Origin of the sequence: Streptomonospora alba, from assembly GCF_000826685.1 — a bacterium.
Lineage (GTDB): Bacteria > Actinomycetota > Actinomycetes > Streptosporangiales > Streptosporangiaceae > Streptomonospora > Streptomonospora alba.
Window position 1 is genome coordinate 115343 of record NZ_JROO01000027.1, and the last position, 57671, is coordinate 173013.

Annotated in this window: 45 protein-coding genes (2 of these 45 running past the window's edge); 18 read left to right on the forward strand and 27 right to left on the reverse strand. The window is 72.9% G+C overall.

Annotated features, from left to right (window positions below):
- The 6 genes from rbfA to rimP all read right to left on the reverse strand — a co-directional run.
- Positions 1-160 carry the 5' portion of a 30S ribosome-binding factor RbfA gene (gene rbfA / locus LP52_RS14085; RefSeq protein WP_040273934.1) on the reverse strand. It extends 281 nt beyond the left edge of the window, so 160 of the gene's 441 nt are visible here — the first part of the coding sequence; the start codon lies at positions 158-160; its stop codon lies off the left edge, out of view.
- Positions 161-165: 5 nt separating this feature from the next.
- On the reverse strand, positions 166-462 hold the full coding sequence (locus LP52_RS14090) for a DUF503 domain-containing protein (RefSeq protein WP_040273936.1): 297 nt from the start codon (positions 460-462) through the stop codon (positions 166-168).
- Positions 463-631: 169 nt separating this feature from the next.
- On the reverse strand, positions 632-3694 hold the full coding sequence (gene infB / locus LP52_RS14095; protein ID WP_040273937.1) for a translation initiation factor IF-2: 3063 nt from the start codon (positions 3692-3694) through the stop codon (positions 632-634).
- 215 nt (positions 3695-3909) lie between these two features.
- Positions 3910-4224, reverse strand: coding sequence for a DUF448 domain-containing protein (locus LP52_RS26595; protein ID WP_084723183.1), 315 nt, complete (start codon positions 4222-4224; stop codon positions 3910-3912).
- Complete coding sequence (gene nusA / locus LP52_RS14100) at positions 4208-5248, reverse strand: transcription termination factor NusA (protein ID WP_040273939.1); 1041 nt, start codon at positions 5246-5248, stop codon at positions 4208-4210. The genes LP52_RS26595 and nusA overlap by 17 nt, the downstream gene beginning before the upstream one ends.
- Before the next feature lie 24 nt (positions 5249-5272).
- Entirely contained in the window at positions 5273-5755 is a 483-nt protein-coding gene (rimP, locus tag LP52_RS14105; RefSeq protein WP_040273941.1) for a ribosome maturation factor RimP, read from the reverse strand.
- Positions 5756-6209: 454 nt separating this feature from the next.
- Between rimP and LP52_RS14110 the strand changes: the two genes are divergently transcribed.
- Positions 6210-6722 carry a hypothetical protein gene (locus LP52_RS14110; protein WP_040273942.1) on the forward strand — a complete coding sequence of 171 codons (513 nt, stop codon included), beginning with the start codon at positions 6210-6212 and terminating at the stop codon, positions 6720-6722.
- The gene (locus LP52_RS14115) at positions 6722-7207 is read left to right on the forward strand and encodes a ferritin-like domain-containing protein (RefSeq protein WP_040273943.1); all 486 of its coding nucleotides are present in this window, start codon (positions 6722-6724) and stop codon (positions 7205-7207) included. Before LP52_RS14110 ends, LP52_RS14115 begins: the two co-directional genes overlap by 1 nt.
- Positions 7208-7268: 61 nt before the next feature.
- Here LP52_RS14115 and LP52_RS14120 read toward each other — a convergent pair whose 3' ends face one another.
- Entirely contained in the window at positions 7269-9008 is a 1740-nt protein-coding gene (locus LP52_RS14120; protein WP_040274066.1) for a proline--tRNA ligase, read from the reverse strand.
- A 321-nt stretch (positions 9009-9329) separates the two neighbouring features.
- Here LP52_RS14120 and LP52_RS14125 point away from each other — a divergent pair, with 321 nt between their 5' ends.
- Positions 9330-10169, forward strand: a complete 840-nt coding sequence (locus LP52_RS14125; protein WP_052809830.1) for a spermidine synthase — start codon at positions 9330-9332, stop codon at positions 10167-10169.
- Positions 10170-10208: 39 nt separating this feature from the next.
- Here the strand turns inward: LP52_RS14125 and LP52_RS14130 are convergent, their stop codons facing one another.
- The gene (locus LP52_RS14130; protein WP_040273945.1) at positions 10209-10901 is read right to left on the reverse strand and encodes a hypothetical protein; all 693 of its coding nucleotides are present in this window, start codon (positions 10899-10901) and stop codon (positions 10209-10211) included.
- A 407-nt stretch (positions 10902-11308) separates the two neighbouring features.
- On the opposite strand from LP52_RS14130, the gene LP52_RS14135 reads away from it, so the two are divergent.
- From LP52_RS14135 to LP52_RS14160, 6 genes are all read left to right on the forward strand, one after another.
- Positions 11309-12328 (forward strand): DMT family transporter, encoded by a 1020-nt coding sequence (locus tag LP52_RS14135; RefSeq protein ID WP_052809831.1) that lies wholly within the window; start codon positions 11309-11311, stop codon positions 12326-12328.
- 115 nt (positions 12329-12443) lie between these two features.
- Positions 12444-13742, forward strand: coding sequence for a sensor histidine kinase (locus LP52_RS14140; RefSeq protein WP_084723184.1), 1299 nt, complete (start codon positions 12444-12446; stop codon positions 13740-13742).
- Positions 13739-14404: a response regulator gene (locus tag LP52_RS14145; RefSeq protein ID WP_040273946.1), complete on the forward strand. Its 666-nt coding sequence runs from the start codon at positions 13739-13741 to the stop codon at positions 14402-14404. Before LP52_RS14140 ends, LP52_RS14145 begins: the two co-directional genes overlap by 4 nt.
- Positions 14405-14645: 241 nt before the next feature.
- Positions 14646-15902: a cytochrome ubiquinol oxidase subunit I gene (locus tag LP52_RS14150; RefSeq protein WP_040274070.1), complete on the forward strand. Its 1257-nt coding sequence runs from the start codon at positions 14646-14648 to the stop codon at positions 15900-15902.
- A gap of 46 nt (positions 15903-15948) precedes the next feature.
- On the forward strand, positions 15949-17067 hold the full coding sequence (locus LP52_RS14155; RefSeq protein ID WP_040273948.1) for a cytochrome d ubiquinol oxidase subunit II: 1119 nt from the start codon (positions 15949-15951) through the stop codon (positions 17065-17067).
- Positions 17068-17605: 538 nt separating this feature from the next.
- The gene (locus LP52_RS14160; protein ID WP_040273950.1) at positions 17606-17974 is read left to right on the forward strand and encodes a hypothetical protein; all 369 of its coding nucleotides are present in this window, start codon (positions 17606-17608) and stop codon (positions 17972-17974) included.
- Positions 17975-18260: 286 nt separating this feature from the next.
- On the opposite strand, the gene LP52_RS14165 is transcribed toward LP52_RS14160, so the two are convergent.
- From LP52_RS14165 to LP52_RS14225, 13 genes are all read right to left on the reverse strand, one after another.
- Positions 18261-18557, reverse strand: coding sequence for a Dabb family protein (locus LP52_RS14165; protein WP_040273952.1), 297 nt, complete (start codon positions 18555-18557; stop codon positions 18261-18263).
- Positions 18558-19014: 457 nt separating this feature from the next.
- Complete coding sequence (locus LP52_RS14170) at positions 19015-19284, reverse strand: DUF6406 domain-containing protein (protein ID WP_040273954.1); 270 nt, start codon at positions 19282-19284, stop codon at positions 19015-19017.
- Positions 19285-19495: 211 nt separating this feature from the next.
- Complete coding sequence (locus tag LP52_RS14175) at positions 19496-20605, reverse strand: barbiturase (RefSeq protein ID WP_040273955.1); 1110 nt, start codon at positions 20603-20605, stop codon at positions 19496-19498.
- A gap of 53 nt (positions 20606-20658) precedes the next feature.
- On the reverse strand, positions 20659-21597 hold the full coding sequence (locus tag LP52_RS14180; protein ID WP_238580922.1) for a carbamate kinase: 939 nt from the start codon (positions 21595-21597) through the stop codon (positions 20659-20661).
- Complete coding sequence (locus LP52_RS14185; protein WP_052809832.1) at positions 21594-23480, reverse strand: hydantoinase B/oxoprolinase family protein; 1887 nt, start codon at positions 23478-23480, stop codon at positions 21594-21596. Before LP52_RS14185 ends, LP52_RS14180 begins: the two co-directional genes overlap by 4 nt.
- Entirely contained in the window at positions 23477-25615 is a 2139-nt protein-coding gene (locus LP52_RS14190) for a hydantoinase/oxoprolinase family protein (protein ID WP_040273957.1), read from the reverse strand. The genes LP52_RS14185 and LP52_RS14190 overlap by 4 nt, the downstream gene beginning before the upstream one ends.
- Before the next feature lie 273 nt (positions 25616-25888).
- Positions 25889-28201, reverse strand: coding sequence for an accessory Sec system translocase SecA2 (secA2, locus tag LP52_RS14195; RefSeq protein WP_040274073.1), 2313 nt, complete (start codon positions 28199-28201; stop codon positions 25889-25891).
- Positions 28202-28322: 121 nt separating this feature from the next.
- Positions 28323-28925 (reverse strand): GTP-binding protein, encoded by a 603-nt coding sequence (locus LP52_RS14200; protein ID WP_040273958.1) that lies wholly within the window; start codon positions 28923-28925, stop codon positions 28323-28325.
- Positions 28926-29285: 360 nt separating this feature from the next.
- Positions 29286-29963 carry an SRPBCC family protein gene (locus LP52_RS14205; protein ID WP_040273960.1) on the reverse strand — a complete coding sequence of 226 codons (678 nt, stop codon included), beginning with the start codon at positions 29961-29963 and terminating at the stop codon, positions 29286-29288.
- The gene (gene cutA, locus LP52_RS14210) at positions 29960-32518 is read right to left on the reverse strand and encodes an aerobic carbon-monoxide dehydrogenase large subunit (RefSeq protein WP_084723187.1); all 2559 of its coding nucleotides are present in this window, start codon (positions 32516-32518) and stop codon (positions 29960-29962) included. Before cutA ends, LP52_RS14205 begins: the two co-directional genes overlap by 4 nt.
- Complete coding sequence (locus LP52_RS14215) at positions 32515-33105, reverse strand: (2Fe-2S)-binding protein (protein ID WP_084723188.1); 591 nt, start codon at positions 33103-33105, stop codon at positions 32515-32517. Before LP52_RS14215 ends, cutA begins: the two co-directional genes overlap by 4 nt.
- Complete coding sequence (locus LP52_RS14220) at positions 33102-33995, reverse strand: FAD binding domain-containing protein (protein WP_040273962.1); 894 nt, start codon at positions 33993-33995, stop codon at positions 33102-33104. The genes LP52_RS14215 and LP52_RS14220 overlap by 4 nt, the downstream gene beginning before the upstream one ends.
- 60 nt (positions 33996-34055) lie before the next feature.
- Positions 34056-35549, reverse strand: coding sequence for a uracil-xanthine permease family protein (locus tag LP52_RS14225; RefSeq protein WP_040273964.1), 1494 nt, complete (start codon positions 35547-35549; stop codon positions 34056-34058).
- 449 nt (positions 35550-35998) lie between these two features.
- Between LP52_RS14225 and LP52_RS14230 the strand changes: the two genes are divergently transcribed.
- Positions 35999-36727 carry a lytic polysaccharide monooxygenase auxiliary activity family 9 protein gene (locus tag LP52_RS14230; protein WP_052809833.1) on the forward strand — a complete coding sequence of 243 codons (729 nt, stop codon included), beginning with the start codon at positions 35999-36001 and terminating at the stop codon, positions 36725-36727.
- A 121-nt stretch (positions 36728-36848) separates the two neighbouring features.
- On the opposite strand, the gene LP52_RS14235 is transcribed toward LP52_RS14230, so the two are convergent.
- Positions 36849-38468: a PucR family transcriptional regulator gene (locus LP52_RS14235; protein ID WP_052809834.1), complete on the reverse strand. Its 1620-nt coding sequence runs from the start codon at positions 38466-38468 to the stop codon at positions 36849-36851.
- Between the two features lie 296 nt (positions 38469-38764).
- Between LP52_RS14235 and LP52_RS14240 the strand changes: the two genes are divergently transcribed.
- From LP52_RS14240 to LP52_RS14270, 7 genes are all read left to right on the forward strand, one after another.
- Positions 38765-39559 carry an oxamate carbamoyltransferase subunit AllH family protein gene (locus LP52_RS14240; protein WP_157036330.1) on the forward strand — a complete coding sequence of 265 codons (795 nt, stop codon included), beginning with the start codon at positions 38765-38767 and terminating at the stop codon, positions 39557-39559.
- Positions 39556-41043 (forward strand): FdrA family protein, encoded by a 1488-nt coding sequence (locus LP52_RS14245; protein ID WP_040273967.1) that lies wholly within the window; start codon positions 39556-39558, stop codon positions 41041-41043. The genes LP52_RS14240 and LP52_RS14245 overlap by 4 nt, the downstream gene beginning before the upstream one ends.
- A gap of 54 nt (positions 41044-41097) precedes the next feature.
- Positions 41098-42528: a YlbE family protein gene (locus LP52_RS14250; RefSeq protein WP_040273968.1), complete on the forward strand. Its 1431-nt coding sequence runs from the start codon at positions 41098-41100 to the stop codon at positions 42526-42528.
- A 115-nt stretch (positions 42529-42643) separates the two neighbouring features.
- A complete protein-coding gene (gene hisS, locus LP52_RS14255; protein WP_040273970.1) occupies positions 42644-43963 on the forward strand; it encodes a histidine--tRNA ligase in 1320 nt (439 codons plus the stop codon).
- 225 nt (positions 43964-44188) lie between these two features.
- Entirely contained in the window at positions 44189-46621 is a 2433-nt protein-coding gene (locus LP52_RS14260) for a LuxR C-terminal-related transcriptional regulator (protein ID WP_040273972.1), read from the forward strand.
- Positions 46622-46853: 232 nt separating this feature from the next.
- Positions 46854-49373: an ATP-binding protein gene (locus LP52_RS14265; RefSeq protein WP_040274081.1), complete on the forward strand. Its 2520-nt coding sequence runs from the start codon at positions 46854-46856 to the stop codon at positions 49371-49373.
- Positions 49374-49798: 425 nt separating this feature from the next.
- Positions 49799-50650 (forward strand): AMP-binding protein, encoded by an 852-nt coding sequence (locus LP52_RS14270; protein ID WP_052809836.1) that lies wholly within the window; start codon positions 49799-49801, stop codon positions 50648-50650.
- A 15-nt stretch (positions 50651-50665) separates the two neighbouring features.
- On the opposite strand, the gene LP52_RS14275 is transcribed toward LP52_RS14270, so the two are convergent.
- On the reverse strand, positions 50666-51235 hold the full coding sequence (locus LP52_RS14275) for an ATP-binding protein (protein ID WP_040273974.1): 570 nt from the start codon (positions 51233-51235) through the stop codon (positions 50666-50668).
- Positions 51236-51632: 397 nt separating this feature from the next.
- On the opposite strand from LP52_RS14275, the gene LP52_RS14280 reads away from it, so the two are divergent.
- A complete protein-coding gene (locus tag LP52_RS14280; protein ID WP_040273975.1) occupies positions 51633-52601 on the forward strand; it encodes an ATP-binding protein in 969 nt (322 codons plus the stop codon).
- Between the two features lie 230 nt (positions 52602-52831).
- On the opposite strand, the gene LP52_RS14285 is transcribed toward LP52_RS14280, so the two are convergent.
- The 4 genes from LP52_RS14285 to LP52_RS14300 all read right to left on the reverse strand — a co-directional run.
- On the reverse strand, positions 52832-53674 hold the full coding sequence (locus LP52_RS14285; protein WP_040274082.1) for a GNAT family N-acetyltransferase: 843 nt from the start codon (positions 53672-53674) through the stop codon (positions 52832-52834).
- 214 nt (positions 53675-53888) lie between these two features.
- Positions 53889-55469 carry an alpha/beta hydrolase gene (locus LP52_RS14290; protein ID WP_052809837.1) on the reverse strand — a complete coding sequence of 527 codons (1581 nt, stop codon included), beginning with the start codon at positions 55467-55469 and terminating at the stop codon, positions 53889-53891.
- A gap of 207 nt (positions 55470-55676) precedes the next feature.
- Complete coding sequence (gene ispG / locus LP52_RS14295; RefSeq protein WP_040273977.1) at positions 55677-56834, reverse strand: flavodoxin-dependent (E)-4-hydroxy-3-methylbut-2-enyl-diphosphate synthase; 1158 nt, start codon at positions 56832-56834, stop codon at positions 55677-55679.
- Between the two features lie 407 nt (positions 56835-57241).
- A protein-coding gene (locus LP52_RS14300) for a M50 family metallopeptidase (RefSeq protein WP_040273978.1) crosses the window boundary here: on the reverse strand, positions 57242-57671 show its 3' end. It continues 929 nt past the right edge of the window; only the last 430 of its 1359 coding nucleotides appear in the window; the start codon falls outside the window, past its right edge — the gene reads right to left on this strand; the stop codon is at positions 57242-57244.

Below are 57671 nucleotides of genomic sequence, written 5' to 3' on the forward strand. Positions count from 1 at the left end.
CCGTGTAGTACACCGTGGCATCGCGCAGGTCGTTGGTGAGCCGCGCATCGGTCACGGTGATGAAGCCGAGGCGCGGGTCCTTGACCCGGCGCTCCAGCATCTCCGCCACGATCCGCTGGATACGGTCGGCGAGTTTGCGCGCTCGTGCGGCGTCAACCATGGTCTCTAGTCTTCCTCTGGGCTGAAGAGCCGCTGCCTCGCGGAGAGCAGCTCGACCTCGGGGCGCTCCGCGACGAGCTGCTCGCAGGTCTGGAGCAGGTGCGAACAGTGGGCGGCGGTTGCGGCCACGACGGCCACACCGATCTCGGACCTGCGGTACAGGTCCTGGTCGCCGGTCTCGGCGACCGAAGCGGAGCACGCGCGCTGCAGGTCGGCCACGATGGGCCGCACTACCGAGCGCTTCTGCTTCAGGGAGCGCACGTCTCCGAGCAGGATGTCCAGCGTCAAGGCTCCGACGAACATGCGCTCACCCCGTGTGCCGCGCGCCGCGGATCGCGATTCAGATGTCATGTGGCGGCCGCATGACGGAGCGGCCGGACCGTTCGCAAGGAGGAACGGGCGGCTCCCCGGTCCGCGGACCCCCGGCCTGGACGACCGGGGGTCCGCGGCGAGGCGGGCCCGTGGGCGCGGATTACTCGCGGGGCTTCTCGCGCATCTCGTAGGTCTCGATCGTGTCGCCCACGCGGACGTCGTTGTAGCCGACGCCGATACCGCACTCGAAGCCCTCGCGGACCTCGGTGGCATCGTCCTTGAACCGCTTGAGCGACTCGACGTTGAGGTTCTCGGAGATGACGATCCCCTCGCGGATGATCCGCGCCTTCGTGTTGCGCCGGATCGTGCCGCTGCGGACGATCGAGCCGGCGATGTTGCCGATCCGCGGGACCTTGAAGACCTCGCGGATCTCGGCGGAGCCGAGCTGGACCTCCTCGTAGATGGGCTTGAGGAGCCCCTTGACCGCCGCCTCCACTTCGTCGATCGCCTGGTAGATGACCGAGTAGTAGCGGATGTCTACGCCCATACGGTCGGCGAGCTGGCTGTTCTTGCCCTCGGGCCGAACGTTGAACCCGACGATGATCGCCCCGGCCGAGGCGGCCAGGTTGATGTCGTTCTGGGTGATCGCACCGACACCGCGGCCGATGACGCGGATGTCGACTTCCTCGCCGCCCGCGTCGATCTTGGACAGCGACTCCTCGAGCGCCTCGACCGACCCGGACATGTCGCCCTTGACGATCAGCAGCAGCTCGTTGCGCTCGCCCTCGGCCAGCGCGTCCTTCCAGGTGTCGATGGTGACCCTGCGGGTGGCGCGGCTCTGCTGGGCGAAGCGCTCGCGCGCCTCGCGCTGCTGGGCGATCTGGCGGGCGACCCGGTCGTCCTTGACGACCAGGAAGCTGTCGCCGGCGCTGGGCACGTTGGTCAGCCCCAGCACCTGCACCGGACGCGAAGGCTCGGCGCTCTTCACGTTGGTGCCGTGCTCGTCCAGCATCGCCCGCACACGCCCGTAGGCGTCGCCGCAGACGATCGAGTCGCCGACGTTCAGCGTGCCGCGCTGCACCAGGACCGTCGCCATGGAGCCGCGGCCGCGGTCGAGGTAGGCCTCGATCGCGAGCCCCTGGGCCTCCATGTCGGGGTTGGCCCGCAGGTCCAGCGCCGCATCGGAGGTCAGCACGACCGCTTCGAGCAGCGCATCCAGGTTCTCACCCTTCAGCGCCGAGATCTCGACGCACTGGACGTCGCCGCCGAGCTCCTCGGCGACCACGCCGTACTCGGTCAGCTGGGCGCGCACCCGCTGCGGGTCGGCCCCCTCGACGTCGAGCTTGTTGATCGCGACCACGATCGGGACGTCGGCCGCCTTGGCGTGGTCGATGGCCTCGGCCGTCTGCGGCTTGACGCCGTCGTCGGCCGCGACCACCAGCACGGCGATGTCGGTTGCCTGAGCACCGCGCGCACGCATGGCGGTGAAGGCCTCGTGGCCCGGGGTGTCGATGAAGGTGATCTTGCGATCCTCTTCGTCGACCACGGTGGAGACCTGGTAGGCGCCGATGTGCTGGGTGATGCCGCCGGCCTCGCCGCCGACCACGTTGGTGCTGCGGACGGTGTCCAGCAGCTTGGTCTTGCCGTGGTCGACGTGGCCCATGACGGTGACCACCGGCGGGCGCGGGCGCCGGTCGGCCTCGCCGCCGACGTCGCCGAACCCGATGGAGAAGGACTCCAGCAGCTCGCGGTCCTCGTCCTCGGGGCTGACGACCTCGACGGTGTAGCGCAGCTCGTCACCGAGCAGCTGCAGCACCTCGTCGCTCAGCGACTGCGTGGCCGTGACCATCTCGCCCAGGTGCATCAGCACCTGAACCAGCGACGCCGGGTTGACGCCGATCTTGTCGCCGAAGTCGGCCAGGGACGCCCCGCGCGACAGGCGGATGGTCTGCCCGTTGCCGCTGGGGATCTTCACGCCGCCGAAGGACGGCGCCTGCATGTCGTTGAACTCTTGACGACGCTGCTTCTTCGACTTGCGCTGGCGCCCCGGACGACCGCCGGGACGGCCGAAGGCGCCTGCCGTGCCGCCGCCGCGGCCGCGACCGGCACCGGGACGACCGGCGAAACCGCCCGGACGACCGCCGCCACCGCCGCTGCCGGGACGTGAACCCGTGCCGGTGCCCGCAGGGGCGCCGCGACCGCGGCCGCCGCCACCACCGGCACCGCCGCCGGGGCGGCCGCCACCGCCGCCGCCGCCACGGCCGCCGGAAGGCGCCGGACGCGACGAGGGCATGTTCATCGGGCTGGGGCGCGGACCGGACGGACGGACGTTGGCCGGAGTCGGCCGGGGACCGCCGCCGCCGGGCGGACCCGGACGCGGCGCACCGCCGCGGTCACCGCCGCCGGAACGGGTGCCGGCGCCGCCCTGGCCACCCTGGCCCTGGCCGCCTTGACCGCCCTGGCCTTGGCCACCCTGGCCGCCCTGGCCGCCGCCCTGCTGACCCGAGCGCGGACCCGGACGCGGCGCGGGCTTGGAGCCCATGCCGGTGGCCGTGGAGGCGAACGGGTTGTTGCCGGGGCGCGGCCCGGTCTGGCGCGGCCCCGGACGCGGGGCCTTGCCGCCCTCGGACGAGGATGCGGGGCGCTCGCTCTTGTCGGAGCGGCTGCCGGGCTTCTCGGGCTTGGACGGCTGGCGCGGACCGGGCTTGGGGCCCGGCTTGGGCGCGTTGCCCTTGGGCGGACCGGAGCCGGCGCCTGCACCGGAGCGCGGGGCGGACTGCGGCGCCTGCTCGCCGGCGCTCTCGGCCGCACCCGTGCTCTGGGCCTGGCCGGCGCTCGCGGTCGGGGCCGCACTGGCGGCCTGACCGGCGTCTGCGGCCTGACCGGCGTTCGCCGGCTCCTGGCGCGGACCGGGCTTGGGACCCGGCTTGGGCGCCGAGGGCCGCGCGGTGGACGTGGAGCCCGCCTCGGCCCCGTTCGCGGGGGCCTGCTGCGGGCGCGGCTTGCGCTCCCCGCCGCCGGACTGTCCCTGCCCGGACTCCTGCTGGGGACGCGACTCGCCGGAACCGTTGTTGAAAGCTTCCTTGAGACGACGAACGACGGGCGCCTCGATGGTCGATGACGCCGACCTGACGAATTCACCCATCTCGTTGAGCTTGGCCAGAACAGCCTTGCTCTCTACTCCGAACTCTTTGGCGAGTTCGTATACCCGGACCTTGGCCACTGCTCTCCTCTACTCGGTCCGGGACATGGGCTTGTTCCGGACCGTCGCTAGCTTGACGTACTCATCGCTGCGTACTCATCGAGCGCTCATCGCAATCTCGACCCGCTTCCTCGTCGTTACACAACAATGGGTCGGCCACGTCTTCCTGCCGACATGGCGAGACCCGCCGCCGTTACGGTCTTTGCAACCAACGGGGCGGCGTGATCATTCCAACCCTATCCGGATCCCGATGCGTCGCCAACGCGCGAAGCGGCGCCGAACAGGGCGTCGACGCGTGACGTGTCGAGGCTCTGCACGGTCCGAAACGCCCGCTGCCAGACCCTCCGCCGCTTCGCCGACTCCCGGCAATCGGGGTCCGTGTGCAGATACGCACCACGACCAGGCATGCGCCCGGCGGGGTCCGGCACCACTGCGCCGGAGTCGGCCACCAGCCGCATGAGGTCGGACTGAGCTGCCCGCGACCTGCACCCGACGCACGTGCGTACGGGCCGGGAGCGGCCGCGGCCCCCCATCCTAGCGTGTCGGCGCATCTGCGTGCCCGGTGGGCCCTCCGGGCTCGTCCTCGGGCGAGGCGTCGATGACCGTCTCCTCGGGGTCGCCCGGATCGGAGTCGGAGCGGATGTCGATCCGCCATCCGGTCAGCCGGGCCGCCAGTCGGGCGTTCTGCCCCTCTTTGCCGATCGCCAGCGACTGCTGGTAGTCGGGAACGGTGACGCGAGCCACCTTTCCGGCCTCGTCGAGCACCTCGACGTCGCTGACGCGTGCGGGGGACAGCGCGTTGCCCACGAAGACGGCGGGGTCCTCGGAATGGTCGATGATGTCGATCTTCTCGCCGTTGAGCTCGGACATGACGTTGCGGACCCGGCTGCCCAGCGGGCCGATGCAGGCGCCCTTGGCGTTGACGCCGGACTTGTGGGAGTGCACCGCCATCTTGGTGCGGTGCCCGGCTTCACGGGCGATCGCCGAGATCTCCACCGTGCCGTCGGCGATCTCGGGCACTTCCAGCTCGAAGAGTTTGCGCACGAGGTGCGGATGGGTGCGCGAAAGCGTGACGGAGGGGCCGCGGTGGCCCTTGCGCACCTGGACCACATAGGCGCGCAACCGCTCCCCGTGGCCGTAGGTCTCGCCGGGCACCTGCTCCTGGGGCGGCAGGATCGCCTCGACCTTGCCCAGGTCGACCAGCACGTTGCGCGGGTCCTTGCCCTGCTGGATCAGACCGGAGACGATCTCGTACTCGCGCCCGGCGAACTCTCCCAGGGTCAGTTCGTCCTCGGCGTCGCGCAGACGCTGCAGGATGACCTGCTTGGCGGTCGAGGTGGCGATGCGTCCGAAGCCGGTCGGCGTGGCGTCGTACTCGCCGACCTTCGTGCCGTTCTCATCGGTCTCGGCCGCCCACACGGTCACGTGCCCGCTGGTGCGGTCCAATTCGACGCGCGCGCGGACCTGGCTGCCCTCCTGGCGGTGGTAGGCGATCAGCAGAGCGTCCTCGATCGCCTTGACGACGAGGTCAACCGAGATGTCCTTCTCGCGCTCAAGACTGCGCAGGACACTCATATCGATATCCACGGGGCTCCCCCTCTAGTCCGCCGCATCTACGTCGGCTCCGCGGCGGAATTCCACCTGGATCTTGCCGCGCCCCAGGTCAGAATAGCCATAGGAGCGGTTCTGCCCGTCGATCTCCAAGGTGACACCGGAGTCGTCGGCGTCGGCCACGCGCCCTTCGACCTCGCCGCCGTCGGCGGTGGCGGCCCGCACGAGCCGACCGCGCGCACGCCGCCAGTGGCGGGGCTGGGTGAGCGGACGGTCGACTCCGGGGGAGGTCACCTCGAGGGTGTAGGCCGCTTTGCCCATGGCGTCGGAGCCGTCGAGCACCGCGGAGATCTCCTGGGTCACCTCGCCCACGGAGTCGAGGTCGACCCCCTCGTCGGAGTCGACGATGATCCGCAGCAGCCGGCGCTTGCCCGCCGGGGTGACCTCGACCGCCTCCAGCTCCAGACCGGCTTCGGCAAGCACGGGCTCCACCAGTTCGGCGAGACGGTCGTGGCGAGCCTGCGCGCTCATCGGTGATCCTCCTCGGCGAATTCCACCCGCGGAACCGGTGTCCGGGGCGGTCCAGCTATAGCTGTCGTCCACCGCTGGTCGCGGCGACGTCGTGTGATGTCAAGGGTATCCACTGTGGGCCCTTGCCCATGCCCGAACATCGGCCCTTGTCGGCGGACGCCCCGCACAGGCGGTGCCGACGTGGTCCTCCGACGGCGCCGAGCCGCCCGCGGGAGCGGCCCTCAGGGCCGGGACGCAGGCGAGCACGCGGCGCGCGGGACCGGCGGGGGCGAGGGGCGGCGGTGCACCTCGCGCACGCACGGCACCGATCATGGAAAGATGGGGACCGATCCGCACCCCGGTGTCCGGGATGTCGGCGGCGTCCGCCGCGATCCCCGCAGGTGTGCGGCACCCCGCTGGCACGGCGAACGCATCTCATCCCGGCAGGACCGGGGCTTCCTGGTAAGGAGGGAAGGTGGGCAACGACGACGGGGCCGTCAACCGCCGTACTGTCGTCGTCGGCGCGCTCGCGGGGATCGCGGCCGCGGCGCTGAGCGGCTGCCAGGGGCCCCGGTGGTACCCCAGCGAGATCAGCCCCGACGAGTACGTGCTGCGCTCGGCGATCACCGAGAAGCGGCGCCTGATCAAGCGTTACGAGGCGAGCATCGCAGCCGGGGACGGCCCGGCCGACCTGCTGAAGCGGCTGGTGGGCCACCATCGCGAGCACGTCGCCGCGTTGCGCAAGCGGCTGCCCGAGCAGCCGGGGCGACCGCGCGGCGAGGAGAACGGGGAGGAGAGTCCCCGCCCCAGCCCGGCGCCCGTGGGCGACGGCCCGGTGCCGGTCGAGGATCTGCGTGTGGCCGAGCAGAGCGCCGCCGCTTCGCGCGCCCGCCAGCTCACCCGCCTGTCCGACACCGGTCTGGCGCAGCTCATCGCCGCCATAGGCGCCTGCGAGACCGGCCATGCCCGACTGCTCTCGGAGTCCTGATGACCGCCACACCCGAGGACGCGCAGACGGCGACGCCCGACACGGGCGAGCCCGCAACCGTCCCCTCCCTGCAGGCTGCGCTGCGCGCAGAGCACGCCGCAGTCTACGCCTACACCTACATCGGCGCCCGGTCCGACGACGAGCGGCGCGATCGCTGCTACGAGCACCTGGACGCCCACCGCGCCCAGCGCGACACGCTGCGGGTCGAGATCGGCGATCGCGGCACCAGCCCCCAGCCGGGCGCCGCCGCCTACGAGCTGCCTGAGAGCGACGGCGACGCGGACCTGGACGGCTACGCCCGGCGCGTGGAACGCCAGGCGGCGCAGGCCTATCTGGAACTGGCGGCCTCGCCCGACACGGCGGTACGGGACCTGGCCCTGCGCTCCCTGCAGGACGCGACGCTGCGCGGCATGGAGTGGGGCGGCGAGCTTGGTGTGTTCCCGGGATTTCCCGAGGGCGGGCCCCCGGCCCAGGCCGGCGGTTGACGACGCGTGCGGGGTCGGCGCGGCCGGGCCCGCCCGCGTCGCCCTGAACGCGTACTGCGGCTCAGCCCGCCGCGACGGCGGACGCCACGCGGTCGACGGCCTCCTCCAGGCCGATCTCCTCCTGCTCGCCCGAGGCTCGGTCGCGCAGCTCCAGCCGGCCCTCGGACAGCCCCTTGCCCACGATGAGGCAGGTGGGCACGCCCAGCAGCTCGGCGTCGGTGAACTTCACGCCGGGCGAGACGCCCTTGCGGTCGTCGACCAGCACCCGCACGCCACGCTGCTCCAGCTCCTCGGCGATGCGCAGCGCCACGTCGATCTGCTCGCCCTTGCCGGTGCCCACCACGTGCACGTCGGCGGGGGCCACCTCGCGCGGCCACACGACGCCCTTCTCGTCGTGGCACTGCTCGACGACCGCGGCGACCACCCGCGAGACGCCGATGCCGTAGGAGCCCATCGTGACGCGCTTGGGCTTGCCGTCGGCGCCCAGCGCGTCCAGCTCGAAGGCGTCGGTGTACTTGCGGCCGAGTTGGAAGATGTGGCCGATCTCGATGCCGCGGGCGGTGTAGAGGGTGCCCTGCCCGTCGGGCGAGGGGTCGCCCTCGCGGACGTCGGCGGCCTCGACGGTGCCGTCGGGGGTGAAGTCGCGCCCGCAGACGAGGTTCATCACGTGGTGGTCGGGCTTGTCGGCACCGGTGATCCAGGCCGTTCCCTCGACCACGCGGGGGTCCACGACGTAGCGCAGCTTGTTGGCGAGCAGCGCGTTGGGGCCGACGTAGCCCTTGACCAGGAACGGGTGGGCCTCGAAGTCGGCTTCGTCGAGGAGCTGGACCTCGGCCGGGTGCAGCGCGGCCTCCAGGCGCTTCATGTCGACCTCGCGGTCGCCGGGCACGCCTACGCCCATGACCTCCCAGTCCGCGGAGCCGGGCTCGCGCGTCTTGACCAGGACGTTCTTCAGGGTGTCGGCGGCGGTGAAGGTGCGCCCGAGGCCGGCGGCGTTGAAGAAGTCGACCAGCGTCTCGATGGTGGGGGTCTCGGGGGTGCGGTGCACCTGGGCCTCCGGCAGGCCCTCGACGGACCCGGCCGGCGGTGCTGGGGTGTGCACGGCCTCGACGTTGGCGGCGTAGTCGGACCCGGTGCTGCGGACGAAGGTGTCCTCGCCGGTGGGGGTCTCGGCCAGGAACTCCTCGGAGGCCGACCCGCCCATGGCGCCCGACTGCGCCGAGACCACCACGAAGCTCAGGCCCAGCCGCTCGAAGATCCGCACATAGGCCTCGCGGTGCAGGTCGTAGGAGCGCTGCAGGCCCTCGTCGTCGATGTCGAAGGAGTAGGAGTCCTTCATGTGGAACTCGCGGCCGCGCAGCACGCCGGCCCGGGGGCGGGCCTCGTCGCGGAACTTCTCCTGGATCTGGTACAGGACCACCGGGAAGTCCTTGTAGGAGCTGTACTCGCCCTTGACCAGCCAGGTGAACAGCTCCTCGTGGGTGGGGGTGAGCGCGTAGTCGGCGCCCTTGCGGTCCTTGAGCCGGAAGAGCGCGTCGCCGTACTCGGTCCAGCGGCCGGTGGCCTCGTAGTACTCGCTCGGCAGCAGTGTGGGCAGCAGCATCTCCTGCGCGCCGATGCGGCCCATCTCCTCGCGGATCACCGCGGCGACGTTGTCGAGCACGAGCTTGCCCAGCGGCAGCCAGGAGTAGATGCCGGGCGCGGCACGGCGGACGTAGCCCCCGCGCGCCATCAGCCTGTGACTGGGCACCTCGGCGTCCGCCGGGTCCTCGCGCAGGGTGCGCAGGAACAGGGTCGACATCCGCAGCACGGGCACTCCTCAAGTCGGTCGACAAGTCCAGTCGGATCCGCGAGCCGGTCCGGTCCACGGGATCCGGTCTCGGGTGATCCCTTCGAGATCCGCGGTCCGCGGAAGACGGGGCCGCCCGCCGCGGGCGATACTCAGAGGAGTTCCAGGCTAGCGCGCACGGCGCGCGCCCAGGCACCCCGAACGGCAGCAGGCCCATGCGATACGGGCGGGGCGGGCATGCCGCCCGCCGAGCGCCGGCGGCCCGCCCGGAGCCCGTACCGTTGGACACGGATCGGCACACGGCGAAACGGCAGGCGATCGGGCGGTATCGGCATGGCAGCGCACGGAATCGGAAGCGGAACGCGGCAGCCCGAGGTGGAGTTGATCCGCGACGCCGACCGCGCCGAATCCTGGTTGCTGATGGTCGACGGCACCCCGCAGTCGCACGTCGACCTGTCCGACCCGACCTACCTGGACTTCGAATACGTCCAGCGGATCGGGCACACCGTCGACCTGGCCTTTCCCGCCGGCCGGCGGATCCGCGCGCTGCATCTGGGCGCGGGGGCGCTGACTCTGGCCCGCTACGTCGCGGCCACCCGCCCGGGATCCCGTCAGCGGGCCGTGGACAACAACCCGCGGTTGGTCGAGCTGGTGCGCGAGTCGCTGCCGTGGGACCGCCGCACCGATCTGCGAGTGGGCACCGGCGACGCGCGAGAGTGGCTGGCCCGGCGCCAGAGTGGCAGCGCCGACCTCGTGGTCTGCGACGTGTTCGCCGGCGCGCAGACGCCTGCCGCTCTGACGTCGGTGGAGTTCTTCGCCGACGCCGACCGGGTGCTGGACGAGGGCGGGGTGTGCGCGGCCAACGTGGGCGACGGCCGGCGGCTGCGGCACGTACGCGCCCAGGCGGCCACGCTGGCCGAGGTCTTCGCTCACACCGCGCTGATCGCGGCTCCCGGGGTACTGCGCGGGCGGCGGTTCGGCAACTTCGTACTGCTGGGGTCGCAGCGTCCGCTGCCCGCCGGGGAGCTCACGCGGCGCGCGCACCGCGATCCCGACATGGCCCGGGTGCTGGAGGGCGAGACGCTGGAACGGTTCGTCGCCGGCGCGGCCGCGGTGCGCGACGCCGCGGCGACCGATTCGCCGGCGCCGCCCGACGACGTGTTCGCGCGCTGAGCACGCCCGCGCCGCTCGCGGGTCGCGGTCGGACCGGGCTCAGTCGGGCAGTTCGTGGTCCAGCAGGAACGAGAACTCCGGCGTCTGCCTGATGCCTACTCCGCCACTGGGGTCGGGCTGGGTTCCCATGCCGGTGACGCGCCCGTTGCGCCACCAGATGATCTGGTCGGTGACGGGGGCGCCGTCCTGCACCAGGCTCTGGAAGGCCTGGTAGAGGAACGGGATGAGCGACAGGGACCGCTTGCTGCGCAGCACCGCGTACAGCATCGTGTTGGCCGAGGGCAGCATGACCACCGCGCCGTACGGCAGGGGCTCCTGGGCCACCTCGACCAGCCGCATCACGTGTGCCGATCCCGGCCATCCGATCCCGTGCACGACGTGGACCGGGGTGTCGGCGTCGGTGCGGAGGCTCTGCAGGTCGAGAGGCTCGTGGGCGAGGTTGTGCATCGCCGCGAACCACAGGTCCTGCTTGCTGACGCCCCACGCGCGGGCGTGCCGGAGGTCCAGCACCGCCGCCTCGTAGGTCTGCGGGTTGGTCCGGCAGCACAGCAGCGCGGTCAGGCGCGGATTGACGGAGTAGGCGAGCTTGTCGGTGCCCAGCTCGGAAGGGTCGCCGGTGAGGATGATGCGCAGGTAGGGCAGGGCGGCGGCGTAGGGCTCGGCGAGCAGGCGGCTGTGCGCGTCCCAGGCGGGCAGGGACCGGCCGTGCGGCGGGGGGTCGGGGACGTTCATCGCGGCGGGGCTCGCTCCTGAGCTGACTGCGGTCGGCGGGGGTGGCGCTCGGCCCGGACCGGGCGCCGGCGGGATCGCGGCCGGACGGGGACCGGTCAGTGGGCCGGAGACGTCGCTTCCCGGAAGTATCCCACCCGCGCACCACCCTCACCGCACCGTGCGGGCAGGTGACCCGGTCATCCCATGACTGAACAGGGTGCGCTACCCTCGCAGGCATGCGCTACAGGACACGAGGATTCGCCACTCCCCCTCCAGTGGTCTGAGGGGCGTTCGCCGCACCCGCGTCCGGGCTCCGAGGCGCCGCCCGCGGAGACGGCGGGTGCCGCGCGACGCGACGTCCGACGTGCTGCGACGCCCCTGCGCCGACGATTCCTCGACCATCGCCGTCGCCCCCGGAGTGGCCCACCGTGTCCGAACCGCCTGTCACCGCCTCCTCCGCGACCGGAGCCCCCTCCGCCGCCGCACCGCCTCCCCGCTCCGACCGTCCCGACACGGCGGCCGGTCCCGATACCGCCCAGCGCGGATTCGTCCTGCTGGTGGCCGCCGGGCTGCTGTGGGGCACCAGCGGGATCGCCGGGCACGGCCTGCAGGCTGCGGGTGTCACAGTCGTGGCCGTCGCCTGCTATCGCCTGCTCTTCGCGGGCGTGGTGGTCAGCGGCTACCTGGCGCTGTCGGGCCGCCTGCTCCGCGTGCCGCGCACGCGCCGGGTAGTCATCCGCCTCCTGGTCAACGGCCTGCTGCACGCGGCCTTCCAATGCTTCTACTTCGCCTCGCTGACACTGGTGCCCGTCGGCCTGGCGACCCTGGTCAAGATCGGCAGCGTGCCGGTTTTCGTCGCCGCGGGGATCTGCCTGCTGGCGCGCCGCGCGCCCACGGCGCGCCTGGCGGTCTCCGTCCTGCTCGCGGTGACCGGCATGGCGCTGCTGGTCGGGTTCCCCGCGACCGACGCGAGCCCCGCCGAGTTGGCGCTGGGCATGACCTGCGCACTCGCGGCCGGGCTGACGTTCTCGGTGATGACCCTGGTCAACCGCTCTGCGGTGGTGGGCCTGGATCCGCTGGTCAACGCGGGGCTGGGGCTGCTCATCGGCGGTGTGCTGCTGATGCCGGCGGGCCTGATCGCCGGCATGGCGGTCCCGCCGGCACCCGCGCCGCTGGCCCTGCTGGTCTACCTGGGCCTCGTGCCCACGGTGCTGGCCTATCTCGCCTACTTCGGCGGGGTCAGCCGGGCCTCCGACGCCGGGGCCGCCGTGGGCACGATCGCCGAGCCGCTGACCGCGGCGCTGCTGTCCATGGCGCTGCTCGGCGAGGAGATGACCGCGATCGGCGCGGCCGGCGCCGTCCTGCTGGCCGCGGCGATGGGGACCGACTACGCCGCCGGAGTGCTCAGCCGCCGCAGGCTCCGCCGCGCGCGGACCGGGACGGGCTGAGGCCGACCGCCCTGGCCGCACCGCCGCCGCGTACTCCTCGGGGCGTAGGCGCGCCCCCGGCAGAACCTTCCAGCGGAGGACGGGCGGCAGGGGGTCCGGCGCGTAGCGTCGAAGGATGCTGTCCCGGATCAAGCCCCGGCGCGGGGACGCGTGGATCACGGCCGCTGCGGCGGCGGTGATCCTCTCCTGGGCCATAGCGGTCCAACTGCTGCCCGACCCTCCCCCGGCTTCACGGCCGCTGGTGCCGTGGGGGCTGGTGTGCACCGGCGCGGCGGTGCTCCCGCTGGCCTGGCGCAGCCGGATTCCCGTGACTGTCGCGGTCGCGTCCGTCGCGGCGTCCACCGTCTACTACCCCCTGGGGTTTCCCGACGGCGGCACGGGCCTGGCCGGGATGGTCGCGCTGTTCGGACTGGCCGCCGACGGTTACCGGTGGCAGGCGTGGAGCCTGGGACTGGCGCAGTTCCTGGTGATCCACCTCTGGGAGGCGCTGGTTTTCGGGACTCCGCGCCTGGACTCGACCGTGGCGGTACTGGAGATGGTGCTGGTCGTGCTCATCGCCGGCGAAGTGGCTCGGCGGCGGCGCGAGTACCGCAAGCTGGCGAGCGAGCGCGCCGACGAGGCCCTGCGCACCCGCGAGGAGGCGATCCAGCGCCGGGCCTCGGAGGAGCGGGTGCGGCTGGCCCGCGATGTGCACGACGCCGTCGCGCACAACATCTCGCTCATCAACGTGCAGGCGGGCACCGCGCTCTACCTGATCGAGTCCGAGCCGGAGCGGGCCGCCGACGCGCTGGCGACGATCAAGCGGACCAGCAAGGACACGCTGCAGGAGCTGCGGGCGACGCTCAACGTGCTGCGCTCGGTGGACGAGCAGGCGCCGCGCTCGCCGACCCCGGGTCTTGAGGGGATCGAGGAGCTCGCCGAGGGCGCCCGACGCGCCGGACTGGACGTGCGGGTCGTGCGCGACGGCGGGCCCCCTCCGACCGCGACCAACGTGCAGGCCGCCGCCTATCGCATCGTGCAGGAGGCGCTGACCAACGTGGTGCGCCATTCCGGCGCCACCACGGTCACCGTCGAGATCGAGTGCGCACAGGGCGGTGTCGGACTGCTGGTGCGCGACGACGGCGCGGCGACGCCGTTCGGCTTCGCGCCCGGCAACGGCATCACCGGGATGCGCGAGCGGGTCGCCGCACTGGGCGGGGAGGTTGCGATGGGACCCGCCCGCGGCGGAGGATTCGCCGTACGGGCCCGGCTGCCCGGCACCGGCCACGGTGTCGGCCCGGCCGACGGCGACGGCGGGGCGGCCTCCGCAGGCGGCATCGGCGACACGGTGCACCGCTCCGAAGGCGGCGGCGAGCACGGCGAAGCGCGCGGCGGTGCGCGGCCGCCTCAGGGGGAAGAGGAGCGGCGCGGGTGATCAGGGTCCTTCTTGCCGACGACCAAGCGCTTGTGCGCGCCGGATTCCGCGCGCTGCTGGACAGCGCCGAGGACGTATCGGTGGTGGCCGAGGCGGCCGACGGCCAGGAAGCGGTGCGGATGACCGCGGCCGAGCTGCCCGACGTGGTCCTCATGGACATCCGGATGCCGATCCTCGACGGGCTGGCCGCCACCCGGCGGATACTCGCCGACCCCGCGCTGGAACCGGTACGCATCGTCATACTGACGACCTTCGACCTGGACGAGTACATCTTCGAGGCGCTGCGCACGGGCGCCAGCGGATTCCTGGTCAAAGACACCGAACCCGAGGAGCTGCTGCAGGGCGTGCGGGTGGTGACGCGCGGCGACGCGCTGCTGTCCCCGGCGGTCACGCGGCGGCTGATCGCCGACTACGCCGGCCGCCCCAAACGCCCCCGCCCCTCGGCGCGGCTGGCGGAGCTGACCGACCGCGAGCGCGAGGTCCTGGCGCTGGTGGCCGGCGGACTGACCAACGAGGAGATCGCCGAACGCCTCGTCGTCAGTCCGGCGACCGCCAAGACCCATGTCAGCAGGACCATGGTGAAGCTGCGGGTGCGCGACCGCGCTCAGTTGGTGGTCTTCGCCTACGAGAGCTCGCTCGTGGCCCCCGGTTGGCTGGAATAGGCGCATCGCGGCCGAGTCGGCCGGCCGACTCGGCCGCGGCCGCTCCTGCGCCGAGCCTCGGAAACCCCGAGGCGGTCTGCGGGGCCCCTTACGCCGGAGGCGGTATCCGGGCGGCGCCGTGGGCGCCCGGCGGCGTAGGCGCAGAGCCGCCCGCCGGGCGACGCCCCGCGAGGCACCGCCCGGCCATGCTCGGTAGCGCTCATCCTCCGCCGACTCGTGAGGCGCCACCGACATGTTCGACCTGTTCCAGGATCCGCTGCTGCTGGCGCGCGTCCAGTTCGCGCTGACCGCGAGCGTCCACTACATCTTCGTGGCCCTGACCTTGGGCCTGGCCCCGTTCATCCTGTTCGGCCAGCTCGGCGCCACCCTGCGCCGTGACGAGGCGCGGATGCGGGCGGTGCGCTTCTGGGGCGGCCTCTACGTCGTCAACTACGCCATGGGCGTGCTCTCCGGCCTGGTCATGGAGCTGCAACTGGCGCTGAACTGGAGCGGGCTGGGCGACATGTTCGGCTACGCCTTCGGCGCACCGCTGGCCGTGGAGACGATGGGCGCGTTCTTCGTCGAGTCCACCTTCCTGGGACTGTGGATCTTCGGCTGGGACCGGATGAGCCGGTGGGCGCACCTGATGTGCTTCGCGGTCGTGACCGGGACCGCCTACCTGTCGGCCTACTGGGTGCTGGTAGCCAACGGCTTCCTGCGCTACCCGGTGGGCGGCCTGCGGATCGAGGACGGCACGGCGCGGGTGAGCGATCCGGCGGCTCTGATGGCCAACCCGTCGACCCTGATGGCGTTCGGGCACATCTGCCTCAGCGCGCTGGTTCTGGGGTCGGCGGTGGTCATCGCGGTCAGCGCCTACCACCTGGCCCGCCGCAACGACCCCGACCGGATGTTCGGGCGCGGCATCCGCTGGGGCACGGCCGTGTTCGCTCTGGCGCTCTACCCCACTGCCCATGTCGGCGTCATGCAGTTCGCGCTCTACGATCGGGTCCCGCCCGGCAGCGGACTGACCTACGGCCCCGAGGAGATCGCCGCGATCGAGGCCGAGGGCAGCGCGCCGGGATTCTTCGACGCGTTCGGCGACGGGTTGATGATGGGCTCCTGGGCGCTGATGTCGGTGATCACGCTGGTGCTGCTGGCCGTGTGGCTGCTGCGCCGCCTGGACCGCTGGCGGGGCGTGCTGTGGCCGCTGGTGCTGCTGCCGTTCCTGCCGTACGGGGCGAGCGTCGGCGGGTGGGTGCTGCGCGAGACCCAGCGCCAGCCCTGGGCGGTGGAGGACCTGCTGACCACTGCCGATGCGATGACCGACATGACGCCGTCGATGGCCGCGGTCTCGTTCTCGCTGTTCACGCTCGCCTTCGCGGCGCTGGCCACCGTGACCTATGTGCTGCTGGTGCGCTACGCCCGGCTCGGCCCCGAGCTCGGCCCGCTCGCGCCCCTGCGCACGAAGGGGCCGGCCGAGGGCGACGACGCCGAACTCCCGACCGTCCACACCTTCTAGCCCGGACCGCGCCTCCCCCGTACCGCCCTTTCCGAAGGAGCATGCCGTGGAAATCCTTGCCGTCGTCCTCCTCGCCGGTCTCGTGTCGGGCTATCTCGTCCTCGCCGGATGCGACATCGGGCTGGGCATGCTGATGCCCTACGTGGCCCGCACCGGCGCCGAGCGCAGGCGCGCGGTCTCGGCCATGGCCCCCTACTTCCTGGGCAGCGAAGTGTGGCTGCTCGGCACGGTGGGCGTGGCCATGGGACTGTTCCCCGTGTTGAAAGCCGAGGTGATCACGGGCCGGTGGCCGGTCTTCGTGGCGCTGCTGGCCGGGTGGCTGTTCCGCGACGCGGGGCTGTGGATGCGCGGCCGCATGCGCACGGGCGCCGGGCGGGCGGTCTGCGACGTGTGGATCGTCGGCGGGAGCTGGACGCTGGCGCTGAGCCTGGGCCTGGTCGTCGGCGGGCTGCTGGGGGGCGGAAGCCTCCTGAGCCCGTTCGCGATCGCGTGCGCGCTGACGGCCGTCGCGCTGTTCGCGCTGCGCGGCGCGGCGTTCGGCGCTGAGAGGCTGGTTCCGGCGGCCGCGGCGGAGCCGATGCACCGGCAGAGCCCCTCGCCGGCGCCCGACGGTGTGGCCGCGGGAGGGGGCGGCGCCGTGCCCGGCCGCCTCCCGGGCGGCGGGGCGAGCGGGTCCGGCGCCGGCGGCGCACGGACCGCGTCGGGGGTTCCGGCAGCTGTTATCGGGCACACGGCGGCCCCCGGTTCCATGCCGACCGAATCCGCTGTGTCCGCCGACACCGCCGCCCGGGCGACGCGCCCGCTCGCGCGCGCGGCGCTGGCCGCGGCCCTCCTCGCAGCGGCGGCGTCGCCGCTTCCCGGCGGTGTGGCGGCCGAGCGTCCGCTGGCGGCCGCCGCGACGGCACTCGTGGTGCTGGGTGCACTCGCCGCGACGTCGGGACTGACGGGACCGCGGCTGTCACGGCACACCTCGGCCGCGGCTCTGGCGTCGGTTCCGCTGCTGATCGCTGCTGCGGTGAACCTGCCCGTGGCCCCGGTTCCGGACGGCATCGCCGTGCTGTTCTACTCGGCCGTCGCCCCCCTCGTCCCGTTCATGGTGCTGGGCCAGATCTGGCTGTACCGGATGGTGCGGCGGCCGGCGCCGGCGTCGGGGTTCTTCGGCTGATCCCGCCGATCGGCGCATGGGCGCGCCCGGCCGGGCGGGAGCGGGAGCGGAGCCGGGCGGCCGTCTACCGGCGGCCGCCCGGCGTGCTTCTCGGGGCGGCACCGCAGCGGGGGCAACACTCATCGAACCCCGCGGACGGGTTGGCGACCACGCACAGCGGGCATCTGTGTCGACGCAGTGCGACGCCTGCCCCGGCGGGCGTCCGCCACCCCCTTCGAGGAGGCACCATGCCCGAGTCCGCCCCCACTCCCCCGGTCCCCGGCGGCTGCAACTGCGGCTCGAACTGCGGCTGCGGCTGCCAGAGCGGCGGCAGCTGCAGCTGCGGCGGCAACTGCAGCTGACCACCGCGGCCGCCGGTTCCGGGCACCCCGGGCCGGCGGCCCGCGCACGTCCCGAACAGCAGCCATCCGTTCGGTCACGCACCGAATCGGCGCGCCCACTCGGCGCGAGGACCGGGCGGCTGCGACAATCCTCGTTCGAGACAACACCGCCGCCGACCGCGGCGTGTCGCGGGGTCGGCGCCGCACGGGGAGGCCGCATGTCGCTCTCGGACATCTTCGCGTCCACGGCCGGGCAGCTCGACGACCACGAGCGGCTCCGCATCTACGTGGAAGGCATCCGCGAACGCGCGGCCAAAGCGGTGCCGTGGGGGCCCGACACGGTCGGGGTCCCCGCGCAGTCCGACGGCAACGCGCTGATGCGGATCAACGACATCGCCTTCTACGCCAACGCCCGCCAGGAGATCGCCTCATTCGCCGACCTGTGCCTGGCACTGCTGGAGACGCACCGCCCGCGCGACGCCGGTGCCCTCAGCAGCGACAGCACGCCACCCGTCCGGCGGTGCCGCTGCTGCATGCTGCGATGGCCCTGCCCCACCGTGCGGGAGATGGGGCGCCTGCTGGACTGAGGGACGCGGGCGCGGCATCGGTGGTCCAAGGGCGCCACCCGCCGACGGCGGGGCGCGTTCCACCGCCGGCAGGCGGCGCGCAGGCGCCCGGTGTCCGGCCGGGCGGCGGAGGGTCCCCGCCGCCCGGCCTCTCACCATGCCGGGCCTCAGAGCCGAAATTAGCTGTAGAACCGGTTTCACCGCAATACCTGCCGATGAACCGGCTATACCCCTGTGAGCCGGGGGTCCTCGCCGGACCGAGCGCGGCGAGAACGCGATCTAGGCAGGGATCTCCACCGGCCTCGGATCAGCTCGTGGAGAACTGCACGGCCGCCCGGTCGGCGAGCAGCGGGCGGATGATCCCCAGGGCGGCCTGGTGCTCGGGGTGGTCGCGGTAGGCCGCGAAGGCGTCCTCGTCCGCGACGTCGGCGACCACCGCGAAGTCGTAGGTGTCGGCCCCGATGCCGAGGTCGCGGCCGAAGGAGTAGCCGTCGAGCTCGGAGATCAGACCGGGCAGGCGCCCGAGCGCCTCCTCGACCCGGGCGATCTGAGCGGGCGTGACGTCCTCGGACCAGCGGAACAGCGCGATATGCCTCAGTGCCATGGCACGAAGCTACAGGACCCGCGCCCCGCCCCCTCCGGCGGCACGGCCGGTACACGGCTCCGGCCCCAGGGGCGGGGGACAGCTCCTGGGGCCGGCCGAAGGGGGGATGAACCGCGGTAGCGCGCCCTCAGGGCCGTGCGGGGCCGGGGACGAGGCCGCGCGATGGGGCACCGCGTGCTGACGACGGTAACGGGGCTCCGGTCACGCGGACGGCCTGATCCGGTAACCGGAACGTCTCGATTGCTTGCTTTCGGCCGCCGAGTCCGACTGAGTGACCTGCCCGTATAAACCGGACATAAGCGGGATCAGGGGTTCCGCGGCGGACGCGTTCCCGCTGTCGGCGAGGGCGCCGAGCATGTCCGTGCAGGAAGGCGGGCCGCCCGCTCCGCGCCGCCCGGCCCCCGACACACGAGCGCCCGGGCACGTACGGGCCCGGGCGCCGACCGCCGTGTGCTCGTCAGCTCACGCGGACCGCCGTGAGGTAGGCGTCGTCGGAGTCGGCGGCGACGATGTCGGTGATCCGCCAGGTCTGGCCGCCGACGGTGAACGTGTCGCCTCTGCGCACGTCGATCATGCCCTGGTCGCGCCACTCCTCGGGCCCGCCGAGCTTGGCCGCAGGGGTGCCGTCGTCCTCCAGCCAGAAGCGGCCGCCGCCGACCGGGCCGCCCATGAAGCGGTCGTTCCGGCCGTAGCTGATCTTCTCTTCCGCACCGATTTCATGCTCCACGTCCGACCGTCTCCCGTCATGCGAGAAGTCCCGGTTTCCGCCCATGCGGAAGGGCGGGCGGGTTCCGGGCAGGGTGGTCCGCCCTTGGGTGTTTCGAACCTTACCCCGCCTGCCGTGCAATTGCATCGAGGCTCGGGGACTCAGCGGCATCGGTTCCGGGAGCGTACAGTCGGTGCGGCCGACCGAAAAGGGCCGTGGAATGCCGGAAACGTCACCCTCCGAGGTCGGCGACAGCTGCCACGGTGCCTCCGCCCGAGGGGCCCTGGTGGACCGCCGCGACCGAGACGAACACCGCCGGATCGCCGGTCACTCCGGCCGCGACGCCGCCGACGGTGGCCTTGATCTGCCGGTGCCAGTGCACGTCGGAGTCGTCGAGCATGATGTTGCGCCGCCCACGCACCCGCCCCGATGGGTCGGCCTCGCACTTGATGAAGACGTTGACCAACCGGTCGTCCAGATCGTCGGGGTGGGGGCGCTCGGGCAGGTCCACGCCTGCCGAGCGCACGGCCGACCAGATCCCGTCGGCGTCCAGAGCGTCGGCCATGACCCCGTGCCCGGCGCGGAACCTGCCGCCCACGCCGCGCGCGTTGCCCACCACCACGATCTGGGCCCGGTCCAGCTCCACACCGGAGGAGCAGGAGGCCACCGAGGAGTACAGGCTGAGGTCGGAGTGGATCTGCTCGGCCGCGGGCTCCTCGATCTCGCCCAGCGCGGTGCCGATCCCCAAGGCGGTGGTGGAGTTGGAGATGTCCATCGACTTGAGCGTGTCCTCGGTGACCACGCTGTGGCCGCGCGACTTGGCGTCGTTGATGGTCCCCAGCACCAGCAGCGGAGTCTTGGTCTGCACGTAGTGCACGTCGGCGGGGTCGGTGATCCCGGCCTCCCGCATCGCCGTGCGCACACCCGCGGCGACCTTGCGCACCATGGCCGGACGCCCGATGTCCTCGGGCAGGATCTCCTCGCTCATGGCGATGCCCACAGCCAGCCGCGGCTCGTCGGTGGGCGTGTAGCGCCCCTCGGGCGCGCGGGCGAAGACCGTGGCGTGCGGCGAGAGGACGCCGTCGGTGCCGCCCGACCACACCAGCGGGACCTGCTTCACGGCCTCCTCGCTGCGGCTCCCCTTGTCCGTCAGCACCTCACGGAAGGCCCGGTCGGCAAGGATCCGGGTGTAGTCGTTGACACCGCCGTTGCCCTCGGTCTTGCCGATCACGGCCAGCACGTCGTCGGCGCGCACGGTGCCGTCGTCGATCAGCCGGGCCAGCCCGGACGCGTCCGTCACACTCTCGATCGCCACCTTGTGCACCTCGACGGGTGTGGGCATCTGGGTCCACCTCTTTCGTTGCGGAGTTCTCGGCTGCTGCTCGGGTCCGGGTTTCAGGGTTCGACGACGGTACCCGCCTGCCCGGCCAATCCTGCGGCGACACCGTCGAGTCCGGTGATGACGGCGCGCTGGCCGCCCGATTCCACGAACCGCACGGCGGCCTCGACCTTGGGGCCCATGCTTCCCTCGGCGAACTGCCCGCCGAGGAGGTGGGCGCGCAGGTCGCCGGCGCGGATGCGCCCGATGGGACGGGCGTGGGACGTGCCGTAGTCGACGACCGCGTTGGGCACGTCGGTGGCGATCAGCAGGGCGTCGGCCCCCAGGGCGCACGCCATGAGGGCGGCGGTGCGGTCCTTGTCCAGTACGGCCTGCACGCCGTGCAGTCCGCCGGAGGCGTCGCGCGTCACGGGCACTCCGCCGCCGCCCGCGGCCACCGGCACCACGCCGGCGTCGAGCAGCGCGCGCACGGCGGGCGCATCGAGGATCTCGCACGGCTGGGGGGACGCCACCACGCGGCGCCAGCCGCGCTCTCCGAAGTCCACCCAGTCCTGTCCGAGGGCGGCCAAGCGCCGGGCCTCGTCTCGGGGTACATAGCGGCCGACCGGCTTGGCCGGCCTGTCGAAGGCCGGGTCGGCGGCGTCGACGAGCGTGCGTGTGACCACGGCGCTGACGGCGCGCTGCCGCCCGCGGCGGGCCAGCGCCGACTCCAGCGCGTTGGCGATGGTGAAGCCGATGGTGGCCTGGGTCTGCGCGCCGCACCAGTCGAGGGTGACCGGGGGGACCGTGTCGGCGGCCAGCTCGTTTTTGACCAGCAGGTTGCCGACCTGAGGACCGTTGCCGTGGGTGAGCACGACCTCGGTGCCGGCGGCGACCAGGTCGGCGACGTGCTCCATCGCCGATGTGAGCGCGCTGCGCTGGTCGTCGGGGCGGGCGCTGCCGTCGGGGGCGGTCATGGCGTTGCCGCCCAGGGCGATCACAACACGCGAAATCACAGGCGATCGACCTCCGCGCTGTCCGCGCCGCCGGACAGGACGGGGTATCCGGGGCCGCGGTCGAAGAAGGGCGCGTCGTCGGGCCGGACGCGGCGCAGTTCGGCGCGCAGGCGCTCCACCTCGACCGCGTCGGTCCACGGATCGTCGCGGGGTCCCTCGACGGGCACGCCGTAGTCGGCGCGGGCGGCCTCGCGGGAGACCTTTCCGCACCGCACATCGGCGACCACCGCGGCGGGGTCGCGTTCCAGCGGGTCGCCCCATCCGCCGCCGCCGGTGGTGCGGATGCGGATGATCTCGCCCGCGCGCACCGGTTCGGCCTCGACCAGCCCGCCCGACTCGCGCTCATGGGGTCCGCCGGGGTCGATGGTCACCTGGAACGGCGCTCCGGCGCGGCCGCCCTTGACGCCCCAGCAGGAGAGGATGGAGCGGTCGGCGATGGACATGAACGACGCGTCGCGCAGCATCCGGATGTGCTTTTCGTAGCCCAGCCCGCCGCGGAACCTCCCTGCGCCGCCGGAGTCGGCAGCCAGGCCCAGCCTCTCGACGATGAAGGGGAACCGCGACTCGGTGAACTCGGTGGGCAGGTTGCGGGAGTCGGGCACCACGTGGATGGTGTCCTCGCCGTCGGCGTAGTGCCGCCCGCCGGAGCCGCCGCCCAGCACCTCGCGCATGAGGTAGGGCTCGCCGTCGGTGCCGGTGCCGAAGACGCCGGTGTAGCGGATGGTCTCCTGGTCGGCGGGCATGTAGCCGTCCACGGCCTTGGCCAGAGCGCCGGCGAGCACGCCCAGCAGGCGCAGGATGACGAAGGTGCGCGCGTTGGTGGGCGCCGGGAAGACGGGCGTGAGCAGAGTGCCCTTCTCCGGAAAGCGCATCTCGATGAGCGGCACCACGCCCTCGTTGACGTCGAGTTCGGCCATGCGCTCCGGGGTGTCGGCGAGGTTGCGCAGGATCGGCGCCAGCCACTTCTTGAGGAAGTTGCCGTCGGCGTAGTCGCCGCAGTGGTTGATGGGCCCTCGGGCCTGCGGCGAGGTGCCGGTGAAGTCGATGACCAGCCGGTCGGGCTCCTTGGTCAGCGTGATGCGCTGGCGGTGCAGCCGCGGCTCGTCGACGCCGTCGTGCTCGGCGTAGTCCTCCCACATGTAGGTGCCGTCGGGGATCTTGGCCAGGATCTCACGCCGGTAGGTCTCGGTGGTGGCCTCCAGCACGGCGTCGAAACTGCGCTCGACGGCGGCGCGGCCGTAGCGGTCGAACAGGTCGGCGAGCCGGCGAGCCCCCATCAGGCAGGCGGAGCATTCGGCGTCGAGGTCGGCCGCCAGCGAGTCGGGCATGCGGGAGTTGCGCACCATGATGCGCAGCGCGGCGCGGTTGGGCACACCCTGGTCCCACAGCTTGATCGGCGGGACCATGAGGCCCTCCTCGAACACCGAGGTCGCCTTGGGCGGCATGGATCCGGGGCAGGCGCCGCCGATGTCGTCGTGGTGGCCGAAGGCCTGCACGAACGCCACCACCTCGGGGCCCGAACCGTCGTCGTGGAATACCGGCACCGTCACGCACAGGTCGGGCAGGTGGCCGATGCCGCCCTCGGACTCGTACACGTCGTTGTGGAAGAACACGTCGCCGGGGCGCATGGTCTCAAGCGGGAAGTCGCGGGCGACGGGATGGACCAGGGCCGAGTAGGAGCGGCCGGTGAGCTTGCGCAGCCGCCGGTCGTGGATGCCTGCGCGGAAGTCGTGGGCGTCGCGGATCATGGGCGATCGGGAGGTGCGCGCGATCGCGGTCTCGACCTCCTTCTCCACCGACGCGAGGGTGCCTTCGACGATCTCGACCAGCACCGGGTCGGCCGGGGGCCGGTCGGCGGCCGTGGCAGCGGGGCCGTCGTTCAACGCTGCGCCTCCTCGACTGCGGGCGGGGTATCGGCGGTGACGGCGAGACCGCCGTCGGGGTGCACGCGGGCGGTGAACCCGGGGTGCAGAGGCAGGGTCGAGGCGTACTCCTCGATCACCGCGGGGCCCGAGACGGTCTGGCCGGGTGCGAGCAGGTCGCGCCGGTAGACCGGGGTGTCGGGGCAGACGGCGCCGTCGAAGCGGACGTCGCGCGCCCCGGTGCGCGCCCTCTCGGGGCCGCCCTCGCCGCCGGCGGTGAGGGGCCGCGGTTCGGGCCGGCGGATGCGGCCGATGCCGGTGACGCGCAGGTTGACCCACTCCACCTGCTGATTGGGATCGTCACGCAGGTCGTAGCCGTAGAGGTCGCGGTGTGCGGTGTGGAACTCCGCGGCGACCTCGTCGGCGGCAGCGGCGTCCAGCGGACCGGGCGGGACCGGCACCCGCACCTCGTAGGCCTGGCCGAAGTAGCGCAGGTCGGCGCTGCGCTCCAGGCGCATCCCGCCGACGCCGTCCTGACCGACCTCGTCGTCGAACCCCTCGTCTCGCAGGGACGCGGCCGCCTCGGCCGCGAGTTCGCCGAAGACGGACTCGGCCGCGCTCGCGTCCAGGTCTGCGTGGCGGGCGACGCGGGTGCGCACGTAGTCGTTGCGCACGTCCACGCTCAGCAGCCCGAACGCCGAGACGTTGGCGGGGTCGGGCGGCACGAACGCGCCCGCGGGGCCGAGGATGTCCAGCAGCGGGCACAGCAGCAGCGAGCCCGAGCCGCCGAAGGCCACCAGGTGGAAGTCGCGCACGTCCAGCCCGCGCTGGACGGTGACCTGGCGCAGGGCGTTGGCCTGGTTCCACGCCGAGATCCGCAGGATGCCCTCGGCGGTCTCGGCCGTGTCCATGCCCAGCTTGTGTCCCAGCCCGGCCAGGGCCTCCTGCGCGGCGGCGGCGTCCAGAGGCATCTCGCCCCCGAGCAAGTGCGGCGGGATGCGACCGAGGGCGGCGTGGGCGTCGGTGACGGTGGGTTCGGCGCCGCCCTTGCCGTAGCAGACCGGGCCGGGGTCGGCGCCGGCCGAGGCGGGGCCGACCTTGAGGGCGCCCTCCGGGGAGATGCGCGCGATGGATCCGCCGCCGGCGCCGACCGTGACGACGTCGATCATCGGGATCTTGGACGGGTGGCGGCCGACGCTGCCCTCGGTGGTCAGCCCGGGCTCGCCGTCGAGCACGACCGACACGTCGGTGGAGGTGCCGCCGCCGTCGAGGGTGAGGACGCGGTCGTAGCCGGCGCGCCCGGCCAGCAGGGCGGCGCCCAGCGCCCCGGCGGCCGGGCCCGACATCACCGTGCTGATGGGCTGGTTGACGACCTCCTCGGCGGAGAGCACACCGCCGTTGGACTTCATCACCAGAAACGGCGGGCGCCCGCCGCCGGCGCCGAGCCCGGCCTGCTCCAGGCGCGCGGCGATGCCGCCGATGTAGCGGGCGACTCCGGGTTTGACGGCGGCGTCGACGAGGGTGGTCATGGAGCGCTCGTACTCGCGGTACTCGCGCAGCACCTCCGAGCTGATGGAGACGGTCGCCCCGGGGTGTTCGGCACGCAGGATCTCGCGCAGCCGGCGCTCGTGTGCGGGGTCGGCGTAGGAGTGCAGCAGGCACACGCCGATGGTGTCGATGCCGCGGTCGCGGAACCAGCGGGCGGCCTCAGCGGCCTGGTCCTCGTCCAGGGGCCGGATCTCGGCGCCGGTGTGGTCGAGTCTGCCGCCGACGGTGCGCACCAGGTCGGCGGGCACGATCCGCTCGGGCTTCACCCAGAAGTAGGAGTTGCCGTAGCCGTCGGGCACTGCTTGGCGGGCGATCTCCAAGATGAACTCGTAGCCCTCGGTGGTGATGAATCCGAGCGGGCCCGTCTCGCCTTCCAGCAGCAGGTTGGTGGCCACGGTGGTGCCGTGGCACAGGGCGCTGACCTCGGTCTGGGCGCCCAGCAGGTCGAGGGCCTTGGCGGCGCCGTCCATGAATCCGGCGGAGGGGTCGGCGGGTGTCGACGGGGTCTTGGTCGCCAGCAGCGCTCCGGTGGCCTCGTCGAGTGCCACGACGTCGGTGAAGGTGCCGCCGGTGTCGATGCCGATGCGGACTCTGCGCTGCCCTGCCATTCACCCGCCCCTGCGTGTCCGTCGAATCGTCCGCGGCCGCCGCGAGCGCGGGGCCGCACTAGGGATTCAACTGGTCGCAGCGGCGTGGTTAATCGGCAAGATCTGACAACACCTGAGCGGTTTCTTTGGTCGCGGCACGAGCACGGCGGCAGGCGGCCCCGCTCGTGGATTCGGAGTCCTCTCGACGGCTTCACCGGCCGGAACGGATCGGGGCCGCGCCCCTGCCGCGTAAGCGGCGGTCGGGACGCGGCCCCTGGAAGCTTCGCCGTACTCTCAGGCCATCTGGCCGCTTCCGGAGAGCTTGCCGCGGAAGCGGCCGGCCGCCGTCTCCAGCGCCGAGGAGAACGGGTGGTCGTGAACCATGTAGGTCCAGGTCATGGTGGGACGCTTGACGCCGACCTCGGCGACGTCGATCGTGCCGTCCTCGCCGACCTCGACCTCGGCGAAGGTCTCGGCGGCGCGGGCGCGGGCCTCGTCCAGGAAGCCCTTGAACGCCGGGACGGCGTCGGCGTTGAACTCGTCCAGCGGGTCGCGCCGGCCCAGGAAGCGCAGGTGGATGCCCTCGCGCAGCTCGGCCAGGTACGCGTTGTGGTTGGTCCAGCCGCGGTCGAGGTGGTAGAGGGTGATCAGCCGCGCGGCCCGCGCGGTCTCCTCCTCGCCGGCGGACTCGAGGAGTTCGGCGTGGTGGGCCGGGCAGTCGACCCGCAGCTGGCGGTCGCCCAGATCCTCGGAGAGCACCGCCTCACGGTGCTCCAGCACCACGCTGCGCTGCACGTCGATCAGCTTGTTGTAGCGCCAGGTGTTGCGGTGGACCTCCAGCAGCCTGCCCTCGGAGACACGCTGGGCGTGGTCGACCATCCGCAGCCAGCTGTCGTCGGTGATGGCACCGTCGCCCTGGGCCTCGTAGCCGCGGGTCTCGGGGGCGTTGTTGGCGACCAGGTCGTCCTCGACCGAGACGAAGTAGACCGAGGCACCGGGGTCGCCCTGGCGGCCCGCGCGCCCGCGCAACTGGTCGTCGAGCCGGCTGCTGGGATAGCGGCCGTAGCCCATCACGTAGAGGCCGCCCTTCTCGACCACCCGGTCGCGGTCGGCCATGTCGCTGCCGCCCAACCGGATGTCGGTGCCGCGACCGGCCATCTGGGTGGAGACGGTGACGGCGCCGTGGGTGCCGGCCTCGGCGATCACGGCGGCCTCGTCGGCGTCGTTCTTGGCGTTGAGGACGACGCACTCCAGGCCTTCGTCGGCCAGGCGCTTGGCCAGCGCTTCGGACTCGGCCACGTCTTGGGTGCCGATCAGGACGGGCCGCCCGGTGGCGTGCACCTCGGCGATCTCCTCGACGAGGGCGTCCTCCTTCTCCTCAAGGGTGGCGTAGAGCCGGGTGCCCTCGTCCTCGCGGATGCAGGGCTTGTTCGGCGGGACGACCGCGACCTCGAGTTCGTAGAACTCGCGCAGCTGCTCGGCCACGGCCATCGCCGTGCCGGTCATGCCGCAGCGCGTGGGATAGCGCAGCACCAGCGCCTGCACGGTGATGGAGTCGAGGACCTCCCCGGTGTCGGAGACGGCCACCTTCTCCTTGGCCTCGACGGCGGCCTGCAGGCCGTCGGGCCAGCGCTGCAGCATCGCGATGCGGCCGCGCGACTCGTTGATCAGGCGGACCTCGCCGTCGCGGACGACGTAGTGCACGTCGCGCTGGAGCAGGGCGTGGGCGTGCAGGGCGAGGTTGACGCGAGGCAGCACCGAGGTGTCGTCCTCGTCGTAGAGGTCGACACCGCCGAGCTCCTTCTCGACCTTGTCGATGCCGGTGTCGGTGAGCTGGACGTTGCGGCCCTCGGGGTCGATCTCGTAGTCGACGATGGGGGTGAGGTGCCGCACCAGCTCGGCCATCTCGGCGTCGGGGTCGGCGGTCTCGGCGGCGCCGGCCAGCACCAGCGGGACACGGGCCTCGTCGACCAGGACGGAGTCGGCCTCGTCGATCAGCGCGATGTTCGGTTCGGGCACCACGCGCTGGTCGAGGTCGGTGGCCATGCGGTCGCGCAGCACGTCGAAGCCCAGCTCGCTGACCGCGGCGTAGGTGACGTCGGCGGAGTAGGCCGCGCGGCGCTGGTCGCGGGTGGAGTCCTCGGCGATCCAGGAGACGGCCACGCCCAGCATGTCGTAGAGGGGGGACATCCACTCGGCGTCGCGGCGCGCCAGGTAGTCGTTGACGCTGAGCACGTGCACGCGCTGCCCGCGCAGCGCGAACCCGGCCGCGGCCAGCGCACCGGAGAGGGTCTTGCCCTCGCCGGTGGCCATCTCGGCGATGTGGCCGTCCAGCAGCGCCATGACGCCGAGGAGCTGAGAATCGTAGGGCCGTTCGTCGAGGGTGCGGCGGGCCGCCTCGCGGCCGACCGCGCACAACTCGACGAGGTCCTGGCGGTCGTAGGGCAGATCCGCGTTGCCCAGCTCCGTCGCCTTCTCACTCAGCTCGGCGTCGCTGAGCTCGCGGAGGTCGGGCTCGCGGGCCTCGATCGGTTCCAGAAGCTTTGTATAGGGGCGCAGATCCACCGCGCCGGGCTTACCCAGCAGACGGCGGACGCTATCAGCCATTCGTCCGAACACCACGCAAGGGTAACGCTGTCACGCCCCTCACAGTTCCATCCGGCCGACCGAGATTGCGGAGATCGGGCCGGAAGGCTCCCGCGAGCCCGCGGCACGCGGGCCGGCGGGCTCAGCGCACGAGCTGGCCGTGCGGGCCGTTCTGGCCGCTGCGCTGGGCGGCCTCCATGGCGATCGCATGGCGCACGAGAGCGGCCAGGGTGTCGGCGACCGACTGCCGCTCCCGGGCGTCGCAGCGCACGATCGGCACGTCGGCGCTGAGGTCGAGGGCGTCGCGCAGCTCCTCGGTCGAGTGGCCGGGGTCGTTCTCGAAGGAGTTCAGAGCGACCAGGAAGGGCAGGCGGTACTGCTTCTCGAAGTAGTCCAGCGCCTGGAAGGAGTCCTCCAGACGTCTGGTGTCGACGAGGACGATCGCGCCCAGGGCGCCGCGTACCAGGTCGTCCCACATGAACCAGAACCGCTGCTGGCCCGGGGTCCCGAACAGGTAGAGGGTCAGGTCGGTCTCCAGCGAGATGCGGCCGAAATCCATGGCCACCGTCGTACTCGTCTTGTCGGGCGTGTGGGAGAGGTCGTCGATGCCCGCGCTGGCGGCGCTCACGGCGGCCTCGGTACGGACCGGCGGAATCTCCGAGACGGCACCGATGAAGGTCGTCTTCCCCACGCCGAATCCGCCGGCGACGATGATCTTCGTTGAGAGTTTCGGTGTTTCGCTCACGTGGATCTCGGCTCCCTCACGACGCTGGGCCAAATCAGGGGGTTCGTAGCGGACCCTGTCAGACGATGCGAAAAACGCCTGCGGCTACGGAGATGCGGGTCGGCGGTGGCTTTCGCACACCTCGGAGCGAACCTAGCACCGCCCGGCGGCGCCAGGTGACCGGTTGACTACCGAAGCAGATTACGAGAGAGCGACAACGTGGAGAAATACGTCCTGAATCGCCGGTTCCCGGGGCTTCTCCATGATCCGGGCTGTGCGCACACGCGTGCGCCACCCCGGATGGAGCCGCGAGCCCGGGCGGGCCGACGCGGCCGGAGTGGCGCACACGATGCCCGCGGCACGCCCGGCGCCGCGGGGGATTCAGCCCCTTCGCCCGCGTCCCGCCCAGGCGCCGACGACCACGCCCGCGAGTGCCGCGGCGGCGCCGAAGAGCGCGCCGCGCATGAACACCGCGGAGCCGTCGCCGCCCGCTGCCGCGGGCGCCGGTGCGGCGGGGGCGTGCGGGCGCGGCGGCCCGGGAGCGACGGTCGAGGCCTGCGGTTCGGCCGGAGCCGTGGGGCCCTCGGCCTGCTCGGGCACGGCCCCGCTCAGCTCCGCTCTTGTGGACACCTCCTCGTCCAGGCGGCCCAGGAACTCCCCGGCCATCTTGCGTGCGACGCCGCTGAGCATGCGCTGGCCGACCCCGCCGACCATTCCGCCTACCACCGCCTCGGCATCGTAGGACAACTCGGTGCGGCCGTCGCCGAGGTCCTTCAGGCGCACGCCGATCTCGGCGTTGACCGTGCCGGGCGCGCCCGCCCCCTGAGCGTGCATGGTCAGGGACTCGGCGGGCCGCAGGTCGCCCAACCGCACGTCACCCTGGAAGCTGCCCTTGATCGAGCCGACACCGGCGGTGACGGTGCCGCGGTACTCGTTGGGTCCGGTCCGCTCCAGGTGCTCGCAGCCGGGGATCGCCCGCCCCAGCGCCTGGGGGTCGAGCATGCGGTCCCAGACCCGCTGCGCGGGTGCCTGGAGTGTGGCGCTGCCGGTGATCTTCAACGGGGCTCCCTCGCGGACGGGACTGGCGGTTCGGACGGATCCGGCCCCTCGGGCGGGGCGGCGCCGGCGGGCGGGGGCGACGAAGGGGCAGGGGCGTCCGCGGCGGCTCCGCTCGGGGCGGATGCCGGCGACGGGCGCGCAGGGACCGAGGGGACACCTCCGGCCGCGTGGCGCCGCCGCAGTTCGAACAGCTCCGAGGGCGAGATGGGCATCCGGTCCACGCGGAAGCCCTCGGCATCCTCCACCGCAGCCGCCAGCGCGGCCGAAGCCGGGATGACGCCCGCCTCGCCGGCCCCCTTGACCCCCAGCGGATTGAGCGGGCTGGGCGTCTGCATGTGCGCGATCTCCACGGACGGGATCTCGCTGGCGTAGGGCATCAGGAAGTCCATCAGCGAGGCGTTGAGGAGCTGGCCGTCGGAGTCGTAGGCCATGCGCTCGTACAGCGCCCCCGCCACGCCCTGGGCGACGCCGCCCTGCACCTGGCCCTCGACGATGCGCGGGTTGATCAGGTTGCCGCAGTCGTGGACGACGCAGTAGCGCAGGATGCGGATCTCGGCGGTGTCGGGGTCGGTCTCGACGATCGCCGCATGGGCGCCGTTGGCGAAGGTGCAGCGCAGCGGCGAGTGGTAGTCGGTGCCCTCCAGGCCGGGCGCCTCGCCCTCGGCCACGGGCGGCCGGTCGTAGTCGGCGGAGCCGCTGAACTGCGTGGCGGCGGCCGAGGCGCTGTCGAAGGCGTAGCGCAGCGGGTTGGACAGCACCGCGACGGTGCTCAGGTCGATGGAGTGGACCGGGCTGCCCGTGACCTGGATGCGCCCGTCGGCGAACTCCAGGTCGCCGGCGTCGGCCTCCAGCGCGTCGGCGGCGATGCGCAGCGCCTTGTCCTTGAGGCGGCGTGCCGCCAGCGCCACGGCGCTGCCGCTGGTGACGGCGCCGCGCGAGGCGAACGTGCCCACCGAGTAGCCCATGCGCCGGGTGTCGCCGGTGGTGACCTCCACGTCCGACAGCGGCACGTCGAGCTCGTCGGCGACGATCTGGGCGAGCACCGTGCCGTGCCCCTGGCCCTGGCTGGTCAGCCCGGTGGCCACGCGCACCTTGCCGCTGGTCTCGACCTGCACGTGGCCCCCCTCGTAGGGGCCGGGACCGGTGCCCTCGACATAGCAGGCCACGCCGATGCCCACGCGGCGCCCTTCGCGATGCGCTCGATCGCGGTACTCGGCGAAGCCGGGCCAGTCCACCAGCTCGGCGATCATCTCCAGCATCCGCGGATAGTCGCCGGAGTCGTAGATCAGCGGGCGGCCGTCCTGGAACAGCAGCCCCTGGTCGTAGGGCATCTCGTCGGGCCGGATGACGTTGGCCGCGCGCACCTGCAGGCGGTCCAGTCCCAGGTGGTCGGCGATCGCGTCCATGGTGCGCTCCATCGCGAAGACGCCCTGGGGCCGGCCTGCGCCGCGGTAGGGGGTGACGATCACCGTGCTGGTGTAGAGGCTGCGGAACTCCACGCGGTAGGCGCCCGGCTTGTAGGGGCCCAGCAGCTGGGTGGAGGTCACGATGGGCACGATGACGCCGTAGGGCAGGTAGGCGCCGTTGTCGTGCAGGAGATCGACGTCCAGGCCCAGCATCCGCCCGCTGTCGTCGAAGCCCACCCGCACCCGTTGGCGCTGTGCGCGCTCGTGCGCGGCGGCGACGAAGTGCTCGCGGCGGTCCTCGGTCCATTTCACCTCGCGGCCCAGGCGGCGGGCCGCCCAGGGCACCATGACCTCCTCGGGCCAGGGGTGCACGATCTTCACGCCGAACCCGCCGCCGACGTCGGGCACCACCACCTCGACCTGGCCCAGCGCCAGTTCCAGCTTGGCGGCCACGGCGGCGCGCACCCCGGTGGCGGTCTGGGTGGAGGAGTAGACGCGGAGCCGGCCGTCGTCGCTGCCGGTCGAGCTGGAGGCGGGTTCCCAGCGGGCGTAGACCCCGCGGCCCTCCAGCGGGGTGCCGGCCGAGCGCTCGACGTCCAGATCCAGCTCCAGGCTGTTGGGAGCGGCGTCGACGGCGGCGCGGGCGTCGCCCACCTCCTGGACCAGGTGGGCGGCGACGTTGTCGGCCATGCCCTCGTGCACGGTGCGCTCGGCGGCGACGGCGGCGTCGATGCCGACCACGGCTTCGCCGACCTCGTAGTCGACGCGGATGCGGGCCGCGGCGTCCTCGGCGGCGTAGCGGTCCTCGGCGATCACCATGGCCACGGCCTCGCCCACGTGGTGGACGTACTCGCGGGCCAGGGCGTAGGGGGTGCGGCTGTCGAGGATGGAGGGGTGGGGGATCAGCAGAGGCAGCGGCTCGGCCATGGGGCCGGACAGGTCCTCGTAGGTGTAGACGGCGATCAGGCCCTCGACGCCGACGGCGTCGGCGGCGTCGATGTCGCGGATGCGGGCACGGGCGTGCGGGCTGCGGACGAAGGCGGCGGCGCAGGCGGCGGCGCCCAGGTCGTCGAGGAAGGCGCCGCGTCCGGCGACCAGCCGCGCGTCCTCGCTGCGCTGGACGGGCGCTCCGAACATGCGGGTGCTCACGGGCGGCCTCCCTCCGTTCGGGGCGCCGCGGCGGTGGCGTCGCCCGCGGCGCCGTCGTGTTCGGCGGACGGGCGCGCGTGGGGCACGCCGGCGCCGCCGTCCTGCTCGCGGGTGATCTCCGCGGTGCGCAGCACGGCGTTGACTATGTTCTGGTAGCCGGTGCAGCGGCAGAGGTTGCCGGTGACGGCCTCTCGGGCGTCCTCCTCGTCCGGAGCGGGGTTGTCGCGCACGTAGGCGGCGACCAGAGTGAGGAAGCCCGGTGTGCAGAAGCCGCACTGAAGCGCGTGGCACTCGCCGAACGCCTGTTGCGCCGGATGGGGCGTGCCGTCGGGCGCGGCCAGGCCTTCGACGGTGGTGATGTCGTCGTGCTGGGCGGCACTGACGGCCAGCATCAGGCAGGAGCGCACCGGCCGGCCGTCGACGAGGACGGTGCAGGCGCCGCAGACCCCGTGCTCGCAGCCGACGTGGGTGCCCGTGAGCCCCAGGTCGTGGCGCAGGCAGTCCGACAGCAGGCGGCGGGCGGGCACGCGGGCGGTATGCGGAATCCCGTTGACGCGCAACCGGATGTCGTGCTGTTCCTCGGTCATCGGTCGGCTCCGGTGTAGGCGGCGGAGGCGGACGCGGCGGCGGACGCCTGGGCGAGTGCGCGCCCGGTGAGCACCCGCGCCAGGTGGCGGCGATAGTCGGCGCCGGCGTGGATGTCGTCGTCGGGGTCGGTGCGCTCGGCGGCGACGGCGGCGGCCTCGTCGATCTCGTCGGTCTGGGCGCCGCCTCCGGCGAGCTGCGGAGTCAGGTCGACGACGAGGGGCACGGGGGCGACGGAGATCAGGCAGCACCGGGCCCGGGTGACGCGCCCGTCGGCGCCGAGGGTGACCGCCGCGGCGGCGCCGCACAGGGCGTAGTCGCCGTGGCGGCGGCTGATCTCGACGAAGGCGGTCCCGGTGCCGGGCTCGGGGCGCGGGAACCGGGCGGCCGTCGCGATCTCTCCCGTGGCCAGCGCCGTCTCCATGGGTCCGGTGATGAACTCGGCCGCGGGCACCGTGCGGGTGCCCGCCGGACCGCGCACCTCGACGGCGCCGTCCAGCAGCGCGAGCACGGCGGGCATCTCGGCGGCCGGGTCGGCGTGGACGATGCTGCCGACGGTGGTGCCCCGGTTGCGGATGACCGGGTGGGCCACCAACCGCAGACCTTGGCCCAGCAGCGGAACGGCCTCGGCCGCGGCGGTGTCGGCCTCCAGTTGCGCGTGGCGCACCAGGGCACCCACGCGCACGCCGTCGGCGTCGACCTCGACACCGCCGAGCCCGGCGACCCGGTTGAGGTCGACCAGGACGCTGGGCGCGGCCAACCGCATGTTCAGCAGTGGGATCAGGCTCTGCCCGCCGGCCAGGGCCTTGCCTTCGGCGCCCGCCTCGGCCAGCAGGCCGACGGCCTCGTCCGGATCGGTGGGCGCATGGTAGGCGAACGGCGGTGGCTTCACGGAGCTCCTTTCGCTGCGTGCTCGCGCAGGGCGGACCGCGGCGGGCGGCCTCGGACCGGTTCAGGTGCCGGCGGCGCCCCCTTGACGGTCTTCCTTCCCGGTATCGGCGCCGCCACCGGCCTCGGTTTCGCTGTACTCGCCGGTCACGGTGTCGGCACCGCTGCCGAGCACGATCCCGGCGCCGGCGTCCGACTCGCCCGTCCCGGCTCCGTCGCCGTCGGGCGCCGGCGTCGGCCGCATGCTGGGCGGCGCCAGGCGATACAGCAGGTGGTATCCCACGAGGATGATGATCGTTCCCAGGGCGATGCCCTCCAGCGAGAAGCCCTCGGTGATGGTCAGGCTGACACCGCCGATGCCGGCGATCAGGCCGGCCGCGAGGGGCACGAGCACGATCGGGTTGCCGAAGTCGACGCGGTTCTCCACCCAGATCTTGGCGCCGAGCAGGCCGATCATGCCGTAGAGCACGACGGTGATGCCGCCGAGGACGCCGGCGGGGGTGGCGGCGACGAGTTCGCCGAACTTGGGGCACAGCCCGAAGAGGATCGCCACGATCGCGGCCACGTAGTAGGCGGCGGTGGAGTAGACGCGGGTGGCGGCCATGACGCCGATGTTCTCGGCGTAGGTGGTGGTGGGCGAGCCGCCGACCGAACTGGCGACGGAGGTGGCCAGTCCGTCGGCGAAGATGGCGCGGCCCATGTAGGGGTCGAGGTCGTCGCCGGTCATCTCCTGCACGGCCTTGACGTGGCCGGCGTTCTCGGCGATGAGCGCGATGACGGCGGGCAGCGCGACGAGCACGGCCGAGCCCTCGAAGGCGGGGGCGTGGAAGTCGGGCAGACCGATCCATGCGGCGTCGCCCACGGCGCTGAGATCGACCCGCGGTGCGGCGCCGCCGCCCTCGCTCTCGGGCAGCGGCGCGGCGCCGAGGACGAGGTCGAACACCCACGACAGCACGAAGCCGAAGACCAGGCCCAGCAGGATGGTGATACGGCCGAGGAAGCCGCGCAGCAGCACTGTGGCCAGGACGACGAAGGCCATGGTGAGCAGGCCGGTCCACTGGTCGAAGGGCCAGTAGTTGTCGGCCACCACGGGGGCGAGGTTGAAGCCGATGAGCATCACGACCGCGCCGGTGACCGCGGGCGGGAAGGCGGCCATCACGGCCTTGGGGCCGAGCAGGTGGATGGCGATGCCGGAGAGGGCAAGCGCCAGACCGGCGACCAGGATGGCGCCGGTGAGCAGGGCCGGGTTGCCCCCTTCGGGCGAGATGGCGACCGACGCGGCCACGAAGGAGGCGCTGGTGCCCAGGTAGCTGGGCACCCTGCCTTGCACGATGAGCAGGAACATGATGGTGGCGACGCCCGACATCATGATCGCCAGGTTGGGGTCCAGGCCCATGATGATCGGGAAGACGAACGTCGCACCGAACATGGCGACGACGTGCTGGGCGCCGAGACCCGTGGTGCGCCCCCAGGAGAGGCGCTCCTGGGGCCGGACCACCTCTCCGGGAGGCGGCGCGCTGCCGTCTCCGTAGAGCTTCCACCGCAAGCCGAGGTTCACTGGGGCCTCCAGGCGTGACGTGTCCGTAGCGACCGGGCGCAGGGCGCGCCCACGCGGGGCACGCACTCGGTTCGGCGGGTCACCGGTACGTGATCCACTTCACTTCCGGGCAACCTTAGGAGCCGTGCGCGACGGCGGCATGGGCGATATCTGCCAAAGGACCGGCACCCGGTTGGCGAACTCCGACCCCCGATCGCATGTGCCCCCACAGTTGGGCACAGCCGCATGACGGCCGTATCGCCGCCCGGTTGCGCAGCGGTAACCGATGCCCGCGCGCGGTTCCCGTCTCCGCTGGAGGGCGGCCCCGCACGGTTCAGCCCCTCGGCCGGATACTTTGTGCGGCCTCTTGAGTGCAGGCCGTGTCGGGCATAGGATACGGGTTCGCGTGAAGTGGACCCCATGGGTCGAGGCCGCATGACTCGCCCACTGTCGAACCGCTTCGAGGACTCATGTCTGCGCAATCCCTCCGTGTACCGCGCCCCTCGTTCCCGTCCACCGCTCTGCGGCGCGCCCTGGTCATCGGCGCCGTGGTCCCGCTCGCCCTGACCACCGTCTTCACCGGCAACGCCTTCGCCCACGGCTCGACCGTCGACCCCGCCTCGCGCAACTACGGCTGCTGGGAGCGCTGGGGCGACGACTTCCAGAACCCCGACATGGCCGCCGAGGACCCCATGTGCTGGCAGGCCTGGCAGGCCGACAGCACGGCGATGTGGAACTGGAACGGCCTCTACCGCGAGAACGTCGGCGGCGACCACCGGACCGCCATCCCCGACGGCCAGCTGTGCAGCGCCGGGCGCACCGGCGGCGACCGCTACGCCGCGCTGGACGAGCCCGGCCCCTGGCACGCCGCGCCGGTGGACAACGACTTCACCGCCACCGTGCACGACCAGGCCCGCCACGGTGCCGACTACATCCGCATGTACGTCACCGAGCAGGGCTTCGACCCCGCCACCCAGCGACTGGCCTGGGACGACCTGGAACTGGTCGCCGACACCGGCACCATCCCGCCCGGCGAGGGCCGCTCCTCCGACGGGGAGTCCCTCAACGGCGTCTCCATCGACATCGACATCAGCGCCCCCGGCCGCTCCGGCCACCACATCGTCTACATGATCTGGCAGGCCAGCCACTACGACCAGGTGTTCTACGCCTGCAGCGACGTCACGTTCCCCGAGGGCTGACGCACGCCCCGGCCCCGCCCGCCGCACCGGCGGGCGGGGCGCCACGGGCGCGCGGGGGCGACCGGCGCGTCGGAGCGCACCCCGCTGCCCGCCCGATCGGTGGTGCGGCTGCGCCCGGGACTCAGCCGCGGAGGTCGTGCATGCGTACCGCTCTGAGGGCGACGAGGAGGTTCAGGCGCAGGTGGGGGTCGGTGGAGAAGGGGCCCAGCATGCGTTCGAGCTTGCCGATGCGGTAGCGCAGCGTGTTGTAGTGGAAGTGCAGCAGCCGCGCCGTCTCGGCGACGTTGAGGTTGTTGTCCAGGAGCGTCTCCAACGTGGTGCGGAGATCGTCCTTCTCGGGCGAGCCGGTCTCGGCGAGCTCGCCCAGCGTCTCGGCGATGAAGGAGCGCAGCTCCGCGGTGTCGGGGATCTGGCTGAGCAGCCGGTAGACGCCCAGGTCGTCGAACTCGGCCACCGAACCCGGCCCGTTCATGCGCCGGCCGACGCGTGCGGCCTGGCGGGCCTGCTCGTACGCGCGCGGCAGCTCACCCGGGGCCGCGGCCACCCGGCTGATTCCGGTGGTGAACGGGCGCCGCCCGCCTCCCCCGTCGCCGGCGACCTGGGCGATCACCGATCGCACCCGCGGTCCGACGCCGCCCCCGCCGCCGTCGGCGCCCAGCAGCACCACGACCTCCTGGCTGTAGCCCACGACGACGGCTCCCGGGTCGCGTTCGCGCACCACCATGCTCCAGGCGCCGGCGAAGCGCTCGTGGGCGGGGCGCAGCTCGCCGGCCGCCGGCACCGGCGCGCCGGCCTCACCGTCGAGTTCGGCCACCACGGCCACCAGCGGGCGGTCGATGTCCCACCCCAGACTGGCGCAGTGGCGGATCACGTGCTCGTCGCCGCCCGCGTTTCCGGCGAGCAGATCGCGCAGGAAGTCGCCCTGGTACTTGCCCTCCACCGCCGACACCGCCAGGTCCCGGGTGATGACCAGGGCGGCGGTCGCCGCGGCGCGCTCCAGCAGGTGCACGTCGGCGGCCTCGGCGCTGCGGCCGCGGGTGATCAGCACGACGCGGCCGTGGTCGAGGCTCCCGGCGAGGACGGGCACCTGCACCACGCGGGGGTCCTCGTCGTCCAGCGCGCGGGCGCCGTGCTTGAAGTGCTCCACCTGGAACCGGCCCCCGGAGGGGTCGAAGAAGCGCGGGTCGGCCAGCACCTCCTCGTCCATGCCCGATCGGGCCAGCACGCGGCCGTCGGGCGTGGTGACCATGACGCTGCCGTCCAGCAGCTCGGGCAGCTTCTCCGCGATCGCCGCCAGCCCTCCCCCGGCCAGGATGACGTCGACCAGGACGCGGTGCACCTCCTCCGCGCGCGCAAGCGTGGCGGCCTGGCGGTTGATGATGTCGGTGAGCAGCTGGTTGAGCACGTCGTCGAAGGCCACCGCGCCGCTCAGCCGCAGCAGCGGCAGCCCGAGGGAGTCGGCGGTGCGCAGCACTTCGTCGGGCAGGGTGTCGACGTAGCGGCCGAGCTTGATGGCGACCGCGGCCAGCCCCCGCTCGTCGAGGTCGCGCACCAGCCCGGCCAGATCGCCTGCGCTCTGCAGCGGATAGCCCGTCGTCAGGAGCAGCTCGTGGGGCTTGACCCAGGGCAGTATGTCGGGGACCTCCATGACGTTGAGCCGCTGGATCACCCGGTCCAATCCGGTCGCACCGGCCAGCACCTCGGTGCCCGCCAGGCTCGACAGGCTCAGTGCGTCGGCCACCGAAAGACCACGCGCCAACGTGCTCGCCGAATGCACGTGGTCGGCGCTCGGCAGATCCTGTCCAGCTCGGGACCCATCGTTGGCAACGTTTTCCATGGGTCGACGATAGCCCTCGCCCGTAGCGTCGCTTGCGGGTCCACCCGGACACACGGTGGCGCGAAGGGAGGGGTGCCATGGCAGCCGGTACGCCGTGCGCCGCGGGATCCGCCTCCGCCACGGCCGGGATCCCGCCCGCACGCGCCCGTGCCGCAGGGCGCTCCTGGCCTGCGGCGGCCTCTTCCGCGGTTTATGACATTGTGAGCGGCCCATTTCGGCCGTCGCGAATACTGGGCGGTTCGCGTCTGGCGGTCTACCTTGAAGTCGAGGGCCCGCACGAGGCGACGGTGATCGCTCTCCTGGCACGAGACGCCGTCCGGTTGCCCAACGGGCTGGTCCTCGTCGGCACGCAGAGCGTGGGGCCGTTCGCCGACGTCGCCTCGGCGACGTCGGTCCGCATCGGTCGATGCTCCGCGGTGTTCGACGGCCCCACCGGCCCGTGTACCGTCCGCGCGGGCCGGTGGTGGCGTCCTCCGACACCGCGCGCCCCCCGCCCCGAGCACCTCGCCGCGGCGACGGCCGAACTGGACCGGGCCCTGCGCGGCGTCTCCGGCGGCCTGCCCGCCGACGCCGCCGCCCTCGACGGGGACCTCTCCCGCGCGGGCGCCGCCGAGGAAGCCTGCGCGCGGCTCGTCGGGCGCGGCCCCGGCCTCACCCCCAGCGGCGACGACCTGCTCTGCGGCTACCTGCTGGCCGCCCGCCACCTCGGCGCACCGCAGGCGGCCGAGGCCGTGGCAGCCGCCGCGGCGCAGGCCGCGACGGCCACCACCGCTCTGTCGGCCGACCTGTTGCGCCACGCGGCCGCCGGGCGCGCCTGCCCGCAGGCCGTGCACGTGCTCGACGCGCTCTCCGGCCGCGCCCCGTTGCCGCCCGCCCTGGAGGAGCTGCGCGGCATCGGACACACCTCCGGCACCGATCTGGCCCTGGGACTGCTGGCCGGCGCCCGCGCAGCGCTGGGAAGCAGCGGGGCCCACACCACAGGGAGCGCTCTATGACCACGGAACCGGCGACCGCGATGCGGGTGGAGGTGCGCAAGGGCGCCTACCGCGACTCGGTGGCGCTGATGCGCGTCACGCGCGAGGTGGCGGCCGTACCCGGGGTCGAGGCGGCGCTGGTGGCCATGGCCACCGACCTCAACCTGGGCATCCTCGCCGACATGGGCGGCGTCGCGCCCGAGGGCACCGGGCCCGACGACCTGCTGATCGCGGCGCGGGCGGCCGACGACGCGGCACTGGCGAGCGCGCTGGCCACCGCCGAGACCGAGCTGGCGGCGATGTCGGCGGGCGGAGACGGGGCCGCGCCCGCCGACGTGCCGCCGCGCACGCTGCGCACCGCCGCCCGGCAGGCGCAGGCGCAGGGGACCCCGGCCACGCTCGCGCTGGTGTCGGTGCCCGGACGCTACGCCGCAGCCGAGGCCTTCGACGCGCTGGAGGCCGGGCTGGACGTGCTCGTCTTCAGCGACAACGTGCCCGTCGAGCAGGAAGTGGCGCTCAAACGCACCGCCGAGGAGCTGGACCGGCTGGTCATGGGCCCTGACTGCGGCACCGCCATGGTGGGCGGCGCCGGGCTGGGCTTCGCCAACGCCGTGCGACCGGGCCCGGTGGGCGTCGTCGCGGCCTCGGGCACCGGAGCGCAGCAGGTGATGTGCCTGCTGGATGCGGCCGGGGTGGGCACCAGCCACTGCCTGGGCGTGGGGGGACGCGACCTGTCGGCAGCGGTCGGCGGCGCCTCCACGCGCCGGGCGCTGCGGATGCTCGACGAGGACCCGGGCACCGAGCGCATCGTGCTCGTGTCCAAACCGCCGGCGCCGCAGGTGGCCGAGGAGGTGCGCCGGCTGGCCGAAGGGCTCCGGACCCCTGTGCACACGGTGCTGGCGGGCACCGAGGGCTCCGACATCACCGCGGCCGTGGCCGACGTCGTCGCCGCCGCGGGCGGCAGTGTGCCGCGGTGGCCGTCCTGGCTGCCCGTCCAGACGCCGCCCGGGCGCACCGGAGCCCTGCGCGGACTCTTCTGCGGCGGCACGCTGGCCCAAGAGGCCGCCGCCGTGGCCTCCGGCACGCTCGGCCCCGTCGCCTTCGGCGGCGATCCCGCCGGTCCCGAGGCTGGCGGGCACCTGGTGATCGACTTCGGCGACGACGCGTTCACCCTCGACCGGCCGCACCCCATGATCGACCCGGCCGCGCGCACCGAGCGCTTCGCCGCCGAGCTCGCCGACCCCGCCGTCGCGGCGGTACTGGCCGACGTCGTGCTGGGCCACGGCGCCCACCCCGACCCGGCGGCCGGCCTGGTCGAGGCGCTGGCCAAGGCCGACCCGCGGCGACCGCACGCGGTGGTCTCGCTGTGCGGCGCGGCCGGTGACAGCCAAGGACGCGACGAGCAGGCCGAACGGCTGCGCCGGGCGGGCGCCGAGGTCTACGGCTCCAACTCCGCGGCGGCCCGCCGCGCGGCCGCCCTGGCCGCCGGCGCGGAGCCCGCCTGATGGCGCCGGGAGCCGTTCCCACCACCGTGGCACGCAGCCGAAAGGCAGGATGAGATGAGCACGTCCCGACTCCTCACCGACGATCCCGTGGTGGCGGCCTCCGGCGCCCGGCTGCTGTCGGAGGCGCTGGCTGCGCAGGCCGTCCCGGTCTCCGACGCGGAGTTCCACCCGCCCATGGCCGCGCCCGACGGCACGGACACCGCCGCGGAGCTGGTGCGCGTGCTGGCCGACCCGCGCCGAGCCGCCGCCAACGCCGAGGCCGCGCGCCGCATGCTGGCGGTGCGGCCGCAGCTGGTGGACGTGCGTCCGGCCGACGAGGCGCTGGGCCTGCGTCCCGGCTCCTTCCTGCACGCCGGCCCGCCGGTGGACTGGGGGAGCGCCTCGGGCCCGCTGCGCGGTGCGCTGATGGGCGCGATGGTCTTCGAGGGGCTCGCCGACACCCCCGAGCAGGCCGAGGCCGAGCTGCGGCGCGGCGGCGCGGACCTGGAGCCCTGCCACCACCGCGGCGCCGTGGGCCCCATGGCAGGCGTGGTCAGCCCGTCGATGTGGGTGTTCGAGCTGTCCGACGCCGACACCGGCCGCCGCTCGTGGTGCTCGCTCAACGAAGGGCTGGGGGCGGTCCTGCGCTACGGCGCCTACGGCCCCGAGGTCATGGATCGCCTGCGCTGGATGTCGCGGGTGCTGGGACCGCTGCTGCGCGACGCGGTGCGTTCCCACGGCCCTCTCGACATCGGCGCGATCCTGGCGCAGATGCTGCAGATGGGGGACGAAGGCCACAACCGCAACCGCTCGGGCACGCTGATGCTGCTGCGCTCGCTGCTGCCCGACCTGCTCTCCGGCGACGCGCCCGCCTCCGACGTCGCGGCCGCGGCCGACTTCATCGGCGGCAACGACCACTTCTTCCTGAACCTGGCCATGCCCGCCGCCAAGCTGATGGCCGACGCCGCCCGCGGCGTTCCCGGCTCCAGCGCGGTGGTGGCGATGGCGCGCAACGGTACGGAGTTCGGCATCCAGGTCTCCGGCTGCGGCGACCGGTGGTTCACCGCGCCCGCGGAGATGCCCGACGGCCTGTTCCTGGGCTCCTTCGGGCCCGAGGACGCCAACCCCGACATCGGCGACTCCACCATCACCGAGACCTGCGGACTGGGCGGCTTCTCCATGGCCACCGCCCCGGCGATCGTGCGCTTCGTCGGCGGCGACGCCGGGTTCGCGCTGCGCACCACGCGCCGCATGTACGAGATCACCCTGGCCGAGAACCCGGCGTTCCAGCTTCCCGTCCTGGACTTCCGCGGCGCCCCCACGGGCATCGACGTGACCCGGGTCGTGCGCACCGGCATCCTGCCGCAGATCAACACCGGCATGGCCGGGCGGGAGCCCGGCACCGGCCAGGTCGGCGCGGGCTTGGTCACCCCGCCCGCCGAGTGCTTCACCGCGGCGCTGTCGGCGCTCGCCGCCGAGGCCCCCGGCCTGCCGGCGGCCGGGTAGGCCGGTCCCGCGGCCGTGCGCAGCGGTCGCGGGCGCGCGGGATTCCGCCTACGGCGCGGGGAGGGCCTACCATTGGGCTGTTTCCAGTACCGGCCTCAAGGAGCCACCCGAACCCATGTCCGACCAGCGCATCCTCCGTCCGACACCCATCAGCGGCTTCCCCGAGTGGTCGCCGGAGATCCGGTCCGTGGAGCAGGCCTGGCTGGACCATATCCGCACCGGGTTCGAGCGCTACGGCTTCGCCTCGATCGAGACCCCCTCGGTGGAGAGCCTCGACGTGCTGATGGCCAAGGGCGAGACCTCCCAGGAGGTCTACACGCTGCACCGGCTGCACGAGGGCGCCGAGGGCGACTCCTCCGACGCCCGCCTGGGGCTGCACTTCGATTTGACGGTGCCCTTCGCGCGCTACGCCGCCCAGCACTTCAACGAGCTGACGTTCCCGTTCAAGCGCTACCAGATGCAGCGCGTGTGGCGCGGTGAGCGCCCGCAGGAGGGCCGCTTCCGCGAGTTCACCCAGTGCGACATCGACGTGATCAACGCCGACCAGGTGCCGCTGCACTTCGACGCCGAGCTGCCGCGCATCGTCCACGAGGTGCTCAGCGGGCTGGACCTGCCCGCCTGGACGATCAGTGTGAACAACCGCAAGGTCCTGCAGGGCTACTACGAGGGCTTGGGCATCACCGACCCGATCGCCGTGATCCGCGCCGTGGACAAGCTGCACAAGATCGGCGCCGACGGCGTGCGCGCGATCCTGGTGGAGGACGCGGGCCTGAGCCGGGAGCAGGCGGCGGCGTGCCTGGAGCTGGCCGCGGTCAAGGGCGCCGACGCCTCGGTGGTGACCGAGGTCAAGCGCTTGGGCGTGCAGTCGCGACTGCTGGATGAGGGCCTCGAAGAACTCGGCTTCGTGCTGGACTCGCTGGCCGACCTGCCGACGGGCAGTGTGGTGGCCGACCTGTCGATCGCCCGCGGGCTGGACTACTACACCGGCACCGTCTACGAGGCGGCGTTCGACGACGACCCCGGTTACGGGAGCATCTGCGCGGGCGGCCGCTACGAGGATCTGGCCGGGGAGTTCATCCGGCGCCGGCTGCCGGGCGTGGGCATCTCCATCGGGCTGACCCGCATCTTCGCCAAGCTCGTGGCCGAGGGCCGCATCACGCCGGGCCGCTCCTGCCCCACGGAGGTGCTGGTGGCGGTGCCCTCGGCCGAGCGCCGCGGCGAGGCGCTGCGCACCGGCGCGCAGCTGCGGGAGCGCGGTATCAACACCGAGGTGTTCCACCAGGCCGCCAAGATCGGCAAGCAGATCCAGTACGCCTCGCGCAAGGGTATCGGCCACGTCTGGTTCCCGCCGTTCGAGGACGGCAAGGACCACGAGGTCAAGAACCTGGACAGCGGAGAGCAGACCACCGCCGACCCGGCGTCCTGGCGCCCCTGATCCGACACCCGGCCGGGGCGGCCCACGTCGCCTCCGGCCGGGCTGCGCGCGTTCTACCACGCTCGTGTACGCACCTGGCGGCCGTTCACCCCGCGTGCCGGAACCGGCCATTCGCAAGACATCGGCGTGGACGCATGCAACACTGCTGGCCAGGGCCGATACCGGGCCGGAGCCCCCCGCGCCCCGGTGCGGCCATCACGACGCGGCCGCCTAGCGAACGAGGCCATGACCACCCCGCGCCCAACCCCGCCCCCCGCGGCCGGCCAGCTCATCGGCCGCGAACGCGACATCGCCGACCTGTGCCGAGTCGTCGGCGGCAACCGCCTTGTATCCCTCACCGGAACGGGCGGCATGGGCAAGACCCGCCTGGCCCTTCGCGTGAGCGAACTCGTCGCACAGCGCTTCGCCGGGGGTGTCCGGTTCGTGGACCTCGGTGAGGCGGCCTCGCCCGACCAGGTGGTACGCACCGTCGCCCGCTCGCTGCGGGTCCTGGAGAACAGCGAGAAACCGCCGCTGGACGCGATCATCACCAACCTGCGCGATCAGCGGGTCCTGGTGCTGCTGGACACGTGCGAGCGCGCGGTCGAACCGCTGGCCGACCTGTGCCGCGAGGTGCTCGCCTGCTGCCCGGGCGTGCACATCCTCGCCACCAGCCGCCAGCCGCTGCGCCTGTCCGGCGAGGCCGTCTGGCGCGTGCCCCCGCTGTCGCTGCCCCCGCCGCCGCGCTCAAGCGAGGACGGCTCCCGGCCCGCGATATCGCCCGACCACGCCCGCCGGTTCGAGGCCGTGCGGCTGTTCGCGACCCGCGCCCGCCAGGCCCGCCCGGCCTTCCGCCTGACGACCGAGAACGCCGACGACATCGTCAAGATCTGCCGGATGCTCGACGGCGTCCCGCTGGCCATCGAGCTCGCCGCCGCGCGCGTGCGGGTGCTGTCGGTCCAGCAGATCCTCGGCCGCCTCGACGACCGGTTCCGGTTGCTGGTGGCCTCTGACAGCGGACTGCCGGCCCGCCAGCGCACACTGCGCGCCGTCCTGGAATGGAGCCACCACCTGCTCAGCCATCCCGAGCAGGTGCTGCTGCGCCGCCTGACCGTGTTCGGCACCTGGAATCTGGAGCAGGCCGAGCGCGTGTGCGGGCACAGCGGGGTCGAACCCGGCGACGTGCTGGAACTGCTGTCCTCCTTGCTGGACAAGTCGCTGGTCATGCTCGACACCGAACTCGACGGCACCGTTTTCTACCGGATGCCCGACACGGTGCGCGCCTACGCCGCCGAGCGCCTGGCGGCGGCCGGCGAGGAGAGCGCCACCTGGCAGCGGTGCCTGGAGGAGGCCGTCGACAGGATGGAGGGGCTGGCCGCCGAGATCGCGCGGCCGCTGCCGTGGCCCCGCCGCCTGGAGCGCCTGAACCTTCTCGATCACCACCGCGAGAACATCGCGCGCCTGCTGACCTGGGCCCAGCGCAACGGCCGCGCCGAGGAAGGGCTGCGGCTGTGCGTCGCGCTGCGGCCCTACTGGTTCGTACGCGGACTGTTCATCGACGGCACCCGCTCGCTGCGCCAGCTGCTGTGGGTCTCCCCCGACACCCAGCCGCCGCGGGTGCGCGCCCGCGCTCTGGCGGTACACGCCGAGCTGTGCCTGGAGGTCGAAGGCGCCGGAACCGCCTCCTCCATCGCCGCCGACGCCCTGGAGACCGCACGCGGCTGCGACGACACCCCGGCCGAGGCGATCGCGCTGGGTGTACTGGCCGCCTCCGCACTGCGCATGGGCCAAGACGACGCCTGCAGCGCCAACGCCCATACGGCGCTGGCGGCCGCCGAGCAGGTGCCCGACCACTTCACCGAGGTCTCCGCGCTGGGCACGCTGGGGCGGCTGGCCCGCCGGCGCGGCGACACCTGCATCGCCGAGGGGTACCTGAAGCGCAGCATCGCGGTGGCCGAACGGCTGGACGACCGCTGGTGCGTGGCGCGCTGCCTGAACGGGCTGGGGGTGCTCTCCACCCAGCGCGGCGACCTGGAGACCGCCGCCGAACTGCTCGACCGCGCGATGCGCATCCTCACCGAGATGGGCGTCGCGCCGCAGAACGTCCGCTGCTCCGCGTCGATGGGCTATCTGGAACTGGCCCGCGGCGACACCTCCGGCGCCCGGCGCCGCTTCGCCGGGTCCCTGCGCATCAGCGCCGCCGCGGGCCGGCGCGGTGCGGTCGCGCGGGCGCTGGAGGCCCTGGCCGAGCTGGCGCTCGCCGAGGAGCAGGTCGAGCGCGCCGCCTCACTGGCCGGTGTGGCCGCGCGGCTGTACTCGGCGCTGCAGCAGCCCTCGCCGCGTGCCGAGCGGCTCTACGAGCGGGCCGAGCACGTGCTGACGGGCGACGTCGCCGACAAAGCGTGGAAGGCCTGGCGCACGCTGCCGCTGGACCAGGTCGTCGACCGGGCCGTGTCCTTCCCGGCGCCGCACAGGCCGCTGCCCTCGCTGCTGACCCGCCGCGAGCACGAGATCGCCGTCCTGATCGGCGAGCAGATGTCCAATCGGCAGATCGCCGAGGAGCTCACCATCAGCCAGGCGACCGCCGCCCGCCACATCGCCAACATCTTCCGCAAACTGCTGATCACCTCCCGCGCGGAACTCGCCGACTGGGTCCACGAGCACGGCCTGCAGGGCTGAAGCGCCCTCCCCAAGGACCGACCGGGCGGCGCCGCTTCGTCGTCCGGTTCCGCTGCCTGCGGCGATGCGATCGGCCTTCACCGATTCCGCCGTATCGCTTGCATACCGAGAGTGCACCTAATAAGACAGAGCCCTAGGCACGAGAGCACGCACCACCCCTGATCCCCGAGCCCGCCCTTACCCCCAGGCAAGGTGAGCGCGGTCCCCCGAACCGCCTACTCGCGTGAAGGCCATGGCACCTCAGACCGCGCCCGCGCGGCAGAATCTCCCCGTTGAATCCGACAGTCTCATCGGCCGCGACCGCGATCTGAGTGATCTGCTCAGGCTGCTGGAGGCCGACCGCGTGCTCACGCTGACCGGCGCCGACGGTGTCGGCAAGACCCGGTTGGCGCTGCGGCTGGCCGCCCAGGCCACTGCGTTCTTCTCCGACGGGGTGTGGCTGGCCGCCCTGGCCGACGCCGCCACACGCGCGGAGGTCGCCGCGCGGATCTGCGGCGCGCTGGGTATCACCGAGGAGGGCCGCCGCGACCCGTTGGAGACCCTCTGCGACGCGCTGCACGGGCGCCGCCTCCTGCTTGTACTCGACGGCGTCGACGGCGTGGCGCCCCATGTAGCCGAGATCGGTGCGCGGCTGGTGGCCTCCTGCCCCGCGGTTTCGCTGCTGACGACAGGGCGCGATCCGCTGCGCATCCGAGGCGAGACCGTGTGGCGCGTGCCGCCGCTGCCCGTGCCGCCGTCCGCCGAGGGCGCCGAGCCCGCCGCGGACGGTGCGATGCGGCTGTTCTTGGATCGGGCGCGCACCGCGGTTTCCGACTACGCCGAGGCCCCGGAGGAGCTGGCGGCCGTCAAGCGGATCTGCCGCCGCGTCGACGGCATCCCCCTGGCCGTCGAGTTGGCCGCCGCCTGGGCCGGGCGCATCGACGCCGAACGCATCGACGCCGGGCTGGCCGCTGCGCTGGAGAGCGCCGGTGCGGATGGGGAGGGCAACGGCTTCCCGCGCTCGCGGGTGCTGGACGCCGTCGTCGGCTGGAGCTACGGGCTGCTCAGCGGCCCCGAGCGCGCCCTGCTGCGCCGGCTGTCGGTCTTTCCCAACTGGTGCCTGGAGCTGGCCGAACAGGTCTGCGCGGACGCACCGCCGACCGAGCAGGGCCGCGCGGAGCCGCCGCTGGCCGAGGCCGAGGTCCTCGATCTGCTTTCCGCGCTGCTGGACCGATCGTTGATCACCCTGACCGGCGAGCACCAGAACCGGGTGCGCTACCGCCTGCCGGGGCCCGTGCGCGAGCACGCCCGCGCACGGCTGGCCGAGTCGGGCGAGCAGGAGGCCGTGCGCGTTCGGCACACCGCCCGGATGATCGCCGTCGCCGAGGACCTCGGCGGAGTGGCGCTGTCGAGCCACGCGATGCCGTGGAACGAGCGGTTCTCGTACTGGGACCGCGCGCTTGCCGAGTACGACAATCTGCGCACCGCCCTGCGCTGGTCGGCCCGGCACGGCCGCGTCCGCGACGGCCTGCGGATCTGCGCGGGGTTGCGGCCGCTGTGGTTCACGGGCTGCCAGTTCACCGAGGGCCGGGAATGGGCCGAGACCTTTCTGGCCATGGACGGCGGCTCGCAGGCGGACGACGACGGCGGCCCGAGCACCGATGCGCTGCGCGGGAAGGCCATGGTGCACCTGGTCGAGCTGTCCTGGCCGCGGAAGCGCTTCGACGAGGCCGCAGAGCAGGTGAGCCGGGGCGCGGCGCTGTGCCGTCCTGCAGGCGACGTGGCGTCGGTGTGCCTGGCGAAGACACTGCTGGCCATGCTCGCCGCTGTCCGCGGCGGCGATGCTGAAGCCCGCCGGCTCGTCGACGAGGTGCTGGAGCTCGCGCGTTCCTCGGGCGATCTGTGGCACGAGGCCATCGCACTCAACGTCGAGGGCTCGCTGAACGCCCGCGCCGGCGCCTTCGCCGAGGCGGAAGGGCGCTTCAACACCGCCCTGATGATCATGCGCGGCATGGACCACCGCTGGGGCGTGGGCACCACGCTCATGGCCCAGGGCGCGGTGGCCGAGGCCCAGGACGACGCGCAGACGGCCGACCGCTGCTACCGCGAGGCGATGGACATCCACCGCACCATCGGCGCCTTCCCGGAACTGGCCGCCTGTCTGGCGGGCGTGGGACGGATCGCCTCCCGGCTCGGGTCGGCGGCCCAGGCCTACGACTACCTCGGTGAGAGTCTGCAACTCAGCCACACCACCGGCCAGCGCGGCGGCGTCGCAGAAGCGCTCGCCTCGATCGCGAGGGTCGCCGAGCGGCAAGAGATGGCCACGGAGGCCGCACGGTGCGCCGGCGCGGCTTCCGCGCTGCTGGAGACCAGCGGCTGGTCCGGTCCCGGCTCGCCCCGGTTCCCGCTCTCCGCCGACACCTCAGGGGCCGGCACGTCCGATGAGACCCGCGCCTGGTGGGAGGAGGGCCGCCGGCTCGCCCTGGAGGAGGCGGTGGAGCTGGCCGCGAGCGTCGCCGAGTCCGGACGGATGCCGCGCACACGCCCGGCGCCGTCGCCCTCCTCGGCGACGCCGCGCACGGCGCTCACCCCCCGCGAAAGACAGATCGCTCAGCTCGTCGGCGAGGGCCGCAGCAACCGCGCCATCGCCGAGCGGCTGTTCATCGCCCCGGCCACGGTGGCGCGGCACGTCGCCAACATCAACCGCAAGATGGGCTTCAACTCCCGTCAGCAGATCGCCTCGTGGGTGACTCGGCACGCTCTCTCATCCTGAGCGCGACTGACCTGCGTCTCCGTTTACTACATAGCGGATTGCACGAAACTACATATGCAGGTGCACAGGTTTATGCATGTGCAAACGCTCGGTAAAACGCTAGAGTCGGAGACATCGGATCGCGTCCGGGAACAAAGTCCCTAGCGGACGACGAGGACGCGGCACGAACCCCGGGGGTGATTCTCCGGGAAACGCCGTGGATGCCGCGCCGGCGGCAGGTCCCGACCGAGCCCTGCTTCGTGCCGATCGGGGGCGAGGGATCGGGACGCCGGCCGCGGGCGGTCCACGGTGGACGCTGGAAACCCGTGCGGGGTCTTGGGCGCGCAGAGGGGAGGCGCCCACGGCACCGACCGCACGGGGAGTGCCGGGCTCGTCACGTGGAGGGGGCGTGACGAGCCCGGCCGCGAACGCGAGATGGGGGACCGATGAGGGCCGAGGGCTCCGACGACGACCGACCGCCCTTCCTCGGCGGCGCAGCGCCGGTGGGGTCGCTCACCGGCGGCCTGCTGGCCCGGCTGCGCCGCACCGAGGCCCGTCCGACCGTGTCCGGCAGCGGGGGCACCGCGATCGCGGGCGTGGATTTCGCCGCCACGGTCGAGCGGGCCGCCGCAGGGCTGGTGCGGCGGGGCATGTGCCCCGACGACATCATCGGCGTCCTGGCACCGGTCGGCCCGGACCGGCTGACCGCCGTCTACACGGTCATGGCGATGGGCGGGCTGGCCCTGCCGCTGGACCTCGACTCCGACCTGGAGACCATCACCGACATCCTCACCACCGTGGACGCCCGGATGGTCCTGGTGAGCGCGCCGCTGGCGGGCATCGCCCGTGAGCTGGCCGACCGCTCACGGGTGCGCCAGGTGGTCGCCTTCGGCGACGCGCCCGAGACCACTCCGTTCAGCGAGCTTTTGCAGCCCAGCCCCGACGGCAGCGGCTACGACCCCGCGCGCGGGCTCTTCGACAACGGCATCCTGAGTTGCTCCGCCGGGGTGTCGGGGATCGAGAGCACCCTGCACGGCCACCGCGAACTGCTGGGCAGGTTCCACACCGTCAGCCGCGAGCTCGCGCTGACCTGCCGGGACGTCGTCGTGCTCGACGCCGGATCCGACGAGTCGGAACGCGCCGTGCTCGGTGCCGCCGCGCTGTGGGCCGGCGCCTCGGTGATCACCACGGCCGCCGACGACGATCCCGGGATCACGGCCGTGGCCGACGCCCACGCCGCCACCGTGCGATGCTCGCCGGTCCCCCACCGCGTCGCCGTTCGGCACGCCGCGGGCTGAAGAAGGGCCCGGCCTTCAGGCTTCGCGGTCGACGTCGATCTCGAACCACGCCACGTGCGTGGTGTCGGTCCAGTACTCCCCGCTGCGGGTGGTGCAGCTCTCGATGATGAGCTTGCCGCGCCCGTAGTCGTCGGTGTCGCCGCGGTCGGCGTCGCCGGAGCCGGGCGCCTGGTTCTTCTCGCCCTGGTCGGCGACGGCGACCCGCACGCGATCGCGGCCCGAGCGGATGAACAGGGTCATCACGCCGCCGGTCTGGCCCGAGCGGGAGTGCAGCAGCGCATTGGTGGCCAGCTCGCTGGAGGCCAGTTCGGCGTCCTCCAACACGGGCTGCGGCGGCTTGGAACGCTCCAGGAACTCCCGCACACGGGCGCGGATCGAGCGCACGGCGGTCAGGTTGCCGACGCAGCTCCACACCGTGTGGTCGGTGGCGGCTCCGGTCTCCTCGCTCGCCTCCAAGGCGCCGGCCTCGGCCTCGATCGCCTCAGCGGGATCCTCGGCGCTCTCGTGCCCGTAGGCGCCGGAGCGGAGGTCGGCGGCGGCCGTGTCGGCAGCGGCGTGTTCGCGGAGTCGCTGCGAATCACTCATTCCCGTCTCACTCCCCATCACCACCGGGCGACAGCCGACGGCCTCACCTTAGACAACGCCACACCTCCACCAGGACAGCACATCCGGCCGCGGTGACTCCCGCATACCCCGCACAACACGGCCCCGTGTCGGCCCGAATCGATTCGGGGGAGGCCGACGCAACCTCAGAGGGACCCTTTGACCTGCCCATTCATGGTACGCGCCACTGCGGCGTGCCTGTGCGGCCTTCGCGGGTCCCCTCCTCGAACCGGCAACCGGGCCACCAGGACACGATCCGGTGAACGAGGTGACAGACGCCCTTCCAGCAACGATAATCGTTTCCATTACCGTGTGTGCCGCCGCGGCGGCGCCGCGCTGTAGGAATCCAACCCGTCACCGGACACCCGGGAGGCCACCTGTGAAGATCGCATTCGCCGGCAAGGGCGGCAGCGGCAAGACGACGCTTTCGGCCCTGTTCACCCGCTACCTGGCGGCCGCGGGCGCCGAGGTCGTCGCCGTGGACGCCGACATCAACCAGAACCTGGGCGCGGCCCTGGGGCTGGCGCCCGACGATCTGGCGCGGATCCCGCCGCTGGGTTCGCACCTGTCGGAGATCAAGGAGATCCTGCGCGGCAGCAACCCGCGCATCGCCTCGGCCGACGCCATGATCAAGACCACACCGCCCGGGCGCGGCTCGCACTTGCTGGACATGACGCCCGCCAACCCGATCCACCGCCGCTTCGGCCATCCCGCCGCAGGAGCGACGCTCATGGTCACCGGCCCCTTCAGCACGGACGACCTGGGCGTGGCCTGCTACCACTCCAAAGTCGGCGCCGCCGAGATGTACCTGAACCACCTGGTCGACGGTCCCGGCGAGTACGCGGTGGTCGATCTGACCGCCGGTGCCGACTCCTTCGCCTCAGGCCTGTTCACCCGCTTCGACGTCACCTTCCTGGTGGCCGAGCCCACCTTGCGCGGCGTCGGCGTCTACCGCCAGTACGCCGACTACGCCCGCGACCACGACGTGGAGATCCGCGTCATCGGTAACAAGGTGCAGGACGAGGGCGACGTGGAGTTCCTGCGCGAGCACGTGGGTTCGGCGCTGTCGGCGTGCTTCGGGCACTCGTCCTTCGTGCGCGCCATGGAGAAGGGCCGCCACCCCGACCTGGCGGAGTTGGAGGACGACAACGCCAAGACGCTGGCCTGGATGCGCGACAGCGTCGACACCGCACCCAAGGACTGGGCCCGGTTCACCCGGCAGAGCGCGGAGTTCCACGCGCGCAACGCCCGCGCGTGGGCCAACACGACGACCGGGACCGATCTGGAGGCGCAGATCGATCCGGAGTTCGTGATGGGTCCGGAGGCGCTGGAGGCCCAGCGCGCCTAGGTGTTCCCTGGCGCGGGGGGTACCGCCGGGGGCGGGCCCCCTCTCATCCCCGTGACCGGCCGCAGCACCGGCCGACGGTCTCCGGCTCCACTTCGGTGGGGGCGCCGGTGATCGGCGCGATCGGTGCCGACGACGACCGTGGCCGGGTACTGCGCGGCGAGAGGTCCCTCGTCGGCGTCGACGGCGTGTGCCATGGCGGCCTCGGTGCCGACCTGCCGCCCCCGCTGTCCCTAGAACAGCACCGAACGCACCGCCCCGACCTCGCGGAAGCCCACACTGCGGTAGGCCGCGCGCGCGGGGGCGTTGTAGTCGTTGACGTAGAGGGTCACCCGCGGGGCGATCTCGGCGAGGGCGTACTGCACGACAGCGGCCATGCCGGTGATGGAAAGGCCGCGCCCGCGGAGCTCGGGGTGCACCCACACGCCCTGCACCTGGCAGGCGTGCTCGGTGACGGCTCCGATCTCGGCCTTGAACACGATGCGGCCGTCCTCGATGCGGGCGAAGGCGCGGCCGGTGCGCACCAGCTCCTCGATCCGGGCGCGGTAGAGCGAGCCGCCGTCGCCGGCGTCGGGCGGGACGCCGACCTCCTCGGTGAACATGGCCACGCACGCCGGCAGCAGGATGCCGATCTCGCTGGGACGCACCCGGCGCACCTGGGGATCGGCGTCGACGGCGGGCGGCCGGGAGATCTCCATGACGGGCTGGCGTTCGCGGATGGCCCGAGCCGGCCCCCATGCGGGGCTGAGCCGGTTCCACAGGTCGGCGACGGCGTCGACGGGGCCGACGATGGAGGAGCAGCGCCGGCCCTGCCACCGCGCGTGCTCGGAGAACTGGCGGATGGCGTCGGGCCCGGCGTTGACCGGGACCAGGTTGGCGCCGGAGTAGCACAGCGCGGTGATGCGGCCGCCTTCGATGTATCCCCACAGTTCGGCGCCGAGGCGGCCGGAGTCGATGCCGGCGCTGCGCAGTCGCGAGCTGACGAAGACGTTTCCCACGGGGTCGGCGTCGAGCAGAGCCCGGACGGAGTCGCGATCGCCTTCGTCGAGTACACGCACCGATGAGGTCCGCAGCACCTGCATCACCCCGTCCGGTTGCAGGCGGTCCCGCCGCATGCGCGCGGCCGCCGGGTGGCGGCCCGGAAGGTCGGTCCCGCGCCGTGAACAGTCATGTTCCTCGCCTCCCAGACTAAACGACCCCGGAGGCGATGCCGCTCCCGGTGCGGATGCGGTCCGCGCGCGCGGCGGGCGGCCGGGCGCGCGGGTGTCGGCTGCCGACCGCGGCGGCCGGTCACCACGGCAGGAGGGGGTACGGCGCGGCCTGCGGTTCGCGCGTGTCACCGCCGGAGGAGCCGCCCGGGTCGGACGGTTCGGGAGCGGGCGCGGCGGGGCAGGCGAGGTCGGGTTCGCCGGACTCGTCCGCGGCCGGGGGCAGGCTCCCCTCGCTCAGGTAGTCGGTGAGCGCTCCGTCGACGCAGGGGTTGCCGCCCAGTGAGACGCCGTGGGAGAGCCCGCCCTGCTCGACGACGAGCCGGGCGCCGGGGAATCGGGCGCGCATGGCGAAGGCGCCCTTCACGGGTGTGGCGCCGTCCTCGCTCGCCTGGACGAGCAGGGCGTCGTCCACGGCGCCGCCGTCGACCTCGAACCAGGTGCGGCTCGGCGCGGACCAGGACGCACACGGCATGTTGTACCAGGTGTTGTTCCAGGCGTGGAAGGGTGCGTCAGCGTGGGTATCGGCGCCGTCCTCCAGCCACGTGCGCGGGTCCTGCGGCCAGTGGGAGTCGGTGCACTGCGTGGCGAGGTAGGGGCCGTAGGAGGCGTCGTCCTCGGGGCTCTCGCCGTACTTCTCGTGCGCGGCCACGAGGGCGGTGCTGTCGCCTTCGGCGTGGTCGGCCAGGGCGTCGGCCAGGTCGGGCCAGGTGGACGTGCTGTAGGCGGCGGCGAGGTAGGCGCTCTCCAGCTCGGCGGGGCCCGCGACGCCCTCGGCGGGGCGCTCGGCGAGCCCGGCGCGGGCGTCGTAGTAAGCGGCGGCGGTCTCGCCGGGAGTGCTGCCCAGGCCGTAGGCGTCGTCGTGGCGGGCGGTCCAGGCGAAGAAGTTCTGCGCGGCGCCGTCGAGCGAGCGGCTCTGCCGCAGGTTGCTCTCGAACCAGGGACGGCCGGGGTGCACGACGCTGTCCAGCACGAGGCGGCGCACCCGGTCGGGGTGGAGCGTGGCGTAGACCGCGCCCAGCAGACTGCCGTAGGAGTAGCCGAGGTAGTCGATGCGCTCCAGGCCCAGTGCCTGCCGGATGGCGTCGATGTCGGCGGCGGAGTCGGCGGTGGTCATGTTCTCCAGCAGCGGAGCGGGAGAGTCGGCGCAGGCCGCGGCGTAGTCCGCGGCGCGCTCCGCAAGCCGGGAGGAGTCGGCGGGCGTCGCGGGCACGGTGTCGGGGCGGGGCGGTTCGAAGTGGGCGGGGTCGCAGGAGACGGCGGGGGTGCTCGCGCCGGTGCCGCGGGGATCGAAGCCGACGACGTCGTAGTGGTCGCGGAGGTCGGCGGGCAGCGAGGCCGCGGTGCGAGCGGCCCACAGGCGGCCGGGGCTGCCCGGTCCGCCGGGGTTGACCACCAGGGTTCCCCTGCGCTCGGCGCGTGCGGCCACCCGGGAGAGCGCGAGTTCGGCCGTCGCGCCGTGCGCGCCGGGCTCGTCGCGGTCGAGGGGGACGCTCAGGCGAGCGCAGCGCACCGCACTGTCACCGGGGACTTCCAGGCCGGTGCACTCGCCCCAGTCCAACCGCTGCCGCACGCCGGTGTCGGCCGCGGCCGGCCCCGGCACCAGGACGGCGGCGGCAACCAGGGCCGCCGCGGCCACCCACCGGGAAGAAGCCACGCCCATCCCCCTCCGACGCAGTGTCATCGAATGAATTCTCTCCGTGTTCGGCATGGACACGCGGAAGCGACACGGTATGGGCCGCGCGCGGGACCGCAGGGCTTCCCATGGGGAAAAGCGGGCCCCGGCGGGCACGGTGCCCGCCGGGGTCCGCGAGAGAGCCGGGCGGCTCGGCTCCGGGCCGCGCTCAGACGGCCGGGAGGACGCCGCCGGTCAGCCTGCGATGGAGACCGAGGGCTCGCCGGGCTCGGCGCCCTCGTTCTCCATCTCCTCGGCGATGCGCTGGGCCTCGTCGATCAGCGTCTCGACGATCTGGGCCTCGGGGACGGTCTTGACGACCTCGCCCTTGACGAAGATCTGGCCCTTGCCGTTGCCCGAAGCCACACCCAGGTCGGCGTCGCGGGCCTCACCCGGGCCGTTGACCACGCAGCCCATGACGGCCACGCGCAGCGGGACCTCCATGCCCTCCAGCCCAGCGGTGACCTCGTCGGCCAGCTTGTAGACGTCGACCTGCGCGCGCCCGCAGCTGGGGCAGGAGACGATCTCCAGGCCCCGCTCGCGCAGGCCCATCGACTCCAGGATCTGGTTGCCGACCTTGACCTCCTCGGCCGGAGGCGCCGACAGCGACACCCGGATGGTGTCGCCGATGCCCTCCGACAGCAGGGCGCCGAAAGCCGCCGCCGACTTGATGGTGCCCTGGAAGGCGGGCCCGGCCTCGGTGACGCCCAAGTGCAGCGGGTAGTCGCACTTCTCGGCGAGCAGACGGTAGGCGTTGATCATCACGACAGGGTCGTTGTGCTTGACCGAGATCTTGATGTCGCGGAAGCCGTGCTCCTCGAACAGCGAGCACTCCCACAGCGCGGACTCCACCAGCGCCTCGGGCGTGGCCTTGCCGTGCTTCTCCAGCAGCCGCTTGTCCAGCGAACCGGCGTTGACCCCGATGCGGATGGGCACACCGGCGTCGCTCGCGGCCTTGGCGATCTCGCCGACGCGGTCGTCGAACTTGCGGATGTTGCCGGGATTGACGCGCACAGCGGCGCAGCCGGCCTCGATCGCCGCGAAGACGTACTTGGGCTGGAAGTGGATATCGGCGATGACCGGAATCTGGGACTTCTTGGCGATGATCGGCAGGGCCTCGGCATCGTCGGCGCTGGGCACGGCGACGCGCACGATCTGGCATCCCGAGGCGGTGAGCTCGGCGATCTGCTGGAGCGTGGAGTTGATGTCGGATGTGACGGTGGTCGTCATCGACTGCACGGAAACGGGGGCGTCCCCACCGACCGGGACATTGCCGACCATGATCTGCCGCGATTGCCGCCGCTGAGCCAGCGGGCGGGGTCGGGCGGCGGGGATTCCAAGATCGACGGTCACGCGTTTTCACCTCACGGCTGCCGGGGGCTCGGCCGGCAGCATCGTTAGAAGTCGGTTTGAAATCTGGGCAGCGGACAGCGGAGAGCCGCCGCCGGGGGCGCCGGATCGGACTCCGGGCGCTCCGACACGCTGACAAGGCTACCCGTATCGAGTGGGACGTTACGCCCTGGCCAAGAGAACAGAGGGTGACCGTTCGCAGCGTGATTGCGGTGATTCGCCCCGCATTTCGATTCCGAAGATCACCGGCGGAGCGGGGCAAGGCGGATGCGTGGTTCCGAGGTACGGCGATCACTGCGGCCCCACGGGCCTCATGCGCAACAGGCGACACGATAGCGGGAGCAGGGAGGCATCGTCGACACGGCCGACGTTTCATGGCGATACGGGGCACCGGCGACCGGGCGCCGTCGTCATTGCGTGAGGCGCACCGGATTGACCACGTCGGCGACCAGCAGCATCAGGCTGAAGACCACGAAGCAGGCCACCACGACGTAGGCCACGGGCATCAGCTTGGCCACGTCGAAGGGCCCCGGGTCGGGCCGCCGGAACAGCCGCGCCAGGCCCCGGCGCACCGACTCCCACAGCGCGCCGAAGATGTGCCCGCCGTCCAGCGGCAGGATCGGCACCATGTTCAGAGCGAACAGGAACAGGTTGACCCCGGCGAGCATGTTGGCGAGGAACACGACGCGGTCGGTCATCGGGATCGGCTGGGAGAGAACCTCGCCGCCGATGCGCGAGGCGCCCACGATCCCCACCGGAGAGTCGACGGTGCGCTGCTCGCCCATGAACGCCGCGCGGAAGACGTCGTCGACCTTGCCGGGCAGGCCGATCAGGGCGTCG

What these genes read in the sequence shown, in the direction of transcription:
- LP52_RS14090 (WP_040273936.1), bottom strand. Translation starts at nt 462, where the DNA reads ATGTTCGTCGGAGCCTTGACGCTGGACATCCTGCTCGGAGACGTGCGC.
- LP52_RS26595 (WP_084723183.1), bottom strand. Translation starts at nt 4,224, where the DNA reads ATGCGCCGACACGCTAGGATGGGGGGCCGCGGCCGCTCCCGGCCCGTA.
- nusA (WP_040273939.1), bottom strand. Translation starts at nt 5,248, where the DNA reads ATGAGTGTCCTGCGCAGTCTTGAGCGCGAGAAGGACATCTCGGTTGAC.
- rimP (WP_040273941.1), bottom strand. Translation starts at nt 5,755, where the DNA reads ATGAGCGCGCAGGCTCGCCACGACCGTCTCGCCGAACTGGTGGAGCCC.
- LP52_RS14115 (WP_040273943.1), top strand. Translation starts at nt 6,722, where the DNA reads ATGACCGCCACACCCGAGGACGCGCAGACGGCGACGCCCGACACGGGC.
- LP52_RS14120 (WP_040274066.1), bottom strand. Translation starts at nt 9,008, where the DNA reads ATGTCGACCCTGTTCCTGCGCACCCTGCGCGAGGACCCGGCGGACGCC.
- LP52_RS14125 (WP_052809830.1), top strand. Translation starts at nt 9,330, where the DNA reads ATGGCAGCGCACGGAATCGGAAGCGGAACGCGGCAGCCCGAGGTGGAG.
- LP52_RS14130 (WP_040273945.1), bottom strand. Translation starts at nt 10,901, where the DNA reads ATGAACGTCCCCGACCCCCCGCCGCACGGCCGGTCCCTGCCCGCCTGG.
- LP52_RS14140 (WP_084723184.1), top strand. Translation starts at nt 12,444, where the DNA reads ATGCTGTCCCGGATCAAGCCCCGGCGCGGGGACGCGTGGATCACGGCC.
- LP52_RS14160 (WP_040273950.1), top strand. Translation starts at nt 17,606, where the DNA reads ATGTCGCTCTCGGACATCTTCGCGTCCACGGCCGGGCAGCTCGACGAC.
- LP52_RS14165 (WP_040273952.1), bottom strand. Translation starts at nt 18,557, where the DNA reads ATGGCACTGAGGCATATCGCGCTGTTCCGCTGGTCCGAGGACGTCACG.
- LP52_RS14175 (WP_040273955.1), bottom strand. Translation starts at nt 20,605, where the DNA reads ATGCCCACACCCGTCGAGGTGCACAAGGTGGCGATCGAGAGTGTGACG.
- LP52_RS14190 (WP_040273957.1), bottom strand. Translation starts at nt 25,615, where the DNA reads ATGGCAGGGCAGCGCAGAGTCCGCATCGGCATCGACACCGGCGGCACC.
- secA2 (WP_040274073.1), bottom strand. Translation starts at nt 28,201, where the DNA reads ATGGCTGATAGCGTCCGCCGTCTGCTGGGTAAGCCCGGCGCGGTGGAT.
- LP52_RS14215 (WP_084723188.1), bottom strand. Translation starts at nt 33,105, where the DNA reads ATGACCGAGGAACAGCACGACATCCGGTTGCGCGTCAACGGGATTCCG.
- LP52_RS14230 (WP_052809833.1), top strand. Translation starts at nt 35,999, where the DNA reads ATGTCTGCGCAATCCCTCCGTGTACCGCGCCCCTCGTTCCCGTCCACC.
- LP52_RS14245 (WP_040273967.1), top strand. Translation starts at nt 39,556, where the DNA reads ATGACCACGGAACCGGCGACCGCGATGCGGGTGGAGGTGCGCAAGGGC.
- LP52_RS14250 (WP_040273968.1), top strand. Translation starts at nt 41,098, where the DNA reads ATGAGCACGTCCCGACTCCTCACCGACGATCCCGTGGTGGCGGCCTCC.
- hisS (WP_040273970.1), top strand. Translation starts at nt 42,644, where the DNA reads ATGTCCGACCAGCGCATCCTCCGTCCGACACCCATCAGCGGCTTCCCC.
- LP52_RS14260 (WP_040273972.1), top strand. Translation starts at nt 44,189, where the DNA reads ATGACCACCCCGCGCCCAACCCCGCCCCCCGCGGCCGGCCAGCTCATC.
- LP52_RS14265 (WP_040274081.1), top strand. Translation starts at nt 46,854, where the DNA reads ATGGCACCTCAGACCGCGCCCGCGCGGCAGAATCTCCCCGTTGAATCC.
- LP52_RS14270 (WP_052809836.1), top strand. Translation starts at nt 49,799, where the DNA reads ATGAGGGCCGAGGGCTCCGACGACGACCGACCGCCCTTCCTCGGCGGC.
- LP52_RS14275 (WP_040273974.1), bottom strand. Translation starts at nt 51,235, where the DNA reads ATGAGTGATTCGCAGCGACTCCGCGAACACGCCGCTGCCGACACGGCC.
- LP52_RS14290 (WP_052809837.1), bottom strand. Translation starts at nt 55,469, where the DNA reads ATGGGCGTGGCTTCTTCCCGGTGGGTGGCCGCGGCGGCCCTGGTTGCC.